Annotated in this window: 48 protein-coding genes and 1 pseudogene (2 of these 49 cut by a window edge); 29 read left to right on the forward strand and 20 right to left on the reverse strand. The window is 57.5% G+C overall.

Annotated elements, in window-relative coordinates; all coding sequences use genetic code 11:
* From RISK_RS27305 to RISK_RS27360, 12 genes are all read left to right on the forward strand, one after another.
* On the forward strand, window positions 1-308 hold the end of the coding sequence (locus RISK_RS27305; protein WP_047817502.1) for a tetratricopeptide repeat protein. It extends 448 nt beyond the left edge of the window; only the last 308 of its 756 coding nucleotides appear in the window; its start codon lies off the left edge, out of view; its stop codon occupies window positions 306-308.
* Window positions 309-609: 301 nt separating this feature from the next.
* On the forward strand, window positions 610-1092 hold the full coding sequence (locus RISK_RS27310; protein WP_047817590.1) for a Na+/H+ antiporter subunit E: 483 nt from the start codon (window positions 610-612) through the stop codon (window positions 1090-1092).
* The gene (locus RISK_RS27315) at window positions 1092-1517 is read left to right on the forward strand and encodes a monovalent cation/H+ antiporter complex subunit F (protein WP_236696788.1); all 426 of its coding nucleotides are present in this window, start codon (window positions 1092-1094) and stop codon (window positions 1515-1517) included. Before RISK_RS27310 ends, RISK_RS27315 begins: the two co-directional genes overlap by 1 nt.
* A gap of 13 nt (window positions 1518-1530) precedes the next feature.
* Window positions 1531-1893, forward strand: coding sequence for a monovalent cation/H(+) antiporter subunit G (mnhG, locus tag RISK_RS27320; RefSeq protein WP_047817503.1), 363 nt, complete (start codon window positions 1531-1533; stop codon window positions 1891-1893).
* Window positions 1893-2471 carry a DUF4040 domain-containing protein gene (locus RISK_RS27325; protein ID WP_047817504.1) on the forward strand — a complete coding sequence of 193 codons (579 nt, stop codon included), beginning with the start codon at window positions 1893-1895 and terminating at the stop codon, window positions 2469-2471. The genes mnhG and RISK_RS27325 overlap by 1 nt, the downstream gene beginning before the upstream one ends.
* On the forward strand, window positions 2468-2905 hold the full coding sequence (locus RISK_RS27330) for a Na(+)/H(+) antiporter subunit B (protein ID WP_047817505.1): 438 nt from the start codon (window positions 2468-2470) through the stop codon (window positions 2903-2905). The genes RISK_RS27325 and RISK_RS27330 overlap by 4 nt, the downstream gene beginning before the upstream one ends.
* 11 nt (window positions 2906-2916) lie before the next feature.
* Window positions 2917-3501, forward strand: a complete 585-nt coding sequence (locus RISK_RS27335; protein ID WP_236696769.1) for a sodium:proton antiporter — start codon at window positions 2917-2919, stop codon at window positions 3499-3501.
* Window positions 3498-4976, forward strand: coding sequence for a monovalent cation/H+ antiporter subunit D family protein (locus RISK_RS27340; protein WP_047817507.1), 1479 nt, complete (start codon window positions 3498-3500; stop codon window positions 4974-4976). Before RISK_RS27335 ends, RISK_RS27340 begins: the two co-directional genes overlap by 4 nt.
* Window positions 4973-6490, forward strand: a complete 1518-nt coding sequence (locus tag RISK_RS27345) for a proton-conducting transporter transmembrane domain-containing protein (protein ID WP_047817508.1) — start codon at window positions 4973-4975, stop codon at window positions 6488-6490. The genes RISK_RS27340 and RISK_RS27345 overlap by 4 nt, the downstream gene beginning before the upstream one ends.
* Window positions 6487-6816 (forward strand): hypothetical protein, encoded by a 330-nt coding sequence (locus RISK_RS27350; RefSeq protein ID WP_047817509.1) that lies wholly within the window; start codon window positions 6487-6489, stop codon window positions 6814-6816. The genes RISK_RS27345 and RISK_RS27350 overlap by 4 nt, the downstream gene beginning before the upstream one ends.
* A complete protein-coding gene (locus RISK_RS27355) occupies window positions 6813-8552 on the forward strand; it encodes a Na(+)/H(+) antiporter subunit D (RefSeq protein WP_047817510.1) in 1740 nt (579 codons plus the stop codon). The genes RISK_RS27350 and RISK_RS27355 overlap by 4 nt, the downstream gene beginning before the upstream one ends.
* A gap of 317 nt (window positions 8553-8869) precedes the next feature.
* The gene (locus tag RISK_RS27360) at window positions 8870-10942 is read left to right on the forward strand and encodes a hypothetical protein (protein WP_236696770.1); all 2073 of its coding nucleotides are present in this window, start codon (window positions 8870-8872) and stop codon (window positions 10940-10942) included.
* A 40-nt stretch (window positions 10943-10982) separates the two neighbouring features.
* Here the strand turns inward: RISK_RS27360 and RISK_RS27365 are convergent, their stop codons facing one another.
* The 4 genes from RISK_RS27365 to RISK_RS27380 form a co-directional block, all read right to left on the reverse strand.
* Window positions 10983-12023 (reverse strand): nucleoside hydrolase, encoded by a 1041-nt coding sequence (locus RISK_RS27365; protein WP_236696771.1) that lies wholly within the window; start codon window positions 12021-12023, stop codon window positions 10983-10985.
* 361 nt (window positions 12024-12384) lie between these two features.
* Complete coding sequence (hisN, locus tag RISK_RS27370; RefSeq protein ID WP_047817513.1) at window positions 12385-13212, reverse strand: histidinol-phosphatase; 828 nt, start codon at window positions 13210-13212, stop codon at window positions 12385-12387.
* A gap of 400 nt (window positions 13213-13612) precedes the next feature.
* Window positions 13613-15115: a DUF1501 domain-containing protein gene (locus RISK_RS27375; protein WP_047817514.1), complete on the reverse strand. Its 1503-nt coding sequence runs from the start codon at window positions 15113-15115 to the stop codon at window positions 13613-13615.
* 10 nt (window positions 15116-15125) lie between these two features.
* Complete coding sequence (locus tag RISK_RS27380) at window positions 15126-18236, reverse strand: PSD1 and planctomycete cytochrome C domain-containing protein (protein ID WP_236696772.1); 3111 nt, start codon at window positions 18234-18236, stop codon at window positions 15126-15128.
* Window positions 18237-18496: 260 nt separating this feature from the next.
* On the opposite strand from RISK_RS27380, the gene RISK_RS27385 reads away from it, so the two are divergent.
* From RISK_RS27385 to RISK_RS27400, 3 genes are all read left to right on the forward strand, one after another.
* Window positions 18497-19027: a sigma factor gene (locus RISK_RS27385; protein WP_047817515.1), complete on the forward strand. Its 531-nt coding sequence runs from the start codon at window positions 18497-18499 to the stop codon at window positions 19025-19027.
* Between the two features lie 11 nt (window positions 19028-19038).
* On the forward strand, window positions 19039-20706 hold the full coding sequence (locus RISK_RS27390; RefSeq protein WP_047817516.1) for a LamG-like jellyroll fold domain-containing protein: 1668 nt from the start codon (window positions 19039-19041) through the stop codon (window positions 20704-20706).
* A gap of 270 nt (window positions 20707-20976) precedes the next feature.
* On the forward strand, window positions 20977-22254 hold the full coding sequence (locus RISK_RS27400; RefSeq protein ID WP_047817593.1) for a L,D-transpeptidase family protein: 1278 nt from the start codon (window positions 20977-20979) through the stop codon (window positions 22252-22254).
* A 145-nt stretch (window positions 22255-22399) separates the two neighbouring features.
* On the opposite strand, the gene RISK_RS27405 is transcribed toward RISK_RS27400, so the two are convergent.
* Window positions 22400-23290 carry a MerR family transcriptional regulator gene (locus RISK_RS27405; RefSeq protein ID WP_047817594.1) on the reverse strand — a complete coding sequence of 297 codons (891 nt, stop codon included), beginning with the start codon at window positions 23288-23290 and terminating at the stop codon, window positions 22400-22402.
* A gap of 462 nt (window positions 23291-23752) precedes the next feature.
* Between RISK_RS27405 and RISK_RS27415 the strand changes: the two genes are divergently transcribed.
* The 5 genes from RISK_RS27415 to RISK_RS27435 all read left to right on the forward strand — a co-directional run bounded on the left by RISK_RS27415 (window position 23753) and on the right by RISK_RS27435 (window position 28688).
* Window positions 23753-24775, forward strand: a complete 1023-nt coding sequence (locus RISK_RS27415; RefSeq protein ID WP_047817519.1) for a sigma-70 family RNA polymerase sigma factor — start codon at window positions 23753-23755, stop codon at window positions 24773-24775.
* A gap of 162 nt (window positions 24776-24937) precedes the next feature.
* Window positions 24938-26317, forward strand: a complete 1380-nt coding sequence (locus RISK_RS27420; RefSeq protein ID WP_047817595.1) for a TIGR01777 family oxidoreductase — start codon at window positions 24938-24940, stop codon at window positions 26315-26317.
* The gene (locus RISK_RS27425) at window positions 26314-26763 is read left to right on the forward strand and encodes a hypothetical protein (RefSeq protein ID WP_047817520.1); all 450 of its coding nucleotides are present in this window, start codon (window positions 26314-26316) and stop codon (window positions 26761-26763) included. The genes RISK_RS27420 and RISK_RS27425 overlap by 4 nt, the downstream gene beginning before the upstream one ends.
* 148 nt (window positions 26764-26911) lie before the next feature.
* Window positions 26912-27964, forward strand: coding sequence for a nucleoside hydrolase (locus RISK_RS27430; RefSeq protein WP_047817521.1), 1053 nt, complete (start codon window positions 26912-26914; stop codon window positions 27962-27964).
* A gap of 244 nt (window positions 27965-28208) precedes the next feature.
* On the forward strand, window positions 28209-28688 hold the full coding sequence (locus RISK_RS27435; RefSeq protein WP_047817596.1) for a hypothetical protein: 480 nt from the start codon (window positions 28209-28211) through the stop codon (window positions 28686-28688).
* Between the two features lie 31 nt (window positions 28689-28719).
* On the opposite strand, the gene RISK_RS27440 is transcribed toward RISK_RS27435, so the two are convergent.
* On the reverse strand, window positions 28720-29679 hold the full coding sequence (locus RISK_RS27440; protein ID WP_047817597.1) for a deoxyhypusine synthase family protein: 960 nt from the start codon (window positions 29677-29679) through the stop codon (window positions 28720-28722).
* A gap of 301 nt (window positions 29680-29980) precedes the next feature.
* On the opposite strand from RISK_RS27440, the gene RISK_RS27445 reads away from it, so the two are divergent.
* Window positions 29981-32695: an adenylate cyclase gene (locus RISK_RS27445; protein ID WP_047817598.1), complete on the forward strand. Its 2715-nt coding sequence runs from the start codon at window positions 29981-29983 to the stop codon at window positions 32693-32695.
* Between the two features lie 301 nt (window positions 32696-32996).
* On the opposite strand, the pseudogene RISK_RS33465 reads toward RISK_RS27445, so the two are convergent.
* A pseudogene (locus tag RISK_RS33465) lies at window positions 32997-34118 on the reverse strand (O-antigen ligase family protein); the annotation flags it as partial.
* A 236-nt stretch (window positions 34119-34354) separates the two neighbouring features.
* On the opposite strand from RISK_RS33465, the gene RISK_RS27465 reads away from it, so the two are divergent.
* On the forward strand, window positions 34355-35494 hold the full coding sequence (locus RISK_RS27465; RefSeq protein ID WP_047817525.1) for a S49 family peptidase: 1140 nt from the start codon (window positions 34355-34357) through the stop codon (window positions 35492-35494).
* A gap of 24 nt (window positions 35495-35518) precedes the next feature.
* Here RISK_RS27465 and RISK_RS27470 read toward each other — a convergent pair whose 3' ends face one another.
* Window positions 35519-36460: a WecB/TagA/CpsF family glycosyltransferase gene (locus RISK_RS27470; RefSeq protein WP_047817526.1), complete on the reverse strand. Its 942-nt coding sequence runs from the start codon at window positions 36458-36460 to the stop codon at window positions 35519-35521.
* A gap of 152 nt (window positions 36461-36612) precedes the next feature.
* On the opposite strand from RISK_RS27470, the gene RISK_RS27475 reads away from it, so the two are divergent.
* Together RISK_RS27475 and ald are read left to right on the forward strand one after the other, a co-directional pair.
* Window positions 36613-37848: a sulfatase gene (locus RISK_RS27475; protein ID WP_236696774.1), complete on the forward strand. Its 1236-nt coding sequence runs from the start codon at window positions 36613-36615 to the stop codon at window positions 37846-37848.
* A gap of 3 nt (window positions 37849-37851) precedes the next feature.
* Entirely contained in the window at window positions 37852-38937 is a 1086-nt protein-coding gene (gene ald, locus RISK_RS27480; RefSeq protein WP_047817527.1) for an alanine dehydrogenase, read from the forward strand.
* Between the two features lie 651 nt (window positions 38938-39588).
* Here ald and RISK_RS27490 read toward each other — a convergent pair.
* Together RISK_RS27490 and RISK_RS27495 are read right to left on the reverse strand one after the other, a co-directional pair.
* A complete protein-coding gene (locus tag RISK_RS27490; RefSeq protein ID WP_047817528.1) occupies window positions 39589-40467 on the reverse strand; it encodes a hypothetical protein in 879 nt (292 codons plus the stop codon).
* 176 nt (window positions 40468-40643) lie between these two features.
* A complete protein-coding gene (locus RISK_RS27495; protein WP_047817529.1) occupies window positions 40644-42140 on the reverse strand; it encodes a Do family serine endopeptidase in 1497 nt (498 codons plus the stop codon).
* A 473-nt stretch (window positions 42141-42613) separates the two neighbouring features.
* On the opposite strand from RISK_RS27495, the gene glgC reads away from it, so the two are divergent.
* Both glgC and RISK_RS27505 read left to right on the forward strand, forming a co-directional pair.
* Window positions 42614-43954, forward strand: a complete 1341-nt coding sequence (gene glgC, locus RISK_RS27500; RefSeq protein WP_047817530.1) for a glucose-1-phosphate adenylyltransferase — start codon at window positions 42614-42616, stop codon at window positions 43952-43954.
* A 51-nt stretch (window positions 43955-44005) separates the two neighbouring features.
* Window positions 44006-44974 carry a GGDEF domain-containing protein gene (locus RISK_RS27505; protein ID WP_047817531.1) on the forward strand — a complete coding sequence of 323 codons (969 nt, stop codon included), beginning with the start codon at window positions 44006-44008 and terminating at the stop codon, window positions 44972-44974.
* 214 nt (window positions 44975-45188) lie between these two features.
* On the opposite strand, the gene RISK_RS27510 is transcribed toward RISK_RS27505, so the two are convergent.
* The gene (locus RISK_RS27510; RefSeq protein WP_047817532.1) at window positions 45189-46100 is read right to left on the reverse strand and encodes an N-acetylglucosamine-6-phosphate deacetylase; all 912 of its coding nucleotides are present in this window, start codon (window positions 46098-46100) and stop codon (window positions 45189-45191) included.
* Complete coding sequence (locus RISK_RS27515) at window positions 46097-46864, reverse strand: glucosamine-6-phosphate deaminase (RefSeq protein ID WP_047817533.1); 768 nt, start codon at window positions 46862-46864, stop codon at window positions 46097-46099. Before RISK_RS27515 ends, RISK_RS27510 begins: the two co-directional genes overlap by 4 nt.
* A gap of 54 nt (window positions 46865-46918) precedes the next feature.
* On the opposite strand from RISK_RS27515, the gene RISK_RS27520 reads away from it, so the two are divergent.
* On the forward strand, window positions 46919-48238 hold the full coding sequence (locus tag RISK_RS27520; protein ID WP_236696775.1) for an NRAMP family divalent metal transporter: 1320 nt from the start codon (window positions 46919-46921) through the stop codon (window positions 48236-48238).
* A 50-nt stretch (window positions 48239-48288) separates the two neighbouring features.
* Here the strand turns inward: RISK_RS27520 and RISK_RS27525 are convergent, their stop codons facing one another.
* The 7 genes from RISK_RS27525 to fliP all read right to left on the reverse strand — a co-directional run bounded on the left by RISK_RS27525 (window position 48289) and on the right by fliP (window position 54439).
* Window positions 48289-49629 (reverse strand): PLP-dependent aminotransferase family protein, encoded by a 1341-nt coding sequence (locus RISK_RS27525; protein ID WP_047817535.1) that lies wholly within the window; start codon window positions 49627-49629, stop codon window positions 48289-48291.
* A 352-nt stretch (window positions 49630-49981) separates the two neighbouring features.
* Complete coding sequence (locus RISK_RS27530; RefSeq protein ID WP_236696776.1) at window positions 49982-50476, reverse strand: hypothetical protein; 495 nt, start codon at window positions 50474-50476, stop codon at window positions 49982-49984.
* A 121-nt stretch (window positions 50477-50597) separates the two neighbouring features.
* The gene (locus RISK_RS27535) at window positions 50598-51299 is read right to left on the reverse strand and encodes a DUF2461 domain-containing protein (protein ID WP_047817537.1); all 702 of its coding nucleotides are present in this window, start codon (window positions 51297-51299) and stop codon (window positions 50598-50600) included.
* Between the two features lie 5 nt (window positions 51300-51304).
* A complete protein-coding gene (locus RISK_RS27540) occupies window positions 51305-52387 on the reverse strand; it encodes an EscU/YscU/HrcU family type III secretion system export apparatus switch protein (RefSeq protein ID WP_047817538.1) in 1083 nt (360 codons plus the stop codon).
* Window positions 52380-53174, reverse strand: coding sequence for a flagellar biosynthetic protein FliR (locus RISK_RS27545; RefSeq protein ID WP_047817539.1), 795 nt, complete (start codon window positions 53172-53174; stop codon window positions 52380-52382). The genes RISK_RS27540 and RISK_RS27545 overlap by 8 nt, the downstream gene beginning before the upstream one ends.
* A gap of 2 nt (window positions 53175-53176) precedes the next feature.
* A complete protein-coding gene (fliQ, locus tag RISK_RS27550; protein ID WP_047817540.1) occupies window positions 53177-53443 on the reverse strand; it encodes a flagellar biosynthesis protein FliQ in 267 nt (88 codons plus the stop codon).
* 6 nt (window positions 53444-53449) lie between these two features.
* A complete protein-coding gene (fliP, locus tag RISK_RS27555) occupies window positions 53450-54439 on the reverse strand; it encodes a flagellar type III secretion system pore protein FliP (protein ID WP_236696789.1) in 990 nt (329 codons plus the stop codon).
* Window positions 54440-54841: 402 nt separating this feature from the next.
* Between fliP and RISK_RS27565 the strand changes: the two genes are divergently transcribed.
* Window positions 54842-56233: a hypothetical protein gene (locus tag RISK_RS27565; RefSeq protein WP_047817542.1), complete on the forward strand. Its 1392-nt coding sequence runs from the start codon at window positions 54842-54844 to the stop codon at window positions 56231-56233.
* A 39-nt stretch (window positions 56234-56272) separates the two neighbouring features.
* On the opposite strand, the gene RISK_RS27570 is transcribed toward RISK_RS27565, so the two are convergent.
* Entirely contained in the window at window positions 56273-56935 is a 663-nt protein-coding gene (locus RISK_RS27570; protein WP_047817543.1) for a PilZ domain-containing protein, read from the reverse strand.
* A gap of 236 nt (window positions 56936-57171) precedes the next feature.
* Between RISK_RS27570 and RISK_RS27575 the strand changes: the two genes are divergently transcribed.
* A protein-coding gene (locus tag RISK_RS27575) for a hypothetical protein (protein ID WP_236696778.1) crosses the window boundary here: on the forward strand, window positions 57172-57671 show its start. Its footprint extends 1450 nt past the window's final position; only the first 500 of its 1950 coding nucleotides appear in the window; it begins with the start codon at window positions 57172-57174; its stop codon lies off the right edge, out of view.

The following is a 57671-nucleotide window of genomic DNA, read 5'->3' on the forward strand; positions in this document are numbered from 1 at the left end:
GCGGGCATCCGGCTGAGATTTGCGAATCACTGCTCCGACACGCCATCGGACTGGATCCACGCAACGTCCACTTTCGAATCGGCCTGGCGTCACTCTTGATCCGACTGTCACGACAAGACGACGCCATCAAGGTTCTTGCTCCCGTGATCCCTGATCGCCTGGACGAAGTGCACTGCCAGTGCTGTCTCAAGCGCATCGCGAACCTGTTCTTCGACGCCGGCGATGTCCCACGAGCACGCTTGAGCGCGTCGCGATTGAAAAAACTGACCGAAGGCAACCCGGTGCCGCAACAACACCACATCGCCTGAATCCTTGAGCTTCCAAGCGCACACGCCGAGAAGACGCGCGGCAATCTCAACGCAGAACGATTTGACCGACGGCAAAACAACACACTGAGCAAGCCTGATAAGCCAGGCACCCAACGCGCAAAGATCGCAGTGGATGCGTGCCCAAGAATTCTGACAGGACTTGTGGGTACTGACACCCCTCCGCATGCGAGCAATTCGTTCTTGTTGCGCATTTAATCGGGTGAGTCCCACTTGTTGCGGAACCAACTTTGTGGATAACAGGTCTACGTTTTGCACATCTCCCCACGGATTGGATCCTCCCGTGAGATACGCGTTTTGGCTCACCTTCGCATTGATTGCGACCTGGCTGCTCTGGTCGGGACACTTTGACAACCCGTTCTTGCTTGGACTCGGGGCGTTGTCGGTGTTGGTCAGTCTCACCATCTCGTTGCGGATGAAGATCGTCGACGAAGAAGGGGCTCCCGCTCAGCTGGGCATTCGGCCCTTTGTGTCTTACGCACCTTGGTTGGCCAAGGAAATTGTCCAGAGCAACTTGGCCGTCGCAAAGATCATCTTGTCTCGCAAGATGAAGCTCAAACGCAACCTACTCACGATCACATCGCATCAAAAGTGCGAACTTGGGCGAGTCATTCTGGCGAACTCCATCACGCTGACCCCCGGTACCGTTTCGGTGCAAATGGAAGGCGACAAGATCTTGATCCACGGTTTGAATCTTGAAGAGACCGAGGAAGACATGTCCGGTGAAATGGACGATCGCATCTGCCGCTTGGAGAAATCCAAGTGATGCTTCCCAACGGCGTGTTGCCGATGATTCTGGCCGCCAGCGAAACCGCCACCCATGCGGCTCATTCCACTTCAGGACGTGGCCACGCCAGTTCCTCGGATCTGCATGAGATGCTGAGTTACTCGTCCCATGCGTTCCATTTGAGTCCGACGCACCACGTGATGATGGCCACCTCGGCGGCCGTCTTGATCACGATGACGCTGGCACTGATTCGTGCGATGGCCGGCCCCACGGTGTTCGACCGAGTGCTGGCATTGAACATGTTCGGAACCAAAACGGTGCTGTTCATTTGCGTGGTCAGCTTCGTGACCGCACGCACGGATTTCCTCGATCTCGCCTTGCTCTACAGCCTGATGAATTTCATCGGCATGGTCGCTCTGCTGCGTTTCACTCAGTATCGCAGCTTCGGTGAGGAACCCGCCTGATGAAAGGTGACTCATGATCGCATTGGAAATTGCAAGCTGGTTCTTTCTCATCGCAGGAGCCATTTTCTCCATCATCGGTGGGATCGGCATCATTCGCTTGCCCGAGTTTTTCTCACGGATGCACGGTGGTGGCATCACGGACACGATGGGTGCTGGGTTGATCATGATTGGGCTGCTGTGCCTGGCGGGCCCCACCTTGATCGCCGTCAAACTGCTGTCGATTTTGTTTTTCTTGACCATCACCAGCCCCAGTTCCTGTCACGCACTGGCTCACTCCGCACTGATTCACGGCGTCAAACCCGAGCTGGACGTCAAACAGAATTCCAACCGCACAATCAACACGCCCGCCGCCCCGCGTGATGGAGACGTCTCATGATGAACTGGGTCGTCTTTGCCATCCTGGCGTTGCTGGCACTGACCGCCGTGACCGTCGCACGATTGCGACAGTTGTGGGCGGCGGTGATGTTCACCGGCATTTATAGTTTTCTCAGTGCATCCTGGATGATGATCCTGGACGCACCCGACGTGGCGTTCACGGAAGCCGCCGTTGGCGCGGGCATCTCGACCGTTTTGATGCTCAGCACGCTGGCACTCACCGGCGAACAAGAACAACCGACCAAACGATCTCCCCTGGTGCCACTGTTGGTGGTCACGATCACCGGCGGAGCACTGATTTACGGAACGTTGGACATGCCGCACTACGGCGACCCCAACGCGATCGTGCACCTGCACCCCGACCCTTCCTTTGTGGAACGTTCTCTGGAAGACATGCACGGTTTACCCAACGTGGTCACGGCTCTGCTGGCGTCTTACCGGGGTTATGACACTCTCGGCGAAACCACTGTCGTTCTCACAGCTGGAATCGCGGTGCTGCTGATTTTGCGTCGCGATGAGATGGAACGTCCCGCGATTGCAAGCCGAGCCAAACGACGCAAACGGAAGGCCAGCGCATGATCAAGTTCCCCATCATTCGCGTGATCACCAAGCTGCTGATCCCGTACATCTTGCTGTTCGCATTTTATGTTCAGTTCCACGGTGATTACGGACCCGGCGGCGGCTTCCAAGCCGGAGTGATCTTTGCTTCCGGTTTGATTCTGTACGGCTTGGTCTTTGGGCTCGACGCGATCAAACGGGTCGCTCCCCCGATCGTGATCGAGAAGCTGATGGCCCTGGGTGTGTTGGTTTATGCCGGCACCGGCTTCGCCACCATGCTGCTGGGCGGCAATTTTTTGGACTACGACGTTTTGGAACACTCCTTCAATCACCAGTACCTGCCCGGCGGACAACACCTGGGAATCTTTGTGGTGGAAGTCGGCGTGGGAATCACAGTGACCTCGGTGATGACGATGATCTTCTATGCCTTCGCCAGCCGGAGTCGATTCGTATGAACGGTCCAGCCATGGAACAAGTCACAGGGCTTTACAACTACTGGATCGTGATCGTCTTGATGATGACCGGGTTTTACATCGTGCTTGCGCGACGCAACCTGATCAAATCCGTCATCGGGCTCAACATTTTCCAGACCTCCGTCTTCCTGCTGTACGTGACGATGGGCAAAGTCCGCGGCGGAACCGCCCCGATCATCCCGCCAGAAGTCGCGGCGGCGCAGGCCGAAGCGATGCACGCCTCCGGTCACGCAGAGCAAGCGACGCACGCCCTGGGAACGGTTTCGGAAGAAATCGTGGGCTCACACGCTGGGCATGCGGAACTCCCCGGTGCGGAAATCATTTACTCCAACCCCTTGCCCAGCGTGCTGATGCTGACGGCGATCGTGGTTGGCATTGCCACCACGGCACTCGCATTGGCCCTGGTCGTTCGGATTCGTGAAGACTACGGGACGATTGAAGAAGATCGCATTCTGGAAATCGATCGCGCCGATGGATTGCCGGATGACGACGACGAAGATCAATGGATCGATGCAGAAGCTCATTCACTGGCCGGGAGTTCCCCTGACAACCCCACCGATTCGGAGTCAGTGAATTGACGGAACACCTCCCGATCCTATTGATCGTGTTGCCGCTGGTCGCGGCACCACTGTGCGTGATTTTGCATCAACGAACGGCCGCCTACGCTCTCGCATTGCTGGTCAGCTGGATCACGTTTGCGATTTCGATTGCGTTGGTCGCGCAAGTCAACCAAACCGGAGTCATCCGCTACAACCTAGGTGGCTGGGCGCCGCCGTACGGCATCGAATACCTGGTCGATTCTCTGTCATCGTTTGTGATGATGTTCGTCTCAGGAATCGGTGCGATCGTGCTGGTCTACGCACCCAAGTCCGTTGATGACGAAATCGCTCGTTCCAAGCACTATCTGTTCTACGCAACTTATCTGTTGTGCTTGACCGGATTGCTGGGCATGTGCGTGACCGGTGACCTTTTCAATGTCTTTGTGTTCTTGGAAATTTCATCGCTGTCCTCCTACGCCTTGATCAGCCTGGGGAAAACCAGACGAGCCCCGCTGGCTGCGTTTCAATATCTGATTCTCGGCAGCATCGGTGCGACCTTCATTTTGATTGGCATCGGGTTGCTGTATCAGATGACGGGCACGCTCAACATGGCCGACATCGCCGCCCGCGTGCCGCACGAAGACGGCCCTCGAACGGTCTTGGTCGCCTTCAGTTTTTTGGTCATCGGGTTGTGCGTTAAAATGGCGGTGTTCCCGCTGCACACTTGGTTGCCCAACGCTTACACCTACGCACCATCCGTGGTGACCTGCTTCATTGCGGCGACGGCCACCAAGGTTTCGGTGTACGCATTCATCCGAGTGATCTTCGGAATCATCACCCCCGGTTTTGCCTTTGATTACTTGCCGCTCGACACAGAGCTGACCATTTTGGCTTTGGTGGGCATCTTTGTCGCCTCGACGGCCGCCATCTACCAAGCCAACGTCAAACGCTTGCTGGCTTATTCCAGCGTGGCTCAAATCGGTTACATGATTCTCGGAATCAGCATGGCGACTCCGGGTGGCCTGACCGCTGGCATCGTCCACATGTTCAATCACGCTTTGATCAAAGGCGGGTTGTTCATGATCGTCGGTTGCTTCGCGTTGCGACTGGGCAGCGTCAAACTGGAAGACTGGAAGGGTGCCGGCAAAACCATGCCCTGGACGTCGCTCGGATGGGCAATCGGAGGGTTGGCATTGATCGGTGTTCCAGTGACAGCAGGTTTCATCAGCAAATGGTTGTTGCTGACCGCTGCGATGGAAAAAGGCATGTGGCCGGTGGCGGTGCTGATGCTGTTCAGTTCGTTGCTGGCAGTCGTCTACGTTTGGCGAGTGGTTGAAACGTTGTACTTCAGTGAGCCCACGGCCAAAGTCCTGCGGGCCAAGGAGGCTCCGCTGGGAATGTTGATCCCCACCTACGTCGTCTTGGCGGGAACGTTTGTGTTTGGTGTTTGGACCACCTACTCGGTCGACCTCGCCGCCGCAGCCGCCGCGGGATTGTTGGGAGCCACACCATGACCGATTCAATGCAAATCTGGGTGTCGTTGCTGCTGCCGCTGATCGCGTATGTCTTGCTGACTCTGACTGGCAAATCGCCCAACGTTCGCGAAGCCTGCACGCTGACCGTCGCCACCATTCTGTTTCTGTTGACGTGCCGATTGTCCAGCGATGTGTTCGCGGGAGCACGTCCCGAATGGACGTGGGGCGAATGGCTGCCCGGGTTCCAGATCGCCTTCAAAGTCGAACCGCTTGGAATGTTGTTCGCCCTCGTTGCCTCGGGGCTTTGGATCCTGACAACGATCTACGCAATCGGCTACATGCGTGGGCACAATGAAGGCAACCAAACTCGATTTTATGGCTGCTTTGCCTTCGCCATTTTCGCGGCACTCGCTGCCGCGTACGCGAAGAATCTGTTCACGCTGTTTGTGGCTTACGAGATCATGACGATCTCGACCTACCCGTTGGTGACTCACCACGGCAATGAAGAAGCCCGCAACGGCGGCCGCGTTTACCTCGGAATTCTGCTGTCCACCTCGATCGCGTTTTTCATGCTTGCGATCGCCTGGACCTACACCTTGGCTGGCACACTGGATTTCACGCTCGGCGGGATCCTGGCCGGTCCAGTGGCCGACGAAAAGATCTCCATCGTGGGCCTCGGCATTTTGCTGGCCCTGTTTGCTTTCGGAATCGGCAAAGCCGCTTTGATGCCGTTTCACCGCTGGCTGCCCGCGGCGATGGTTGCGCCGACTCCCGTTAGCGCCTTGCTGCACGCGGTCGCGGTGGTCAAGGTCGGCGTGTTTTCGGTCCTCAAAGTCGTCGTTTATATCTTCGGCTTGGATCTGCTCACGGGCTCCGGCGTGAACCTTTGGCTGGCTTATGTCGCTGGTTTTTCGCTGGTCGTCGCTTCCTTGGTTGCCATGACGAAGGACAACCTGAAGGCACGGCTGGCCTATTCGACCATCGGCCAGCTCGCTTACATCACCCTCGGTGCCTTCCTGGCAACGCCCAGCAGCATCATCGGTGGGGGGATGCACATCGCCATGCACGCGGTCGGCAAAATCACGCTGTTCTTCTGTGCTGGTGCGATCTATGTCGGTGCCCACAAAAAAAACATCAGCGACATGCGTGGCCTTGGCCGTCAGATGCCGTTCACGTTTGGTGCCTTCCTGCTGGCCTCGGTCAGCATCATTGGATTGCCGCCCGGCGGTGGTGCTTGGAGCAAATGGTTCTTGGCCGTCGGGACCGTGGAAACTCACCAGTACTTGCTGACCGCTGCCCTGATGTTCAGCTCGCTGCTCAACATCGCCTACTTGATTCCGATTCCGATGCTCGCGTTCATGGGCAAACCCAAAGCAGATGACGCATCCGGTCATGACACCCACCATCACGCACCCACCGATGGGATTCACGAAGCCCCGATGATGTGCGTCGTCCCGCTGTGCATCACCGCGATCGGCAGTGTCGCACTGTTCTTCGCTGCCGACTGGATTTACGAAGCCCTGTTGCCGATCACGCAGACGCCGAACTCATGAGCCACACACCTCCCTCCGACCCCAGTTGGTTCGAACGCCCCCAAAACATCCACAGGATGATCATCGGCTTGGTGGTCGTTTGCGTGCTGTTGGTTCTCGCAGATTTGTTTTACGAGAACCCACACCCACACTTTGGCAAAGTCGAAACGTTCTTCGGCTTTCAAGCTTGGTTTGGCTTCATCGCATTTGTGACGGTTGTGTTCCTGGGAGCGATGCTTCGTCCGTTGATCAAGAAACCCGAAGGCTACTACGACCCGGAACCTGAGAACGAATTCCCCCGTTTGGATCGCCCCGAAGACAACATCAACCCAGGAGACGAAGCATGAGTTTCCTATCTGCTTTGCCACCCGGATGGCCGATGATCGTCGGTGGTCTGTTCCTTTGGTTGCTGCCTAAACGAGCGCAAGCCGCCGGTGCACTCAGCCTGGCGATTCTCAGCACCTTGCTGTTCTGGTTCACACCAGTTCTGGCTGCCGATGAAACGGCAAAGACGTTCACGATGCTCGGTGCTGACCTGCACCCCATTCGCGTCGATTCGCTCAGCCGTCCGTTTGGGTTGGTGTTCCACATCGCCGCCATCGTGTCCGCGATTTATGCGTTGCACGTTCGCGACACGCGTCAACACATCGCTGGCATGGTCTACGCTGGCGCCGCCATCGGAGCCTGCTGTGCCGGTGACTTGATGACCCTGTTCGTGTTCTGGGAACTCACCGCCATCAGCAGCGTGTTTCTGGTTTGGGCATCGGACACTCCCGCCGCCTACCGCGCGGGGATGCGTTACCTGATCATTCAAGTCGGCTCGGGTGTGCTGTTGCTGACCGGAGCGGTCATCCAATACGTCGAAACCGGCTCGTTGAAATTTGAATTGTTCGTCAGCGAAGGACAAACGCTGTTCGGCGACAGTTCGATTTCGCCCGCGGCTTGGTGCATCCTGTTGGCGTTTGCGATCAAGTGTGCCTTCCCATTGCTGCACAACTGGTTGCAGGATTCTTACCCCAAAGCGACCGTGACCGGCACTGTTTTTCTCAGTGCGTTCACGACGAAACTCGCCATTTATTCGCTGGCCCGTGGCTTCGCTGGTTTTGATCCGTTGATCACGATCGGCTGCGTGATGACGTTGTTCCCGATCATCTTCGCGGTCATCGAAAACGACTTGCGGCGAGTCCTCGCGTATTCCCTCAACAACCAATTGGGCTTCATGGTCGTGGGGGTGGGGATCGGAACGGAGCTTGCCATCAACGGAACGGTGGCCCACGCGTTCTGTCACATCATCTACAAATCGTTGTTGTTCATGTCCGTCGGTGCCGTGTTGTTTCGCGTTGGCACCGCCAAAGCAACGGAACTGGGCGGACTGCACAAATCCATGCCTTGGACCACCGTGTTCTGCATGATCGGTGCGGGAGCGATCTCGGGATTCCCGTTGCTCAGCGGTTTCGTCAGCAAATCCATGATCATTTCCGCCGCCGGCGAAGAGCACATGTTCGGCGTGTGGATAGTGTTGTTGATCGCCTCCGCCGGGGTGATGGAGCACTCAGGAATCAAGATTCCGTTCTTTGCCTTCTTTGCCCATGACAGTGGAAAACGAGTCAAAGAAGCTCCGTGGAACATGTTGCTGGCGATGAGCATCGCGGCCTTCGCCTGCATTGCCTTGGGCATCGCTTACCCCTTGCTGTACCGGTTGCTGCCCTTTGATGTGGAGTACCACCCGTACACGATCACCCACGTGGTCACTCAGCTACAACTGTTGCTCTTCGCTGCACTGGCTTTTGTCGCCTTGATGAAATCGGGCCTGTACCCGGCGGAGCAACGCGCCGTGAACCTGGACACCGATTGGTTCTATCGACGACTGATCCCCAAAGCCACACGCGGCGGCCAGGTCGCAATCGAATTGGTCGACCAGACGCTCCGTCACGACTTTTTGCTGACGCTGCGAAGTGCTCTGCGGATGGTGCAGCGATCGTTCAACGTCAACGGATTGATCGGCCGAACCTGGTCCACCAGCACGATGGCATTTTGGGCGGCGACGCTGCTGGCGATCAGTTTGGTGCTGTACTACATCTGATCGTCTCACTTTCGCTTGAAAACGGGTGCCAACCTTTTGCACCCGCCGCCGGACGACAGTCAAACGATCGGTGTGACCCTCGCCATGAAATGGCTGGCCAGAGAGAAACGGTGGGGACGATCGCTCTAAGCAGGTCGGCAGGAGTCTTTCGGCATTTGGACTGTTTCGGTAATCGTTGTTGCCCCCACGTACAACCGGGGCTAACGCCCAAACGGCTCACATGATTATGCCCGATCATTCCTGCTTACAATGGGCTGATTCTGCAAACGTCAGCCCATTCTGAAAACGACTCTCGATCGATGCTTCCGCAAAGCCACATGACGCCAACGTCTCCCTTCGGCAGCTCCCCGACGCTGCGGCAGATCGCCGGCCTCGTGCTCGTGGCGTCTTTCCCCTGGGCACTCTGCCACCAAGCCGATGCGGGAATCAGTGGCGAAAACATCATCGTGGTGGTCAACGCGGAATCCCAGGACTCCCTGACACTGGCGAATCACTACGTCCGATTGCGTGAGATCCCGCCGACGAACATTGTCTTGCTCGACGAGGTTCCCACCGGACTGCGAGTCTCACTGGATGACTTTCGCGAAAAGATCCTGAAACCTGTTTTGACCGAACTGAACCAACGCGGCCTTGGGGCTCACGCTCAGGTGATCGCTTACTCGGCCGGATTTCCCACTGCAGTCGACATTCGCGAACACACCAAGAGGCTGACCGACGAGAACCAGAAGAAGTATCAACGCCCGGTTGCCTCGATCAACTCAATGACGTTTTTCTACCGCTGGGTGCTGGCGGATTCACCGGATTACCTTGGTTGGGTCAGTAACTTTTACGCGCGTGGCACGTTCGAACGCCATTTCGCGAATCCGTTTGCGGGCGAGGCGGGTGAACGATTCGAGGCCGCCGAAGATGCTTCCGAAAACGCCGAATCAACGGAGGATTGGAGCGAAGCGGCGGGCCTTTGGACAGCGATCGCAGATGAGTATCCAACGCTCTATCCCGTTCACCTCCGCGCAGCCGAAGCCTATGCCAATGCGGACGAACTCGATTCGGCGGTGCAGCGTCTGGCGATGGCGACCGCAGGTGGCTGGGCGAATCGGCGTTACGTGGAAGAATCTGAATCACTGCAAAAGCTGAACTCGACCCAAGGTTTCGAGACGATCCTTGCTCAACTGCAAGACGTGCCGATGAAGAACCAAGGCCCGGTTCCATTCGCGACCAATGTGGGATGGACCAGCACGGGCCATTCAATCCCCAGCGACAAGGGAGGCATGCCTTACCTCCTTTCATGCGTCTTGGGCGTCGTCCACGAACGTGGCAGCACCTTGGAACAGGCCATCGAGGTGCTCGAACGGGCTCGCCAAGCCGACCGAACTTCCCCCGATGGAACGTTCGGGTTTGCCAAGACGTCCGACGTCCGTGTCACGACCCGAGAACCGTTGTACGCTGAGGCACTCGCTTGGTTGATGTCACGTGACCAAAACGTCGAGATCTTTGCGTCCAAACTGCCGACGTCCACCAAGCCATACTCCGGGCTGATGTTGGGGGCGGCCAGCTTCGATGCTCGCAAGCGATCTTGGTCGATGACTCCTGGAGCCATCGCCGAGAACTTGACCAGTTTAGGAGCTGCGTTTGAAACGGGCTCGCAGACCAAGTTGACCGAACTCTTGCACGCGGGGGCAGCAATCAGCAGCGGCGCCGTGGCCGAGCCCTATGCGTTGGTCCCCAAATTCCCGACACCGATGCTGCACGCCTACTATGCCGAAGGGGTCTCGGCAATCGAGGCATTCTATCTCAGCACCACGTCGCCCTATCAATTGCTGATCGTCGGCGATCCGGCATGCCAACCCTTTGCGAAAGCGCCGATTGATTTCGTTCGGATCGAGTCGGGAGAAGCGACCGATGACAAAATCCCGGTGAACTTCTTCTGGCAACAACTTCCTGGAAACGCAAACTCGACTGCGACCGCCGCAATTGAACTGCATCTGCAAGGCAAACGAATCGCCGTGGCGCGACCAACCAACAAGATCGAGATCAAACTGCCATCCAGCCTGCAAGGGGCGCTGCATTGTCGGGCCGTTCTGATTGGGCAGCATCCCACACAACCTCATGTGGCAATCACCCAAACGATTGTTCTCGGGAATCCCAACGCCTTGCCCACGATCGAACAAGAAACCGTGGATGACGAACAGATCCAAGTCAAACTTGCCTGCCCCGACGCGGACCGCATCGAGCTGAAGCACCTGGGCCGCGTCGTCGCCGAAATCGAAGGCCCATCAGGATCCGTCTCACTCACGCCCACGCAGGTCGGCCGGGGCCCGATCCAACTCGACGCCATCGGACATGTCGGAGAACAAGCCATCCCAGGGGAATCACTGCTCATCGAATTTTGAGCATCCCCGTAGGGCACCGTTCCCAACGTCAGTCAGCGACTCAGTGGTCGCTGATATCGCGAGGCGGTTGGCTCGAAAGAGCCCGCTGAATTTCAACCACACGAATCGCCTGCTCGGAACTCATCTCCAGCAACTGATCACGCCCATTCGCATCAGGGCGGAACTCGGTGAAGCCCTTGTCATCCACGACCACGCGGCCAGGCGGAGACAGCCCAAAGTAGTGATCAGCCGGACGCACGGCGTGCAGCACGCTGGTCAAATCCCAAGTGGGCCGATCATGGTTGGGACCACTGTGCAACAAATAGGCTTCGCGTACCGGGTGATGCGGCACATAGGAAAAATCGCGAGCGATGCTTTCGCGTGGGTAGGCCGCCGCAATCCCAATCCGGTAATCACTCCACACCACCGGCACCTCATCGGGCGATCGATCCGCGAACCGTTGCATCGCGCCGATTCCATTGACGACGTTGGCTTCATCGTGCCGCGGCTTGCCGAGTGTGGGTCCGAAACATCCCGCCATGACTGAGATCAGCTTGCACTTCTTGCGAAGCAATTCCACCCCATTCAGCGGACTGAATTGGTCGCCTTGAGAATCCAACAGATCCGCCAAGTTCGTTGCCAGGCCAACCTGAATGATGACCACACTGCCATCATCGGAATCCGCCAATGTCTGCCGCAGCACATCCACCGCGGTGGGGGCGTCATCGCTGCTGAGCAAGTCATGCGGGTATCGGAATCGATCGCCATCGCGTGTCTTGCACAGTTTCAGGTAGCGACTTTCGCGACGCTGAGCTTCCCGCGTTGCTCCGATGGGAAGATCACCGCGGCCATAAAACGTGTTGATCGCATCGACGAACGGAGCCGCCAGCGGATTGACCTTGGAGATCGTCACGGCTTTGAGTTCGCACTCACCACGGTCTTGCATGGCGTGCAACATGGCCAGCGCCAGCACATCGTCGCAGTCCCCCGTGATGTCGGTATCAAAAATGACCGGCAATGGCGTTGCCGTCGTCGCAGAATCGGATTCCGCGCGGAGAGCCGAGCCATCGATCGCTGCCAGCGCGATCAAACACAAAATCATTTGTCGAAGCATCGATACAGTTCTCTTGAATCACGAGATGTTGGGGGCAACCGTCTAGGTCGAGCAAGTCAAACTTGCTGACTTGCAACCGCCTCCCAAACGGGGCGGACACAGAGACCACCAATTCGTTGGCGTCTTCGACCTCCTTGGACGCCCCAAAAGGGACTTTCCCTCGCCCTAGAGAACTATAGACCTGAGTGCGGCAACACGCACCCCCGCCAACGGAGGCGATTCCCTGCTTCCCGGCAACCAGCGATTCAACGTCACTGCCGCCACCGCGTTTCCAACGCCACCCACCACGACGAAGAGCCACCGCGAAATGTCTTTCGCAGTGGCTCACTGTTGAGTCGGAGATCAAATCTCACTTTTTCAGCAGAGCCAAGACCGCCTCGTGAAGGTGACCGTTGGTGCCCACGCCATCACCTCCGCGGACGGTGTCGATGCCTTTCCAAGACGTGAAGCGTCCGCCCGCTTCGCTGAGGATCGGAGCCATCGCGGCAACGTCCCAGGCATTGCAAATCGGATCGACCATCAAGTCCGCTCGGCCAGTCGCGACCATCGCGTAGCCATAGCCATCGCCCCAAGTTCGTGTCAGCCACGTGTCTCGCTGCAAGGCATCAAAGACATCGCTGTCACCGCGCGGGCCATCGCCTCGATCGCCAAACGACTTCGCTTCGCTGGTGACGAAGACCGCCTTCGACAAATCGGTTTGCTCCGACACATGAGCTTCGCTCCAGGTCTTCAGGTCGTCGCTGTGGTAACAACCACTGCCCAATGCGGCGACGACGATCTGATCGGTCGCGGGAAGGTAGATGACTCCGCCAAACGGGGTCTCGTCGCATTCCAGTGCCAACAAGGTGCTGTACAACGGCACGCCGCAGATGAACGACTTGGTTCCGTCGATCGGATCGACCACCCATCGGTAACGGCTGACGCCTTCACTGTCAGCAAATTCTTCCCCGGCAATCGCGTCCTCGGGAAATTGCTCAGCGACCAATTGACGGACCAATTGCTCGGCTTCTCGGTCAGCGATTGTCACCGGGGAATCATCGGATTTCCGATCCACCGACAAGGATGCCTTTCCGAAATGAGTCAGTGTGTGCTGGCCAGCTTTCAAAGCAATGTCGACCATCGCGGTCAATCGTCCACCGTGTTCCGATTGCCACTGGGCGGGAGTCCAATCCGACATGAGTATCCAAAGATGTGAGCGGGAAGGTAAATGGGAAGGTGAGCGTGGAGTGAAACGAAAACCAGGAACGTCAACGACGGTCGAGCCTCGGCAATTGCCTGCCATCAACGCTCATGCCACCAATCTAGATGAGCAAGCCAACGCCATGCCACCCGGGCGCCATCCATTCGCGGTGGACCGCTGCCTGTTTGTCCAGAAAAACCCGCCAGCTGGTCTCGGAGCCTCCGCCCCGAATTACCAACGCAGACTCCTCCGGAGCCATCCACATTCGCCCCGGACGGGGCCGGCATCGTTAGCTCGGGGCGGAAGCCCCGAGAACGTTCGCGGAGATCCCAGCGCCGCCCCGGACGGGGCCGACGTCGTTGACGTGGCGTGACCTGCCTGACCCCAAAACGATTGACTAAGTCAGGATGTCTCGGATGACGTTGCCGTGGACATCGGTCAGCCTGAAATAGCGACCTTGGAAGCGGTAGGTGAGACGCTCATGATCGATGCCCAGCAGATGCAGCATCGTGGCATGCAAATCATGCACATGGACGGGGTTCTCCGTGATGTTGTAACACACCTCGTCGGTCGCTCCGTACGCCATCCCTGGTTTGACACCGGCACCCGCCATCCACAACGAGAAGCAACGTGGATGGTGATCGCGACCGTAGGTCTCTGCGTTCAACGTGCCTTGGCAGTAAGACGTTCGCCCGAACTCGCCTCCCCAAACGACGAGAGTGTCTTCCAAGAGACCGCGTTGCTTCAAGTCGTTCACCAACGCCGTTGTCGCTTGATCGACGTCGCGACACTGGCCAGGCAATTGCTTCGGCAGCGTGAAGTGTTGATCCCATCCCATGTGGAAGAGCTGGATGAATCGCACGTCGCGTTCTGCCAAACGGCGTGCCAGCAAGCAGTTGTAGGCGTACGTCCCACGCTTCGTCACATCGGGACCGTAAGCATCCAGAACATGCTGGGGCTCGTCAGAAAAATCGATCAGTTCAGGCACGGATGTCTGCATTCGGTAGGCCAGTTCGTATTGCTGGATTCGCGAATGGATCTCGGGATCACCGAACTCATCCAGTTTCTCTTGGTTGAGTTGCTGCAGGTCGTCGAGCATGCGGCGCCGGGCCTTGGCATCAAAGCCGTCTGGGTTACTCAGGTACAGCACCGGATCCCCAACGCTCATCAGTTTGACGCCGGCGTAAGTGGACGGCAGGAACCCACTTCCCCACAGTCGATCGTAGAGCGGTTGGCAATTGGGACGCCCCGTGCCACGCGACACCATGGAAATGAAGGTGGGCAAATTCTCATTGATTGCGCCCAATCCATAGTGCAGCCAAGACCCCACGCTGGGTCGGCCGGGCAACTGGTTCCCGCTTTGGAAGAAGGTCATCGCGGGGTCGTGGTTGATCGCCTCGGTGTGCATGGAGCGAATCAAGCACATGTCGTCGGCCAGCGTTGAAATCTTTGGAATCAGCTCGCTGCCAAGTTCCAAACCCGCTTCCCCGTGCTTGGCGAATTTGTACCGCGAACCGGCCATCGGAAACGATTTTTGTCCGGCGGTCATCCCCGTCACTCGCTGATTCATGTCGACGAAATCAGCCAGCTCCTTGCCTTCGTGTTGCTGCAAGGCGGGTTTGTAGTCGAACAGTTCTTGCTGGGATGGAGCCCCGCTTTGGAACAAGTAGATGACTCGTTTGGCTTTGGGCGGCGTGTGGTATTCCTTCATCACCCCGTTGGGCTCGGGGAAGTCCGGCTGCGGAACGTTGCTTGCCGCGGGCGCGTTGGTTTCCGCCGTCGCCGAGCGTCCCATCATGGACGCCAGCGCGGCCATGCCGACTCCCGATGCCGACCGGCCAAAGAAATGACGGCGAGTCAGCATCATGCGATGCTCGTCAGTGATATCATTGGGTTTCATGGCATGTTCTCTATTCAACGGTGATGAATTCGTCGGTGTTCAAGATCAGGTGAGCAACGGCAGTCATCGCCGCCAACTCCGTCGCATCGAGTTGGTTGTCGGGGTTCGATTCCCCAACGGCCAGCAGTTTCTCGGCGGCTTCCGGGGCAGCGTGGTAGTGATCTCGGAAGTAAGACAAACTGCGTGACATCACTTTCAAGGTCGTTGATGAAGGCCGTTTGGCGATCGCCCAGAAAGCGAGTTGCGAGAGTCGTTCTTCGTCGGTGGCATCGAGTTGCAAGGCACGTTGAGCCAGGTTGCGGGCGGCTTCCACAAACGTCGGGTCGTTCATCAACACCAGAGCCTGGAGCGGCGTGTTGGTGCGTCGAACGCGGACGTTGCAAACCTCGCGACCACTGGCGTCGAAGATGGTTTGACGCGGCGGATTGACGGCTCGTTTCCAGTACGTGTACATGCTTTTGCGATACAGGCTGTCGCCCTGATCGGGTTTGTATCGCGTGCCGGCATTGGCAGCCACGCTTTCCCACAACCCACTCGGTTGATAGGGCTTCACGGACGCCCCGCCGACTTGGTCGCTGGCAATTCCCGCCACTTGCAAGGCAAGGTCGCGGATCACGAACCCATCGGCACGATAGCGCGGCCCGCGGCTGATCAGTCGATTTCCAGGGTCCGGGTCGTTGAGCCCGTGATTCCGTTTGGACGATTGATTGAAGGCCGCACTGGTCACGATCAAACGATGCATCGCTTGGACATCCCAGCCGGATTCGATGAACTCCACGGCCAACCAATCGAGCAATTCGCGATGGCTGGGCATCTCGCTTTGCAGACCAAAGTCTTCGGCGGTTTTGACGATGCCGGCCCCAAAGTGACTTTGCCAAATCCGGTTGACGGTGACTCGAGCGGTCAGTGGGTTTTCACGAGAGACCATCCAGCGTGCCAGTTCCAAACGATCCTCCGGTTGGCGTGCATCCGAGGAAGGCAGCAGAGCCGAGGGAACGCCTCGCGGCAACGGATCGTCTTTGACCGGTTGATCGTATTGGCCTCGGTCCAAAAGGTAGGCCGGTTGCGGATCCGACTCCCGTTCTTTCATCACCATCACCGGAACACGGGGGCCCGTTTTCTGTAACAGCGCGTCATCGGCGGCGGAGAATTGTTGTTGGGCGGCCTTCAGTGGTGGGTCAATTTTGCGGTAGTGGGCCAGCAATTGTTTGCGATCCGCTTTCGTCCGATCTCCAGTGGGCTTCAGCAGGATGTCCTTCAGCTTTTGATTCAGCCCAGTCACCCGCTTGGGCAAATCCGTCGCCGACGTGGAACGTTCGATTTGGAGTTTGCCGATGACGTGATTCGCGAACGAGCTGTCGAATCGAAGCGTGAGCTTGGTGGGTTGTCCGGCATCGGCTGGAATCGGTTCCTGCAATAGGAAGGTGATGTCAACCGGCTGCTCTTCGGCGTTCGGTTCAAAGACAGCCCAACCTGATTTGGGATCCTCGTCGATTGCGTTCGACGCAGGGTAATTGTCCTGTTCGAAGGAAGCTGAAACGGATTGCACCGCTTGGGTTTGGTCGCCGACGTGGATCTCAAAATCGGTCAACACAAAGTTGCCGTTCACGCTCGGTGCCAACTTGCGAGGTGCACCGAAACGCTTGTCAGGCAAAGCGGTCACCTTGAACATGCTTGTGCCGGAAAGGTCGCCTGAGATCACGAATTCATAGGCAACGTTCTTGGCGTTTTTTGCTTCGGTGGGTTGGAAGAAAACCGTGTGTTCGGATTCTTTTTCCAGTTTCCCTTCACCGGTCAGTTGCATCTCTTCGAGGGTGACGTGCTGCCATTGCACGCTGAGGGATGTTTGCAACAGTCGCTGGGTTTCGGCTGCCCATTGGTCCATCCGTTGACGAATCCCGGCCTCGGCATCCTGGATCGCTTGCTCGGCCCGCTCCACCGCCGCGAGCTCTTGCGGGGGGGCTGTCGCCAGGGGCGAAGCGAACTTCATCGTGGGGTTAGCACTCACGCCTTTGCCGATCCCACGCTCGCCGATGTTATTGAAGTAACCGTAGAACTGGTAGAACTCTCGTTGCGAGATGGGATCGTATTTGTGGTCGTGGCAACGCGTGCACCCGAGAGTCAGACCGAGCCAAACGGTTCCGGTTGTTTCCACACGATCGATCACGTTCTCGACCAAGAACTCTTCTGCCAGTGCGCCGCCTTCGCTGTTTTGGCGGTGGTTGCGATTGAACGCGGTGGCGAGTCGCTGCTCGTCGGTTGCGTTGGGGAGCATGTCGCCGGCGAGTTGTTCGACCGTGAACTGATCGAACGGCACGTTGTTGTGGAACGCCTGAATCACCCAGTCACGCCAGGGCCAGTTGCTGCGTTCGGGATCGTTCTGATAGCCGTCGGTGTCGGCATAACGAGCGGCGTCCATCCACAGCAATGCTTGACGTTCGGCATAGTCCCAAGTCGACATCAGTTCATTGACTGCCTCTTCGAAGGCTTGTTCGCTTGGGTCGGCCAAGTATCTGTCTTGCAGTTCAGGGCTTGGTAGCTGCCCCGTCAAAGTCAGCGAAACGCGTCGGAGGCGGGTGGCGGGATCCGCGTCTGGAGAAGGCGTGAGTTGATTCGAGAGCAGCTTTTCAGCAACGAAGGCATCGATCGGGTTCTTCGACCAGCGGTCAATCACTTCCTGGGGCCATCCCGACTCGGCCACGACTTCGGTGGGCACTGCTGGTCGGGTTGGTGGTTCGAACGCCCAGTGCCCCTCGTAGGGGGCGCCTTGAGCGACCCATTGTTCCAGGATTCGTTTTTCTTCATCGCTGAGCGACCGGTTGCTGTCCGGTGGCGGCATCATGTCCGATTCGTCCTCGCTGCGAATGCGGGCGATCAGTTCGCTGGCTTCCAGATCGCCGGGCACAACGCCTGCATAGCCACCCAAATCAGCGACCAAGTTCTCTTGGCTATCCAATCGGAACTCGGAATCTTGATTGTTCGCGTCGGGACCGTGACAGTGAAAGCAGCGATCGGAAAGGATCGGTCTGACCTGGCTGCTGAAATCCACCAACTCAATCTCATCGGCCTTCACCGGCAACGTGTTCCAGGACGCCAGTCCAGCGATTGCGACGCCAGCCACGTAGAATGATCGAAAGGAATCGAAACGGAAATTCAGCATAAAAACCTCGCGACGAGACGCATGCGTCCCTGAAAAACACCATTTTGTTCGGTCGTTGTCCTGCATACTCCCGCTCCCGACCGAACCTGCCTGCGTTTTCTTCGTTTTTTTCTGATTTCGACCGGCAAGTTCATTGAGCAGCGGGAGTTTGTTGGTGGCGAGGCGGCCCATGGGTAAGCTCGGTGAATCCCCCAATTCCCCCCTTAACTTGAACCACATCGATGATAGACGAAGGTCGATTTCTATCACTGTTCCTCAAACACGAGCGAGAACTCGCCAGCATCGCTCGTGCGTTTTTGCCCGATTGGAACGCGGTCGACGACGTGCTGCAGGAAGCCAGCCTGGTGATGTGGCGAAAAATTCATCAACTGGAATCGGACGACGAGTTCCTGCCTTGGTCCAAAGTCATTCTGCGTTTTGAAATTTTGAAAGCCCGTCGCTTGCATGCTCGCCAGAAGTGGGTGCTCAACGAAGAGTTGATCTCCAAACTGATGGATGAATCCGCGGAGGACGACGCGGAGATGCGGCACGCACAACAATCCGCCATCCAGCATTGTCTGCAGTCGTTCAGCGAAGACCATCAAAAGCTCTTGCTTGCCCCCCACACCTCGCGAGGCGGCGTGCTGGCATTGGCAGAAACGGGCAGTCATTCCGCCAATAGTTTGTACAAGCGGATCGGACGTCTGCGAGTGAAGTTGCACGACTGTGTGGTGCAGCGACTTTCATCGGCCGAACTCGATCTCCCCATCTGAACTCTCTTCTCATGAACAAACAACCGATCCATGACTTGATCGAGAAGTACTTTCTCGAGGAATTGAACGAAACCGAGCAAGCCGAACTCCGGTTGGCACTGGAGGCACAGCGAAGCTACCGGGACCGTTTTCGCCGCGCCGCTGAAATTGATGCGCAGTTGCGACACTGCTGGAACGAAGACATCGGTGACGATGAAGGTTCGCGGCCGCTGCTTCAAAGTGAACCGAATTCGCTGGCACGGGAGCCACTCGCCACCGCTTCCCATCAACGCATCGATGTGCGGTGGCTGCCGGTCACTGTTGCAGCGAGTTTGATTGCTGTGGCTGGCGTGCTGTACTCAGGGATTCTGAAACCAACGCCCCAGCCCACCATTGCTCAATCGAATTCGGCTCAGCCAACGGCACCGCAGTCCGTTGGCGACGAGGCAACGACACGGGATTCATCGGAGGTGGCATGGTTGGTGACGGGCTACAACCATCGGTTCAACGACGGTTTGGCCCCACAAAACAATTCCTTTGAAAGAGGGGATTACGAACTCACGGATGGTTCCATCACGCTTCGCTTTGACAGTGGAGTGGATGTGTCGATTGAGGCGCCGGCGCGGTTCACCGTTGTCAATTCGCTGCGGATGAAGATGGACGCTGGGCGAGCACGGGCGATCGTTCCCGAGACCGGCCACGGCTTTGTGATTCAGACACCCACCGCCGATGTCGAAGACCTGGGCACCGAATTCGGCGTCTACGTCAGCGAAGAACAAGACGTAGAGCTGCACGTTTTTGCCGGTGAAGTCAACGTGCACACGGCCAACCTTCCCTCGCGACGGATCCAGGAAGACACCGCCGTGCACTTGACCTCGATGGGCACCAAGCATCTTTCGGCGACGGATGATGTCGCGTTTACAACACGCAGCAAAATTGGATACCAACGTTGGCTCGCCGACAGCACGGCAAGACGTGAAGATCCCTCCACGCTGTTGTATTTCGACTTTGAGCCGGATCCGGACGCTCCCACCACGCTTCGCGATCGAAGCCAATCTGGCTTGGCCATCGATGGCCAAATTCAAGGCTGTATCTGGGCGACAGGCCGCTGGCCGAACAAAGGAGCCCTCTTGCTGGAACGTGCCGGTGATCGAGTGGAGCTGGATCTACCCGGGACCTTTGATGCACTCACGATCTCGGGATGGATTCAGGTCAATCGTTTCGACCAAGCCTTGCAGGCGTTCTTCAACACACGAGACTGGCAACCCGGTGAGCATCACTGGAACATCCAACGGAACGGTGGCATGAGCGTCGGCGTGTCTCGAGCCTACACGATTCACTCGGCGCAAAAGAAAGTTCCCTTGGGAAGATGGACGCATCTGGTGGCGTCCATCGACGCTCAAAAGCGAGAGGCCACCTACTACATCGATGGCGAATTCGCTCAGCAAAAACAATGGGAAAACGCAACGTCGATTGTCTTTGGCCCGTGCACCATCGGTGCCTTCGGATCGACGCTCGAGGCCCCCGCGGAGACGGCCACCGAGGAAGAAGCCAACGCGGCCGAGTCATCTCTTCGCGTCGAAGCGGTCCACTACAACCGAGAACTCCGAGGCCGACTCGATGAACTGGCCCTCTTCGCCGGGGCCCTCTCCGCCGAGCAGGTCAAAGAACTTTATGAGGCGGGCAACGGGTTCGACTGACCCGCCAAGCTCACTGAATCGGACGTCAAGACGGGGCCGCCGTCGATGATGCGGTGCAGTACCAGAACCTGCTCCAGATCCGTTCGCAATTCAGACGCTCCACAGATTGGGCTGGTCGTGGCGTCGTTGATTTCACTATGGAAGAGGCTGCCCATACAAAATCCGACTTGTGAGCACGTACCCGGCAGGGGAGAAACAGCCGTGCAGACTTTGAAAACAGCCGCTATCGTTGTACTCATGACGACGGTCCTTTACGGGGCCTGGATTTCCATGACGACTCCACCCGATGCGCTGCCGCCTGAAGTGGCGCGGGACCTGATCGTTGATGCAAACACGTTTGACATCAGCGACGGGATTCCAGAAGCCTTGGGCAGTCTCGATCCGCTCGCGGAATTCGGAATCGACGAGGGTTCGGTCGACACGAACGTTGCCAGCGGAGGGTTTGACGACCTCGATCTGGCGCTCAATGAATCCGCCAATGGTCTGAATTCCCCTGAAAACTTCGCGGTTCCCGACTCAAATGAGCTGAATGCAACGGCGGACAGCATGCCGATGGATTCGATCAATCGCAGCTTCGCCGACGTGCCTTCCTCGGCCACCGGAAACCTTGGTGCAGAATCCGAATCGTTCTCCATGTCCGATTTGGATTCCCCCGCTGTCGACCTGCAAGCCAGCCGATTGCCCGAGGTGACTCCCGGTTCGAGCACACCGATTCAACTCAACCCAAATCAAGAATACACCTCGACCGGGACGCAGTACTCTGCCCCCGATCCCAATGCTGCCGTGGCATCCGTCGATTCATCGGGACGCCCGAGCAGCGAAAATGCCGCGGCTGAGTCCGATCAAATTGCAGCGGCAGGCTTGAGCAACGCAATCGCGACGGCTGACCGCCAGTATCACTCGGATCGTCGCCGCGAAGCCTTGGCGACACTGAGCCTGTTCTACGAGACTCCCAGCCTGACCAGCGAACAACGCGATGAATTGCTCAGTCGGCTCGATCCTTTGGCCGCCGAAGTGATCTACTCAGGCGAACACTTGTTGGCGGAACCGCACCGCGTCGCCCCCAACGAAACGTTGATGGACATCGCTGACCAATACGAAGTGCCTTGGCAATTGCTGGCGAACATCAACGGTGTGGACGATCCCGTCACCATCCTGCCCGGCACCGATTTGAAAGTGGTGCGTGGCCCGTTTCGTGGCGACATCGATCTGAAACACCAAGAATTGACAATGTTCGTCGGCGACCTGTACGCCGGTCGCTTCAAGATCGCCGTTGGAAGTGACCCCGCTCCCAAACCAGGGGCGTACACCATCCAGGAAAAGCAGTCGGCCAAGACCTACTACGATATGTCCGGAACTCCCGTCCCACCCGGTAACCCACGCAACCCCTACGGGTCGATGTGGATCGACTTGGGATCGGGCTTGAGTATCCACGGAAGCCCTGACGCAAACGCTCCCACCGACCAGGGCTGCATCAGCGTCGCAGGCAACTATTCGCGAGACGTCTTTGGCATCTTGTCCGAAGGGTCCTCGGTCACCATTCGTTGAACCGACGGCGACACCATCGCTCGGTCCTCCGAGTGATCTGCCCAACAGCGGACACCTGTTGTCCAACCAACGCAGTGTCGAAAGACGCTGCGTTGGCCATTCGCCAGTCCCCGTCACGCGAACTTCCGTGGCTCACGCAGCGGGGTCACGCCCCGCGATTCAGTCGCATCAGCGCCGCCAATTCAACCAAGTGGCGAAGCGAATCACAGTGAGCCGTGTAACGCAGACGCGGTCGCAACTTATCGCTCAAGGCTCGACCACCAATCAACAGCGGCACGTCCTCTCCGAGTGACTCAGCCAATTGATTTTGAGCGGCGACAAACATGCCTGGTTCGCTGACCGATGAGATGCTCATCCACACCATTTGTGGGTCATAGTCGTGAGCCGCTTGAACAAAGCTCTCCATCGGCAGGTCATTGCCCAGACTCGTCGCGTTCCAACCGACTTCTCGCAATGCCAGCTCCACCAACATGGTGGGCAATTGATAGGGGTCACCTTCGGGCGCCCCTCCAATCGCAACGGGTGCAGTGGCAGACGGAGCGGGGATCTCCGCCCGCAGCTCGTGTATCAGACGCATCGCAATTTCGCACCCGCGACGTTCTTGATAGACGTCCAAAGCATTGCAATCCCAAGCCTCGCCAAACCCGTGCATCGCGTCGGTGATCAACGACTCGGCAGCTTCACTTCGCGTGGCCCCGGACGCCACCTTCTTCGACAGCAGCTCGCGACAGGTGACCTCCTCACCAGCCGCCAGGGCGTCCCGAAATTGTTGGTTCAGCGGATCGCCAATGCCCTCAATTCGCGTCGTGCGACTGGGCGCCAACTGAGGCAGCCCCAAGACGTCAGGACGAAGCAAGCACCGATCGTTGGCATGCACAAACGCTTGCAACGCATCCAAGGTGATTCTTCGGTGGCCGCCCGCTGTCTTGATCACGGGAATCGTGCCTTTGTCGCACCAACGTTTGACCGATGACTCGCTGACTTCCATCGCAGCGGCAATCTGCTTCGGAGAAAACTGGGGCTGACGAGCTGCCACGGAAACGTCTGGGGCGAGAGGAGGAGAGCGGCCTGAACGTTTCATGTCATGCATTGAACGTTTCTGATTCCGCCGAGGAACGTTTCCAGTGTAAACGATTGGCAATTGTGAACGATTTCGAACCACCCAATCGACCAATTTGGAGCGAAAAACGTTCACCTGAGACCGCAGTTCCGGATCCGCTCGCTGGTTCTGTCTGCAAAATCGGAGCGAATTCGCTTGCGTCTTGTTTCACGCACCGCTATACCAATGGACGAAGTGAACGTTTTCATAAACCAAAACGTTCACCGAGAGTTTCTGTTCGGCACATCAATTGCGGAACAGGCGACTCAATGTCCATTGGGTTGGAAGAGGAAGTTGGCTCGAAACTGCCGCCTGGCAGCGTCCGCCGTCAGCACCATCTGACTGACCCCACGATTTAGCTACCTGCCACCCAGCCCAGCCATTCGAGAAGGTCGAAAAATGTCCACCCTCACCGCATCGTCCGTCCCCGCCCGTCGCCCTGCTTGGCTCCAGAGTCCTGAGTTGTCACTGGCTGTGATGGAGGTTCAGCCTCTGTTGTCCGATCATTCCGAAGCGGACACCAAGACACTTCAACGCCTCACGAAACGACGCCTGCGAGAAGAAATTGACTTCATCTCGAATGAACGTTTCACCATGGCTCGCGAAGGCAAGCGGATTTTCTCTTCGGAACTGGGGCTGGCACCACGTGAAACGGCGTTGGGGATCGCGACGATCCGTCGAAGCGGGGTGGATCTTCCGATTCACCTGGGTCGACTTTGCGAGGCGCCGTTGCTGAAGCCTGAACAAGAAAAGATGCTGTTCGAGCGAATGAACTACCTGCTGCAACAGGCCGCGATTCATCGCAGCGTTCTCAACCCAGAGCGTCCCTCTCGGCATCGCTTGGAACTGATTGATTTGCTGGTCGCCTTGGCCGACTGGCATCGCGACCGGATTGTCGAAGCCAACTTGCGGTTGGTGTTTTCGATCGTCAAGAAGTTCGTCAATCCCAACAACACGTTTGACGATTTGCTCAGCGACGGAATTGTGGCGTTGATCCGTGCTGTCGAAAAGTTCGACTTCGATCGCGGGTTCCGGTTCAGCACCTACGCGACCCAAGTTGTTCGTCGAAACTCCTATCGAACCGTTGTGTTGAATCAGCAGGAACGTCAAAGGGTCCAAGGGGGACTGCAAGACATGGACATCGATCTGAAAGAGGAAGAACATTCTTCGGCGATCAGCGAAAAACGCTGGCACGAATTGCGAAGCCGCTTGAGCGTGATGATGGGCGACTTGGACCGTCGAGAAAAATTCATCATTCGCGCCCGCTTCTCTCTCGGACCTCACCGGAAAGTTCACACGCTGCAATCGTTGGCGGATCGGCTGGGTGTTTCCAAGGAACGCGTCCGCCAGTTGGAACGACGCGCGATGGACAAGTTACGAGCGATGGCCGGCGACGCTCAACTGGCGGAATTGGAAGCCTGATTGAGCGTGCTTTCTCCAACCAACCGCGACGACGACCAATCCGGTCCCCCTTCGCAATCAGCGGTTCAGCCGCCCAGCGTTGCCGAGCAAGGCCGCTCAGATGGACTTCCCGCCGAGTGCCAACCCCAACCGGGAACGCAGCACTACGTCGCGCGAGTTGACCTGCCCGTCAGCATCGACGAGGCATTTGCGTATCACGAACGCCCCGGTTGTTTGAACCGACTCACGCCGCCGTGGGAACACGTCCAACTCGAATACTCGGATCAATCCCTGGCTCCCGGCAGTCGCGTGATCTTGAAAACCAAAATCGCCGGGATCCCGGTGCGCTGGCGAGCCCGGCACGTGTGGTGCAATCCTCCCCATGGCTTCGCCGACGTCCAGGACACTGGTCCTTTTTCGCGGTGGTGCCATCAGCATCGATTTGAATCTTTGGCACCCAACCGTTCCCAGCTGACCGACGCGATCGAGTACAAACTGCCTGCGGGAATGGCGGGCAAATTGCTCGGAAGCGGCAAGGCCCGCCGGACCATCGAAGCGATGTTCGCGTACCGCCACCGAGTCACTCAGGATGATTTGCAGATGTTGGTCGATTACCCCATGAGTCCAAAAACGATTGCGGTCTCCGGAGCCAGCGGCTTGGTGGGCGGTGGCCTGTGCACACTGCTGAGTTTGCTAGGCCACAAAGTCGTCACCATCACCCGGGACGAGCACGGCACAGTTGATGAACATGGCATGCCCGACGCGATCGCCGCCTGGGGCAGCCCGTCCGAAATGGAAAAGTTTGAATCGGTCGATGTGGTCGTTCATCTGGCGGGCAAGTCCATCGCTGGAAAGCGCTGGACTCCCGAGGTCAAACAACAAATCCGTGACAGCCGCGTCGAGAAGACACGTGCTCTCTGCGAAGGGCTTGCCCAGCTGAAACAGAAGCCCGCTGTTGTGATCTGTGCCTCGGCAACGGGATTCTACGGCGACCGCGGCGAAGAAATTTTGACCGAGAACTCCTCCTGCGGAGACGACTTTCTGTCCGACGTGGCTGGTCAGTGGGAAGACGCTTGCCAACCGGCTCGCGAAGCAGGAATCCGAGTGGTCAACACGCGGTTCGGAATGGTGCTTTCTCCTCAGGGCGGCGCCCTACAGCAAATGCTGCTGCCGGCCAAACTGATGGGTGGCAAACTGGGCAGTGGAAACCAGTGGTGGTCCTGGATCGCACTGGACGATGTGCTGGGCGCGATCGTCCACTGCATCCACCAGGACGAGATCTCAGGTCCAGTCAACTTTGTGGCGCCGGAACCCATCCGAAATCACGAATTCGCCAAGACCTTGGGCGACGTTTTGAATCGGCCGGCAATCTTCCCGGCACCCAAGTTCGCTCTCCGGTTGGCGCTCGGCGAGATGGCGGAGGTGTTGCTGCTGGCCAGTTCGCGTGCCGTCCCAGAACGTTTGCAGCAATCCGGTTACGCATTTCGCTATCCCGATTTGAAGGATTGCTTGCGGTCACTGCTCGGAAAAGAAGGCAAACCGTCGGAACCCGTCGCCTCATGAACGCCAACCTGCTGTTTCTTTTGAACGCTTTGTCGACCTGGTACATGGTCGGGCTGATCTGGATGGTCCAGCTCGTTCACTACAAGATGTTCGATCGTGTTGGCGAGGATGTCTTTGCCCGGTACGCGACCGACCACGCGAGACTGATCACGCCGGTCGTTGCGATCCCGATGCTGATTGAAATCGCCACGGCGGTCGGGTTGCTGTTCTCGCGGCCTGGTAATCTTTCGATGACTTGGGCTGCGGTGGGATTGGGGTTGGTTGTCCTGATCTGGGCCAGCACCGCGGCACTGCAAGTCCCGGCTCACGGCAAGTTGGCATCCGGGTTCCAGGCGGACGTTTACACGACACTGGTGACAACCAATTGGATTCGAACCGTCGGCTGGTCGATCCGCGGCTTTCTTGTGGGCTGGGCGTTTTGGACGTTGCTCCCGTCGAGCGGTTGAGAGCGTCTTCCCAAACCAGCCTGAAAACAGCGTCGCACGCAATGAGTGTCGAGCGGATTGAATTCAGCTAAGATGGGGTGTCGACGAAGGACGACTTCGCCGCCGTTAGCCCCCCATCTCCCTCCCCATTCCCGCCTTCACTTTCTTTATGTCCCAAAAAATGTTTGGATCGCTGCTGCTCGCGATCACAGTCTGCTTCGGAACCCTTGGTTCCGTCTCCCCCGTTCACGCCGACCAACCGGTTCAATTGATCTTTGACACGGACCTTGGAAACGACGTCGACGACGCGTTGGCCATGGGCGTCATCCATTCCTTGCAGTCGCGTGGCGAGTGCGAATTGCTGGCCGTGACGCTCACCAAAGACCATGAACTGGCTGCCCCTTTCGCAGACGTGGTCAACACGTTTTATGGACGCGGTGACATTCCGATTGGTGTGTGCCGCAGTGACGTCACCAACAGCGAAGGACGTTTCAACGGACTGGCTGCGATCAAGGATGACGGAAAAGACCGTTACCCGCATGACTTGCGAAGCGGCAAAGACGCTCCCGATGCGGTCGAGGTTTTACGTCGGGTGCTCGCCCAAGCGGAAGACCACAGCGTCGTGATCGCGCAAGTTGGATTCTCAACCAACTTAGCCAACCTGCTCGATTCCCCCGCGGACGATCTCAGCCCACTGCCCGGCAAAGAGCTCGTCAAGAAGAAAGTGCAGCGTCTCAGTGTGATGGCGGGTGCGTTCGAACAGATCAAGAACAACAAAGGTCAGCCCTACGACCACAAAGAATACAACGTCATCAAAGACATTCCGGCTGCACAAAAGCTCGCCAAAGAATGGCCAACACCGATACTATGGAGTGGCTACGAGATCGGAATCGCGCTTCGTTACCCTCATGAAAGCATTGAGCAAGACTACGGCTACGTCGAGCACCATCCTTTGGCTGAAGCCTACATCGCCTACAACCCACCGCCTCACGATCGTCCGACTTGGGACCTGACTTGCGTTCTGCAACTGGTCCGTCCCGATCGTGACTACTTCGGTTTGACTTCCGTTGGAAAGGTCACCGTTGCCGACGATGGTTTGACAACGTTCGCCGAGGACGCCAACGGCCGCGACCAGTACTTCACTCTCAACGACGCACAAATCGCGAGAACACTGGAAGCACTGCAATTGCTTTCCAGCGAACCGCCACACGCCATTCGTTGAGACTTGCCACGCACGATCCTCGATTGCTCCGCGGTCGGCCATCCCGGCCGCGAAGTGATCAGGGTCACCTCCATTCGAATGCAGTTCGTTCTGTTCCCATTTTCTTCTCGATCCACTTCCAGTTGGCGAATGACATGAGTTCGCAGCAAAGGATGTCTGGTTCGAAGGCTCCAAAAGGATTTTGAAAGCCGTGATCGCGAGATTGATCTCCCTTCGCTGCGATCACTGCGGCGCGCCGATCGACGTGAAGCCCAAGGCCAAGTTCGTGACCTGCGGCTATTGCCACGCCAGCCTGGCGATTCATCACACTGGCTCGTCGTACTCCACCGAGTTGATCGAGGACCTGAAAGAAACGACCAGTGCACTCGTCAAAGATGTTGCGTTGATCAAACACAACGCTGCACTGGATCGCCTTGATGAACAGTGGGAGCGGTGGCGTTTGCAAACGCTGGGCACCAACAAACACGGGCGTCAGATCACCCAGCCACCCAACCCAGTCGTTTCCATCTTCGGCTTCGGTTTTGTGTTCGTCTTTGCGTTGGTCTGGACCGGCATGGCGGCGAGAATGTTCGCCCCCATGGCCTTGTTCGGGATGGTCTTCTTGGTCATGGCTGTCGTGGGGCTGTTCCGTTCGTTCTCCAAGACCAACGAATACCACGCCAAGCGACAACGCTACATGCAGGAACGTCAGTCGCTGGTCGAACAGATTCAAAACGGCGACTGAACGCCCTGGGAGGGATGTGTGCTTCTCAGTCTCACCAACCGAGCACGTGAGCAAACACGAGTGGCGCACAAATCGTCGCGTCGCTTTGGATCATGAACTTCGGCGAGTCGGCATCGATTTTGTACCACGTGATCTTTTCGTTCGGCACAGCGCCGCTGTAACCGCCGTAGCTGGTCGTTGCATCGCTGATTTGGCAGAAATACCCCCACAACGGAATGTCTCGTTTGAGGTCTTGAATCAACATCGGGACGACACAGATCGGGAAGTCGCCCGCGATCCCGCCGCCGATTTGGAAGAAGCCGATGGGGTCCTGCATCGTGGCTTGGTACCACTCCGCCAGTTGCTGCATTTGCTTTGTGCCCGTCGCATACGCCCCGTGCCCGGAAACGCTGCCGTCGATGACGTGCGAGGTGTAAATGTTCCCCAGCGTGGAGTCCTCAAACCCGGGCGTGAAAATCGGAATGCCCGCATCCTTTGCCGCTGCGACCCAGCTGTCTTCCCGAGGCACCTGGTAGTGCTGAACCAGCCCTTCATCATCCAAAAGATCGAACATGAACTCGGCAGGCATGCGAGCGGCATTCTCAACCGCCGCCTTTTGCCACATGGGCACCAAGCGATCCTCTAGGTGCCGCATCACGGTTTCGGGAATGCAAGTGTCAGTGACACGGTTGAACCCACGATCGCGAAGTTTGACTTCGTCTTCCGCCGAAAGAGCTCGCCAGTTGGCAACGATTTCGTATTCGTCGTGAGCGACCAAGTTGAAGATATCTTCTTCCAAGTTCGCCGCCGTGCATGTTACGGCGTGGACCTTTCCCTTGCGGATCATTTCGGCCAGCGACAGCCCCAATTCTCCCGTGCTCATGGCGCCGGCCAGTGTCACCATCATCTTGCCCCCGCCGTCAACAAAGTCCCCATAGGCCTTTGCCGAGGCCAACAATTCCCGGGCATTGAAGTGGCGAAAATGCGTTTCCAAAAATTGCGTGACATTCATGAAAATTCGACAACCCATACAAGAAGAGACAAAGCACCCAAATTGACAGAAGCGGTCAACCGCCGCTTCCGTTCAGAACGATCCCCATCGGACCGATGCGTCGAAACGCAAAAAAAAGACGTTGGGCGATGGCGCCGAATCTTACCGTTCTGCGGAGTCAGTGTCGTCAGGGGATCACTAGGCGTTTTCGTTCATGAAAACTCTTCGAACAGCCGTTGCAGTGACAGGGAACACCAAGCAATTTGAATGCAAATTGGAAACAGAAGCGAAACATTTTGCGTCGCCCGATGTTGGATCCACTATGAACAAGCTGCCTACCAGACAAGTCACTTTGAAGTCGGCTCAGCGTCGATGGATACGGACGATCGCGACGCTGGCCATTCTCGGAACGCTATTCGGAATGGCTTGGAAACCGCGATTGGTGACCGAAAACTTCCTGCGGGATGCCACGGACTTGATGGTCGCGGAAACGGACCTTTCGCCCATTGGAGCCCCCTTGGCAGATTCGATTGCCATGGGACAGGCAGTGCCAAACACACCTCGCCCTCGGCATGGATGGTACGTCGGCGGATTCCCTTTGGACGCTTACCAAGCACGGTTCTCAGAGAATGAAGGGCAGGATGGCTTGGAGAACTGGAGCACGTTGGGTTTGGGATTGGCGATTGACCTTTGGTTTTGCATCGGCTTGCTCGCTTTGGCTGGCCACGCCGCCTACCACGTCCGTCCCGGGCAATCACCTTGGAACGTCCTGTGGTCCCCCAAGCAGACCGAAAACACTCGTTACCGTCGCGCTTTGCTGAGCATTGTGTCGGTGGGCTTGGTGGTTTCTGCCTGGCACTTTTATTCCACCCAACGCACTCTGCAAACGTTGAACGATGAATCGCGAGTCACTCTGGCTCGGTCGACCAACCATCCATTGGTCGCTCGATTGCCTCTCGTTCTTCGCGGTCCTTGGACCCACGCGGTTCACGTCCAGTGCCTCCCTGAATCCGACATGCAGTCGATTGATTGGAGCGACTACCCATCGATTCAGTTCATTTCACTGCAAGGCGACATCGATCCGCAGACACTTCAATCGATTCAAGAAAATCCCTGGGTCACCGGCCTCCGCTGGTCGAACATCCCGAGCATTGAAAGTGCGAACACGGTCCTCGAACGCTTGCCGTCGCTTCGCAGCCTCTCGCTCTCATTCAAAAACATCGAGACGTCCACGGAACTTGGTCCCGCCCCGAAGCTTCAAGTGCAGTCTCTGACGAGTCTGGCGTCGTTGTCATTGCGTCGCATTCCGGGCACCGCACTATGCACCGATGAGTTGTTGGTTCCCTCACTGACCTCGTTGGAAATCCAAACCATTGGCCCCAGCGTTGATTCATGGTTGTTCGAAGAATCCAACAATCTGAAGTCGCTCTCGATTCGTCACCTGCGGCGGGCTGACGAAAGGAATCCGCGTGCATCCGAACTGACGGTTCGCCTGATGCCTGCCTTGACGGAACTGTCCGTGGACGCGGGCATTCCCATCCATCTCCGCCTGCTAGAACTGCCACGTTTGCGCAATGTGCAGGGGATCGGTGCGATGACCTCTTCGATGGACTGGTCGGAATACGAAAACGGCTTCATCGTGTGGGTATCGTCGCTGAAGATGTCCGGCCTCAGTTCGCTCTCGAGCCTGGATTTAGCGGGCGAGAATTTTGACCAGTGGGAAGTGTCGGAATGCCCCCGATTGCACACCGTTCGCGTCAAGCACCCACGCGCCGGTGGAAACGGGCGTTTCCGTCGCAGCGTGCATGGTTGGGAAGCGTCTCCTGAATTCGTTGACGCTCGATTGTTCGCTGCCATGGCATCGGGAACCCCTCTTCCCAAACGAAAGTCGCCCAAGGGGTTGATGGCCTTTGCAGCCTCGCTCCCTTCGCTTCAATCATTGAACCTGCATGGCATGAATCTGACCACGTGCGAGTTGTCAAAACTCCAAGCGTGTTCCTTCCTGAAGACCCTGACGCTGGACCATTGCGGAATTGAGTCGGATCAGCTGGATGAACTTTGCAACGTCAGTTCGCTCCGAGAACTATCCGTCTCAGGAGCCGACATTGACCCGGAGGTGGTCCCTCGCCTGCTAGCCATGCACAACCACTGGGAAGTTTTGGAATTGCCGTGGGAAGAACTCCAATCCATCCGGATCATTGACCAGCCCAAATTGAGACGCGCCTTCACCTCAAGAACCTTGCGAGCCAAACACATCGAATTGGTGAACCTGGACTCGTTGGCCAGCCGATTGCGCATCGCACCTGGCGCCGAAACCATCCGTGTCGTCAATCTTCCCAGCCTGACCGATATCTCCATTCGCCGGCCAAAGACAAAGGACATCGTGATCCAAAATGTCCCCCGTCTCCTCTCCTTCACACTTGAACGAGGCGTGCTGACATCGTCGACGCTCAGCAGCCTGACGCAAAGTCGCCAACTGCACTCGCTGATTCTGCCTGGCAGCCGTTATCCCCAGGGATTGGCCAAACACTTCCTGTGCTGGCCCGGCCTGCAGGAATTCAACGCCATCGCCACACCACTGCGTGACGATGATTTGCGAGACTTGCCGAACCTGAAGAACCTTCGGCGTTTGCGTTTGGATGACACGGCATTGACGGCGAAAGGCATTTCGATCTTGGCACGCTGCGATCACCTGCAAAGCGTGTCATTGCTCGGTCTGGATCTGTCTAGCACCGCACTGGAACCCTTGATGGCTCTTTCATGGCTGATGGAGCTGTCGGTCAATGATGCGGTTCCACTGCCTGAAGCTCTTCAATCCATCCGGCTGACTCCAGACGACTGGGCCACCCAAAAAGCCCAACCGCATTTGGTTGGAAACTGGCCCAACGGACTCAGAACGAGTGTTGACCGCGGGAAGAATTTGGTTCGACGTGGACCGCAGCATGGGCAGCGTTTGAATTGGGTGACCACTGAAGAAACGGATTCCAACGAATCGCTGGACTCACAACAGGTGACTCTGACGACTGATGCAACGTGACCAGAACACCTGCGGTGGCAAACAAATACATGTGCACCATCGCAATGATGCCGACTTCGTGGAACATCCCGTTGCACACGTAACCGCTGAGCAATCCCAGCATCAAGATGCCAACGGTTCGGCGGTAGTCTTCGGTGCCCTCGTCCAACAACGTCGCTCGCATCTCTGACCTCGTCGAGTCAGCATGTTTGGCGGACGCAAACTGCCAGGCAAGACAAAACAGCACCGTCAACAGCAACAGGTGCAGGCTGAAGCCGATCAACCCCAAATCGACCAACACCGACAAGAAGACGTTGTGTTGCATGTAGGGCCGGGCGGATTCCAACGGCACGCCGTGGCGTCGAATCGCGTGATAGGGTTCCGCCGCATCAAAGTAGTGACCATACCCGTGCCCGCCGAGAGGCCGGTCCAAGAACATCTCGTAAGCAACCAAAGCCAGCAAAGGTCGCAACTCCACACTCTTGGCAGCGTCCGCAGCACTCAATGCTTTGTCGCGTTTCATGCTCATGATTTGATCCTTCAGTCCCATCGCCATCGCGCCGCTGAAGACGACCACACCGGCGAGAGCCACGATCCGAATCCGGCGAGGGACATAAATCAACCCGATGCCCCCGATCGCCGCGATCGCCCCCAACCAAACGCTCCGCGTCAAAGTTGAATAGCAACCCGCCAGCATCAACAATGCCAGCAATGCGTACCAAGCCTTGCCATGGCGTCCGCATTCCAAGAAGCGACTGGCACAAGCGGCCAATGCCATGGTTAGCAAAATCCCATTCCCAGCGGGATTGAGCAACGGGCCTCGTCCACGACCATAGAATTCCCAGATTTCCGGATCGTTGATAAACCGAGGGAACACCAAAGCGCGAACATCCAGCATTTCCATCACGCCAGTGAACGCAAGGTACGCCCCCAACCCAATCAACACGGTCACCATCCGGCGAATGTCTTGCGGCGTGAACGTCGCTGTTCGCATCACCCCATACAAGCTGCACGGCAGCGCCATGTAAAACAACCACCGAGCAATCGGTGGCTGGGCGTCGCCAAACATTCCAAATCGCAAGCAGCTCAGCAGCCCCACCGCGACAAATCCAAACACGATGCCATCGGTTCGGGTCAGCGCGGGCAATTGGTTCTCACCCGTCAGAACGCGAAAAATCGTGACTCCGATCACTGCGGCCCAAAGCAATCGGTCCAGACTGATTTGAATGACTCCGTTGAACGCGAAAAAGGCTGGCCCAAAGACCGTTCCTAAAAACAACACGGCCATCACCAACGTCCAGGTGCGGGCGCCGCGAAGCATCGGGATCGACCACGGAATGATCGCCAACAGAATCAAGATGAGAAGCAAGGTCATGTCGAACCTTAGCTCATTCGAGACAGCACTCGGCAAATCCAATCGAGTTTTGTCGCCCTCGCCAATCATCCACTTTAACGATTGCGACGATTCTGTTGATTGTGCGTGTCACGACGGTCGCACGCATCCAACTCATTCTCCCGAGCGAAACGTTCGATTCGATTGAACGGGCGATCCATCGTTGGCACGCTTCCCACTCCGTCATCCCGCTCGCGTCAGGAAACCACGTGCCGCGCCGCGAAAAATCTTGTCGCCTCTCCGTCGCACGGGCGTTCTGCACGAGCATTCTCGCCTGGGTATGCGTGATGAGCGTGGCAGGTTGCTCGCATCCCATGCGAGCGTTGGTCGGTGGGAACATGCGGATCGATGGCGACATGGGTGTCCAAGGAGACATGGGTGTCGACGGCGACATCAACATGAACGGCACGATGACCACGGTCAGCAAGACCGACAACACCGCCTCACCTATCCGTCCGGTTGAGATCGACGCCGCGTCGCCTGGTTCCAACTCACGAATCGCGATTGTGGATGTGGACGGGTTGCTGATCGACCGCAACTTCAGCGGGTTTGGCTCGATGGGAGAGAATCCTGTCGCCCTGTTTCGCGAAAAGATGCGTTGGATCGAATCCGACCCCACCATCTCCGCCGTTGTCCTGCGGATCAATTCGCCCGGGGGAGGCGTGACGGCCTCGGACATGCTGGCTCACCAGCTTCAGCACCTCAAGAAGGCACGTGGTATCCCTGTCGTTGCCTGCTTGATGACCACCGGAACTGGGGGCGCGTACTACCTGGCCACCCATGCCGATGCCATCGTCGCGCACCCAACCTCGGTTGTTGGCGGCATCGGCGTGATCTTGAACAACTACAACATGGAAGACACGCTGGGCCAGTTCAACATTGTTTCCCTGCCGATCAAATCGGGAGACAAAATCGACGTTGGATCGCCCGAACGAATGATGCAACGCGAAGAGCGTGATTTGTTGCAAGCGATGGCCGATGAATTCCACGAACGTTTCATTGCACAAGTCCGCTCATCCCGTGGAGATCGTTTGGTGGTCACCAGCGGCACCAACGCAGCGAACATGGACGAATTGGAAGACGCGGACGGGGAAATGCCGGAGGATGAACCCGGCGACCTGATTCCGTTTGATGGCCGCGTGGTTTCCGGACAGCAAGCTCGCTCACTGGGATTGGTCGACCAAACCGGGTACCTCGACGACGCCGTGTCACTGGCTGGAAGCATGGCGGGTCTTTCGTCTTCGCCCGCCTTGGTTCTTCTGCGTCGAGACAACGACCGAGCGATGTCTGAATTTGATGTCACACCCAATGTTCCGATGACTTCGATCTTGCCCATTCAGTTGCCGGGTTTGGATCGCAGTGCGATGCCAACGTTCCTGTATTTGTGGCAACCCGACCCGAGCATTGTCACCGCCAACGGCGGCTGATTCCGATTTCGAGTCAATTTGAACTCAGGAACTCATGCCCCAGCTCTTGACCGTGTTCTTCCAATCCGCGGTCAAGGCGGAACACAGGTAGCCGATGTTGGACATGTAGCGAGGCACCAACCGTTTGGGGTCGCTGAGCATTCGATAGGCCCACTCCATCCCAATGCTTTGAAAGATTTTGGGGGCGCGTTTCGCGGTCCCGGCCAAAAAGTCGAACGAAGCCCCCAGCTGAATGCTGACGGGCACACCGATGCGAGCGGCATGTTCAGCAATCCATTGTTCCCCTTTGGGTTGCCCAAACGCAACGAACAACAGGTCCGTTCCGGCCTCACGAATTCTCGCGTCTTGAGCCGCCTGTTCATCCGGCTTCAAATCGCGAAAGGGCGGCGATTCGCAACCAGCGATTCGCAGACCTGGATACATGGCTTTCAATCGCTGGGACGCTTTTTCGGCAACACCGGGTGCACCGCCTAAGAAGTAGACACGATGACCACGCTGGGCCGCCCGTCCGCACAAGTGAATGATCAGTTCGCTGCCAGCGACTCGTTCGGGAAGTGGTCGGTCGGTCAATTTGCTGCGAGCCACGATCGGTTGCCCGTCCGCCAACACCAGTGCCGCCCGATGAGTGATCTGTTGCAACTGCGTTGACCGGTGATGCAGCATGCAATAATTCAGGTTCGCCGTGATCACGTACTGAGGCGTTCCAGCGATGATCAATTGATCGATCGCATCGACCGATTGCCACATGTCCAAGCGATCAAAGGGCACATCCCAAACGTTCACGGTGTCGCGAACAAAAGGAGGAGCTGTCGCGACCGAGGCTTCGGGTTGCGTCAGAACCGTGGTTCCGAATCGTGGCCCCGATTGAAATTTGCCCTTGGCTTCTTGCGAGGCTGGTGGCACCACCACCGGCGAGGCTGAGGTGGACGAAGCGGGATAAGAACTGACGGAAGAAGCCGAATTCATGGCGGAGCGTATTCGATGAGTGGTTGAAAAATCGTTCCAACCGCGACAATCGGTGCTCCCGTCATTCTGAGAGTGACCGTGCCGCGATAGACTGCACTTTCAACCCTACGTCACGTTTTCTGCCGCAACGCAAATTTGGTCCCAAGCAACGCATGCTGATCTTCACGCTGGAAGGATTCACCCCCGCTGCGATCTCCGCCTACGGGTCGTCTTGGAATCGAACCCCCGCTATCGATCGCCTGGCGGCCGAAGGCACCACGTGGAACCGAGCGATCACGCCGGTCACCGATCCACTGGAACAATGGGACCGGTGGGCGAACACGCTGGCGGAGACGCCACAGTCAAACCACATCGTCGTGATCACCGACGACCCGCGATTGCTGGAACGAGATTCCGCCGCCGTGTTCGAAGAGATCATTTTGCTGGAAAGCGACGTGCCGACGGCACCCGACGCGGACGATGAATCCGACACAATTGATATCGAGGACACCTCCATCGGTCGCTTGACCGCCCTCGCTGCGGACCGAATCGCACAAGGCGACTCGGTCTGGCTGCACACGCGTTTCCTCACGCATTGTTGGGACGCCCCTCGCGAACTCAGCGACGACACCATCGCGGACGAACCCAGCTACTACGACGAGGAATCCGGGGAGGACCTTCCGGCAGACGAACTCGGCGCCGACCATGATCCCGTGCCCTTCATCGTCGAATCAGCCACTCCGCCAAACCATTCCATGACCGCGGACGACGATCCGGACTGGATCACCACCTGGATGCGAACCTATGGGTGTCAGATCAAATTGGTCGACGCCATGCTCGACATCCTGAGTTCGGTGCTGGAGCCCGACGAAACGATCGTGCTCAGTGGGACCAGCGGTTTTGCCCTGGGACAAAACGGTTCGATCGGGCATCGCACCGGTCCCTGGCGTTCGTGTCACCTGCACGTGCCGCTGGTCTGCTCCGGTGGATCTGGGCTGCGATCTCGATTGGTTGCCTCAGCCGATGAAGTCGCTGCGGTGATCGGCATCCGATTGGGCAACCCGAGTGGGGACCTTTTGCCAACCCATCTGTTTGCTGGTGAAAACGTTGTGGACACTCCAACGGAAGAATCCAACCCCGAGGAATCTTTGCCTTCAAATGCCTCGTCGCCTTCGCCAACGGAGCGTGTTATCACCCAACATCGCAGCGTTCCCATTGCGATCACCACCAACGATTGGTTTTACGTTCCTTCGGACGACCACTCCTTGCCCAGTGATGCAGTCGAGCGATGTCACCTGTACCTGAAGCCCGATGATCTTGACGACTTCAACAACGTGGTGCGTTTGCGACAAGAAGAGGCGGACCGACTTCACCAAACCCTTTTGAACGAATTTCATCAAACAGAGTGATTCATGATTGTTGGCGTGCCCTCGGAAATCAAGACCGACGAATACCGTGTTGGCATGTTGCCCGTCGGGGTCGCAGAACTGACTCAAGCCGGTCACACCGTTTTGGTGCAAGCCGGGGCGGGCCTGGGATCGGGGTTGCCCGACCATGACTACCTCCGGGCGGGTGCCGAATTGGTTGCCACGGCCGAAGACATTTTCGCGCGAGCGGACTTGATTGTGAAAGTCAAAGAGCCTCAGGTTTCGGAGTACGAATTGATTCGTCCCGGCCAACTGGTGTTCACGTACTTTCACTTCGCGGCCGACGACTCGCTGACCAAAGCCATGCTCGATAGCGGCGCGACCTGCCTCGCGTATGAAACGCTCCGCAACAGCTCGGGACAACTTCCGCTGTTGACACCGATGAGCGAAGTGGCCGGCCGGATGAGCATCCAAGAAGGTGCGAAGTTCCTCGAACGACCTCAAATGGGACGTGGCATCTTGCTGGGTGGTGTTCCTGGTGTCGCCCCCGCTCACATCACCATCCTGGGTGGCGGCGTGGTGGGCGCGAACGCGGCCAAAATCGCCGCTGGATTCCAAGCCGACGTGGCGATTTTGGACGTCAACCTGGACCGCTTGCGGTACCTCGATGACGTGATGCCCGCCAACGTGAACACGTTGTACAGCGATCGGCACAACATCGTCGAACAACTGGAACGAGCCGACCTCGTGATTGGTTCCGTGTTGATCCCTGGCGGCCGCGCGCCCAACTTGGTTCGCGCCGAAGACCTTCGCATCATGAAGTCGGGTGCAGTGGTCATCGATGTCGCGGTCGACCAAGGCGGTTGCATCGAAACCAGTCGCCCGACCACGCACAGCGAGCCCACGTTCATCATCGACGAGGTCGTCCACTACTGCGTCGCCAACATGCCCGGAGCGGTCGGCCGGACAAGCACCTTCGCGCTCTGCAACGCGACGATGCGGTGGGTCATGAAAGTCGCTGCGGCAGGAATGGATGGCGTCCTGCAAGACACTGGCCCGCTTCAAACCGCAGTCAACATCCACGCCGGCAAAATCGTCCACGAAGCCGTCTCCAACGCCTACCAAGCCTGAGCGCAAGAGACCTGTCGTCCCTTCAGGTTCCATTGGCTAACGCCAATGGCTACACCCTGTCGCCACTTCGTGGCTGAACCGTTCACGCGAGCCGGTTCCATTGGCTGACGCCAATGGCACTATCTTGTCGCCACTTCGTGGCTGGAACGTCCTCGCTAGCCAGGTCTTCGTGGCTGGGACATTCACGCCAGCTCTCTCGACACAACCATCCAACCATCCAACCATCCAACCATCCAACCATCCAACCATCCAACCATCCAACCATCCAACCATCCAACCATCCAACCAGTCCCAACCAGTCCCAACGGGACGACACGTTGTCGCCACGGGCGCAAGCCCGTGGATGCCCGACAACCCACACCCCCAAAAGCCCCGAAGGGGTGACAGGTGTCGGGACCTGGCATGAGACCTGTAGTCCCTTCAGGACTTGGTGAACTCGTTCCTTGCCGAGTCCATTGGCTGACGCCAATGGCTACACCCTGTCGCCACTTCGTGGCTGAAACGTTCACGCCAGCCGTGTCCATCGGCTGACGCCAATGGCACCATCCTGCCGCCACTTCATGGCTGAACCGTTCACGCTAGCATTCGCCGCTGCCTAAACTCCGCGCGGGGCTGGGACCTGCACTCATCTGATTCAAGCTTCAGAACCGATCACTCGTCCAATTCGGCATCGTCGGATTTGGAATCAGATTCGCTAGGCTCAATTTCGGCTGGCTTCGCTTCGTCCGCTGGCGAAGTTCCTTGCTTGGACGACGAATCTTCCTCTGGTTCACCGAACAGAAGTTCGGGTGCGTTTGGATCCTCCAACCACTCGATTCGCTCGACGGTCACGTAGTCGTAGTCATTGAACAAAACTCGGACGTGGGTTTCCCCCGCATCGCCTCGGACCACAAACACGTAGCTGGCCGCTTCCGCGTCGGTGTGGTCGTCGGTCAATTCCCAATCGTAGGCGACGTACTGGACCGTTCCCACCTCTTCCAGGATCGTTGGATTCTCTTTGATCAACTCGTGAGTCGATTGCGCCATCGCGGAATCGAAGGGCACAGGAATGGTCTCCAACTGCACTCGCGTGTCCAAGTCCGTCTCGTCGGGAATCAAATCCACGCGGTCGAACCATTCGTCTTCCTTGGCGCTGACCTCGACCCGCACGATCGCCTCGCCCACCGTTCCAATCACGCGGTAAAAGTACTCGTCGGTGTAGACCGAATTGTCGAGGTTGTGCTCCGCGGCGAACTCAACCGACTCAATCTCGCCCACCTTTTCTTGGAGGACTTCATTTTCCGACAACGCGTGCTGCAATGCCGTGGGGGTCTCCTCGTCGTCGGCCATGTAGTCGTAATTGACCGCATTGAGTTCGCTGGCAAGCCTTTCGACCGCGTAGTACCCCAGCCCCAAGACACCTCCGCACATCAGCAACATCGTCACCGAAACAATTGCGACGATGATCACCGTGTTCTTGGAAGAACCACCGCCACCGGACGATGAATTCGGAACCGGTTGGCTGTACGGTGAGTGCGGCGCGTGGGACATGGATGAATGTCTTGATTGAATGAATGCCGAAAGAAAGCGATGCCGACCGAAGTATAAACAAAAACGGGCCGGTGAATTTCACCGGCCCGTTCGCATTCTTCGGATCCCTCTTCATTCCGTCTCCGCGGATGCATCGCAATGAAACGCGATGCATCCACCACCAGAACTCATCGCCATCACTGCAGCGGAACGATCATCCGGGTGTTCCCACGACGAATGATCAATCGCAATGGGATGCCTTGCCGCTTGGCTTCCGCAATGATCACTTGCAATTCGTTCACCGATTGGACCGCGTTTCCACCGGCACTTTCGATCACATCGCCGGCCATCAGTCCCGACTCCGCCGCGATTCCATCGTCTTCGACTCCGACCACGATCAATCCCGATTCCATTCCCGTGTATCCATAGCGCCGAGCGGATTCAGGAGTGATTGGTTCGAGCTTGGCACCCAGAACACTGCCGCCATGGAACATCGCCATCGCTTCACTGGTTCGCTCTTGCAGATCAACGGTCTTGTCCAGCGTTTCGCCGTCGCGATTGATGACCATCGACACGCTCGCCCCTGGAGGGCGACTGGCGATGTAGTTGACCAATTGCGAACTGCTACGGACTTTCTTTCCATCCACACTGACAACCACATCGCCTGGTTGCAGATTCGCATTCGCGGCGGGTTGTTTGTCCAACACGCCTTGAATCAGCGCACCGTCTTTGACCTTCAAACCCATTTCATCGACCAACTCCGGCGTCACATCGCGGACTTGGGCCCCCAAGAATCCTCGCCGCACTTGACCGTTTTCGATAATCGACGTCAGCACGGGCCGAGCCAGCGAAACAGGGATTGCGAATCCGATGCCGGCGCTGGCACCGCTGCGAGAAAGAATGGCTGTGTTGATCCCGACCAACTCGCCACGCAAATTCACCAATGGGCCACCTGAATTCCCCGGGTTGATGGCCGCGTCGGTTTGCAAGAAGTCCTCGAATCCTTGACCGTTGTTGACGATCTGACGGTTGCGATTCTTGCCACTGATGATGCCCGCGGTCACCGTTTGATCCAAACCGAAGGGACTGCCGATCGCCAGCACCCAATCACCGACTTGAATGGCATCGGAATCACCGAAGGCGATCGCCCGCAGGCCTTCGGCCTCAATTTTCAAGACCGCCAAATCTGTTTCTGGGTCCGTCCCCACCACTTCGGCGGGCAATCGGCGATCGTCGCTCAGCTCCACATACACTTCGTCGGCGCCTTCCACCACGTGATTGTTGGTCAGGATGTACCCGTCTTCTCGAACAACCACACCACTGCCCTGGCCTTCGCGAGCGGGCATCTGCTGGCCGCCTCGCGAACGCTCCTCAAAGAAATCATCGAACCCAGGCGGCAACTGGCTTCGCAGTCCCGGCGGCAAACGATTGCTCACGGACTTGGCCGTCGTCTTGGAACTGATGCTGACAACGCTGGGACGCATCGCTTCGGCAACGGTTCGAAAGGAAGCCGACAAATCCTGAGCCGTGTTCAGTCCCTGCCCCGGATCGATCGACGTCGCAGCCCGATTCGTTTGATCCGCCATCGCGTCGGACCGCATGCCATCCGGCAAACTCACCACGACAGCGGTGGTCAGCGTGGCAAGCCACAAACTTCCCAAAGCAAAACTGATTGGTTTCCATTGATTTCGCATCGTGAATATTTTCTCCTGAGAGGGGATGGTCGGGGTGAGTGATACTTCGCTCGTACCGTGGCGAAGTCAACGCACCATCGCGAGACCTCGGCCAAACTCTTGTCATGGAAAGCTCGCCTCCGACTCCGGCACGGATTGCCATGACTTTTCAGAGCAGTACTACTGAGGAGGATGCCCGTTTGGTTCACTTTGAACCGGAGATGAATTTCGAGGCACACCTCCGAATTGTGCCCCTGAGTCCCCGGTTCGGTCCCAAATGTGCAATCCCTGGGTCTCACGCTCGCAGCAGGCAAGAACACACGAATCGCCTGGCTGAGATCGCCAATCGGGTGTGCGTTATTGAGCAACGTGCGCACTCACGCTGTCGAATGTCAAAATGGTCAAGCTGTTCCGCATCGACGCATGAAATTCCCTTTCACGCCAATGAGGGAAAACTAATTTCCGCTCGACAGTCAACAAGGGACTTTGCTAGCATGCTCGTTCAGCATGTTGCGGGTGCCGACATGCCCAACGCGGTAGGAAACCACGAATCCATGATGCGACAAACAGTAACGGTAATTTTGGCCGGAGGTCGTGGCTCACGACTGGAACCACTCACGCGCGATCGAGCGAAGCCGGCGGTGCCCATTGGCGGCGCTTATCGCATCATCGACTTTGTGCTGAGCAATTGTTTGAACAGCGATATGCGACGGCTGTTGCTGTTGACGCAGTACAAAGCCCAGTCGCTGGACCGACACATCAACGTGGCCTGGCGGAACTATTTCTGCCGTGAATTGGGCGAATTCATCGACGTCGTTCCGCCTCAGCAACGCATCGATGACAATTGGTACCAAGGCACCGCCGACGCGGTCTACCAAAACATCTACGCGATTGAACGCGAAGCCCCCGAATACGTGGTGATTTTGGCAGGCGACCACCTGTACAAAATGAACTATGAATCGATGGTGAACTTTCATCATCGCAAAGGCGCGGATGTCACCGTCGGCGCGCTGCGTGTCAGTCGCGAGGAAGCAAGACAGTTCGGCGTGATGCAGGTCGACACCGACAATCGGTTGGTGGAATTTCAGGAAAAACCAGAAAACCCGCGTCCCACACTCGACGATCCCGATGTCTGCTTGGCATCCATGGGCATCTACGTGTTCAACACCCGGTTCCTGTTCGAGCGACTGTGTGACGACGCGACTCAGCCCGACAGTGACCACGACTTCGGCAAAAACATCATCCCGGGTGCGATCAAGGACAGCCAAGTCTTTGCGTTCCCGTTCACCGACGAGAATCGCAAACGCGAAGCGTACTGGCGAGATGTCGGCACGCTGGAGGCTTACTACGAAGCCAACATGGACCTGGTTGGCGTTGATCCTCAACTGAATCTGTATGACCGACAGTGGCCGATCCGTTCGTTCCAGCCTCAACTTCCGCCCCCCAAGTTTGTCTTCGGCAGCGAAGGCCGCTCGTCACGTCGCGGGGAAGCATTGGATTCAATCGTCTGCCAAGGCGCAATCATCAGTGGCGGTTGTGTTCGCCGCAGCGTCATCGGCACGGGCTGTCGCATCAACAGCTACGCTCAAGTTGAAGACAGCATTTTGTTTGACGATGTGAACGTCGGCCGCCATAGTCGCATCCGCCGCGCCATCATCGACAAGGGAGTTCAGATCCCGCCAGAAACAGAAATTGGATATGATCTGGCGATGGACCGCGCTCGTGGTCTAACAGTCACTGACAGTGGACTCGTTGTGATAGCGCGCGGCGAAATGATCGCCCCCCCAGTCACCACGAATGGATCCCCTGGTCCATCCCCGACTTTGACTTCCTGACCGCTGTCTTCGGCCAATGCTGAGGGCCTCCTTGCTACCCTTCGCAGCACCGTGAATCCGTCTCTGATCGCCGCTGGTTTCTTCTTTGCAGCGGTCTTGGTTGCAATAGGCTATTTCGTTGGCCGGCGGCGACGCAAACTCCCGACTGCCGTCCCCGAAGGTCCGATCATTCACGAGGACGAACGTCAGCGAATGCTGGGTTTGCTCGAAGGTCTTTCGCGATGGACCAACGAATACTCTGGCAACGTTTCGAACTACCAAAGCGAACTGGGCGAACTCAGCGACGCGATGCGAATCAGCATCCAACAATCGCGATCCGGATCCACTCGTACCGGCAACCAGGCTGACAACCAACACGCCAGCGACGCTCGCATGGTGACGCTGATCAATCAGATCATGTCCACCAACACCGAATTGCAAACTCGGTTGGAGGCCGCCGAAAAACAGCTGGAAGAACAGACTGAGCAGATTCAGTCCTACCTGACAGAAGCTCGCACAGACGGGTTGACGGGATTGTACAACCGCCGCGCGTTCGACAAAAAACTGGATGAACTCTTTGTGGCTTACCGCGGTGGCGGCAAGTCCTTCACGCTGATCTTGATCGACATCGATCACTTCAAAATGATCAACGACACGCACGGTCACCCCGTCGGCGACGTTGTCTTGCAACAGATTTCTCAACGCCTGGGCAACGGCATGCAAGACGCCGAGATCGTCTCGCGATTTGGCGGCGAGGAATTCGCGATCCTGACCTATCTGCCAATCCGAGTGGCAGCGGACAAGGCCAACAAACTAAGAGAACGCATGGCCAATGACACCATCGAAATCGGCTCCGCCGATTTGACCGTCACGTTGAGCGTCGGGCTGAGCACGCCACATGAAGACTTGGTCATCGGTCCCATCGTGCGTCGCGCCGACGAGGCTCTGTATTCCGCGAAAAACATGGGTCGCAACCGAGTGTATTTCAACGATGGAAACGGGGCACAACTGATTGGTGCTCCGGAGATTGTCCGCTCCTAGAGACGCTCGGCAGGAAGGAGCAGGCACAACCATGTGAGCCGTTTGGGCGTTCGCCTGGGCCGCGAAGTGTTTGGTTTTGACACCGCTTTGGACTGCGCAGGTTTTGTTACTCGACTTCGCCCCAACGGGGCAGCCCTATGCCAGCCCAGGGCAACGCCCTGGGTTGTGGCTTCGAATCGACCAAGAATTCCAATCTCAAGCTGACGCTCGGCAACTACTTTCCGTCTAGCAATCGCGCCGGATTGGTCTGGGTCCAAGCCTGGATGCGGGCTTCGTCGATGCCCAATTCTTGGCGGAGCTTTTCCGTCATGCTTTGAACGGATGTCGCGCACCCAGCGAAGTGTGTGCGGCACTCGGCCCACGCCGCACCGTCATCATCCACGTGCACGTTTTGACCGGCCAAGGCATACGTCCCAGGCCCCAACCCAGCCGCACTGATCGCATCACTGACGATGATGATGTTCTGTTCGGGCACACACTTCAAATAGTTGCCCAGCGCCATCATCGGAATGTGAAAGCCATCGGCAATGAAGCTGATCGCCAACCGCGAGGCACGTGAGAGAACTCGCTGCACAATGTTGTCGTGACGAGGCACTTCCGAGGGACACGCGTTGCCCAGGTGAGTGAACATGGTCAGCCCAGAATCCATCGCGACATCCAAATCCTTCAACGTCGCGTTGGTGTGCCCTGCCGCCACGATGATTCCCTGATCACTCAACCAGTTCGTTGTTTTGCCGGCGGAGTCTTGCTCCGGTGCCAACGTGACCAATCGAACATGCCCGCGGCCTGCATCCACCAATCGCTGCGCGTCCTCCAGATTCGCGGCACGGATCTCGGATTTGGGATGCGCCCCGGCGTAGCCATCCAAAGGGGAAAGGAACGGTCCTTCCACATGGATTCCAGCGACCGTGTTCGCAACCTCGTCATCCTGTTCCATCGCGTCCACCAGGCGGCCGATGCGCGCGCACATGGCGTCCATCGAGTCGGTGATCACCGTGCCCAAGCACCGATCCACCTGATGCGATCGCATGGCTCGACAGGCGTCCAGAACCTGCTCGATCGACAACTCATCGCCGTTGAAATCCACGCCCGCGTAACCGTTGACTTGCAGATCGACGTGGCTCAATTGCCAGGCTCCATCGAATTGCGAGTGTCGCGATCCAGATCAGCGGACGACGCGATGTCAATGATCAGAGTCGCATTGGGATGCTGATGCAGTGCCGAAGCCGGAACCATGGGGTCGTTGACCACCGACAATGTTTTCGCAACCGCTTCGGCCTTTTGAGCGTCGGGCACGGAACAGAAGATCTGACGTGACTTCAGGATCTGCTGAACCGACATGCTGATCGCTTGCGTCGGCACTTCCTCGAGAGACGAGAACCAACCTTCGCCGACCTGTTGCTCGCGACACCGTTGGTCCAAGTCCACCAAAAGATACGGGTCGGTGGTGGTGAAGTTGGCGGGCGGATCGTTGAACGCCAGATGCGCGTTCTCACCGATTCCCACCAAGGACACGTCGATGCGTGTTTGACGAAGCAAATCGCCCACACGCTTCATCGTTTCCACCGGGTCGTGATCCCCACGAAGAAAATGAAACTCACCTGGCGAAACCTTTTCGACAAAGCGTTCGCGAAGGTATTTGCAAAACGAAGCGGGATGATCCGGCGATATCCCAACATACTCGTCGAGATGGAAACCGGTCACTTTGGACCAATCGATGCCTGGTTGTTCTGCCAGAGACGACAAAACTTCAAACTGGGACGCACCGGTCGCCACAACGATATTGGCATGACCGTACTCGTTCAGTGCCATTCGGATGGAATCGGCGGCATTTCGGCCCACCCACAGCCCCATTTCGAAGCGGTCAGCGGCTAGGATCTTGTTCAACATTGGCGGTCGCAGAAGGCGGCTAACAAATCATTCGTTCATCGACAAGGCTTCATTGTGACACAGCCGGTAGCAGTAAACGAGAGTGGTTGGAAACGATATCGTCGAATTGGCCCCGCGATTGTGGTCGCGGCCGTCGTCCTCGGCCCCGGAAGCATCGTCAGCGCCAGCCGTGTGGCGTGCGGCGAAGGCTTTGATCTGCTGTGGATCGTGCCTCTGGCCGGCATTTTGATGATCGGAATGACCGCTGCCTCGATGACCATCGGCGTTTGCAAAGAAAAAACACTGTGCGGCCTGGTCGCCGATCGTTTTGGACGCTGGGCCGCATGGGTCGTCGGGTTATCCCTGCTGATTGCGATCACGTTGTTTCAAGCCTCCAACAACAATGCGATGTGGATGGCGGTCAGTGGTTTCATTGGCCACGAAACAGTGGACAAATGGTCAACGCTCGGCCGTGCATCGGGATTGCTGCTGTTCAACGGAGCCATCATTGCATTGGTGTGGCTCGGCCGCCGCGACCTGTATCGCTGGATCGAACGAGCGATGGCGTTCCTCGTCGGTGCAATGGTTCTCTCGTTTGGAGCCAGCATGTTTGCATCGGCACCGGATTGGAGCGAAGTCATCGGCGGACTGATCCCCCGTTTGCCGACCCCGGACACAACCACCACGCTGCCAACCGAAGCCGAAGCGGTGGCCAGTTCCGACAACGCTTCGATCGCCTGGATGAGCATGGCAGCGCTCGTCGCCACAACGTTCTCCGTTGCCGGTGCGTTTTACCAGTCCTACCAGGTCAAAGAAAAAGGCTGGAAACGCGACAACCTCTCGACTGGTTTGGTCGACGTGTTTGTGGGCATTTCTTCCTTGGCCCTGATCACGGGGATGATCTACGTCACCGCCGCAACAGCCCTGCACGGCAACATCGCCCCCAAGGATCTGACCGACGCGTCCGTCGTCGCCTTGTCACTCGAACCGCTGTTCGGTTCCTGGGCCCGGATCGTTTTCTCCATCGGAATCTTCGCCGGTGCGGCCAGTTCGTTCCTGGTCAACGCGTTGATCGGCGGCGTCGTCTTCTGCGACGCGATCGGAACGGATTGTCGAGTATCCTCTCAACCGGTCCGGCGAGCCACCATTGCAGCGTTGCTCGCTGGATGGGCAGTTGCCAGCCTGGCCGCGTTGACCGATGTCGATCTGGTCAGCTTCATCGTCATCGCCCAGTCTCTGACCGTGCTTTGCTTTCCTTTGCTTGCCGGCGTGATCGTTTGGCAGTTGCACACCTTGGACCGTCACGATGTCGCCTGGCCCATCCGAGTGCTCGCCTGGATCGGCTTGGCCGTCGTGATCGCCCTGTCCCTGAAAACGCTCAGCGGGTTGATCTGAGCGTGTTCGCGACAATCAGTTGAAACCGAGCCGCGACCGAGGCCACCGACTCAGTGAATCGCCGCGGCAAACAGTTTCGAGATCCGAGCCTGTTGGTCGGGTGTGATCCAGCGCAGATCAATTGCCACACCGTCATCGGAAGGTTCTGCCAACAAACACGCGTCCCCCTTGGCCAATCGCTCGACGATGACCGCGGGGCTGGCCGTGTTGACCCGCAACAGCACCTGTCGAGAGGGCAACTGGCCCGCGTCGAGAGACATCGACGCAGGCTCCTGCGTTACCGTCGCCGACGTCACGCCGTCCACCCCTGACAACTGCGTCGCCAATCGCTCCGCTCGATCGTGCAAGTTGCTTTCGCTGGCGGCGATCAAACGGTCCACTGGCAACCCACTGTCACAAGCCAGAAGCGCCGCCGCGTTCAACATCGCGACCAGCGCATCGGGTGCCTGCAGCATCGAAACACGCGGGTCTTCGTCCCACGCCTTCATCCATTCGGAGCGTCCGATCAGCATGCCCATGCCAGGTGTTCCGGTCAGAACTCCGCCGCCCAACAAAACCGCATCAGCACCTGCCTTGATCAACGACGCAGCACTGCTGCAGTTTTCCGAAGACCCACCCAACAGCCGAATCGAGGGTGCCACCACGACTTCTGAAACATGATGCTTGCGTCGCGATTCCGGATCGAGCGAGCAGGACGCTTTTGACAACCGCACCAAGGTCGTGGTTCGTTGACCGCCGAACGATCGACTGGGACAGCCCCCCATTGCGCTGACCACGTCGGCTTCTGTGAAGCCTTCGGCCGTGCCCACTTCGCGGACTGAGCCCCCGGTCCAGCGTTGCAATTCATCGGCCAAGTAAGCGGAACTGCCCGCTTGCATCGGGATCGCACAACAACGCGGCACGAGAATCCGTCCGGATCGCCGGCCACACTGTCCGAGCAGGCTCAAACCTGCATCAAATGAGTTGACCACCAGGACTTGAATGTCGGTGCCACTGGCGTCGGACAAAAACCGTTCAACGGGTTGAGTGCAGCGTTGTCCCTGAGGCAGAACGCAGTCGCCCATCAAATAAGGCGCCGCAGCGGCCATCACCGCTGTGTCCACGGCCACGCCGCTTCCAAGTTCGTGCGTCAGATTCCCTGATCCATTGATCAGAGAATGGGGACGCTGAAAGGACGCGGCTCCGGCCCACGCGTCGCGAAAGGGTCCCGCCCCGGCTTCGGCTTGCTTGAGGATCGAATCCACCTTTTCGCGAGCCACACGGGGCAGTTCCTCGACCAACTTCGTGGCTTGGTCCTTGAGGTTCTGAGCGGTTTCCGGATCGGTCGCTTGCCGAGCCAAATCCGCCACACCACGTCGCAACAAATCCACCGTCCAGGGAGGCAGTGCCATCAGAAATCGTTTTCAAAAGAGAAGAAGACCAGTCCGAAACCGTCCCCTCCATCATCCTCCACCCCACCCCAACACGCAAGAAAGGATTTCCGGCGACGAATCGTCGCCACAGAACCACTCCGCTCCGATCGAAAAACAACCGGTTTGAAAGGAACATCGCAGCTCGATTTCAGCCCGTCCCAACGGAATGATGAGGTTCGACGCCTTTTTCGGTGAACTCCGTGTCCTCGGTGGCAACCTCCCCCGAAACAATGCCCCAGCTAAAAACAATGCCCCAGCTAAAAACAATGCCCCAGCTAAACAGGGAAGCAGAGCTGAACAGGAAAGCACGGCATGATTCGTCCCACTGAGATCAGGGGCGTTGTTGGCCCAGGAAGTCGTTGACGTTGGCGACTCGTTCTTCGGGGCCCGTTTCAGCTTTGGGAGCACCGAACATCGAACTGAAGAACCCAGGCGAATCGGACTTTTCAGTCGCTGTCGATTCCGTTCCCGTTCCGGCGAACATGTTCATCGGATTCAAACGAGCTGGATTGAATGTTTCTTTGGTTCGCTGCCAAGACGCTGACGCGGTGGTTTTCACATCCGTCATCAACCCGTCTTTGCGTTCCACAATCCGATTTTGATCGTCGTCGGGAACCAAAAAGGATGGCATGCGAAAGCTGGGAGCCTTCGGCATCGAGGGCATCTTCCAGTTCGCTGGGTTGAGTGTTTGAGCCATCTTGGAGAAAGCTCCCGGCTCCGCGTCTTGCGCAGACACCGACGTGGCAACCAGACACTGGCTGCCGACAAACAAACAAACACAGACCGTGAGTCGATGCGAAAAAGGCGACATTTTAAAACGGGGCATTGAGAACGCTCCACGTGCTACGATTCGGAAATTCAACGTTGGATCAGCTATCGCCTTTCCGCCAGAACTGCCGCAACCCCAGTTCCCGATTTCACTTTCAAAAAAGTGTGACAAAACGGAATCAATAAGGCACGTCGACCGCATCGCAGAGGAACCGCATGAACGGCTTGGCGTCTCGAATCAATTGCGTGATCCGGGCCACCGAATCCTTGGCGGTGATCTCTTTGGGGGCCAACGTGGCGATGCCGATGAAGTCGATCCGCCGCAAGTCCTCAATCATCGGATGGTCGCGGTCGTAGTCGCGCGGGGATGTCTTCAGCCGGTCCCCGCCCAACTCAAATGAGGTTCGAAAGGACTTGGCATCGCGAGCCCGCCGCCACGCGTTGGGATCGTCTGCGATGGCGGCTCGAATCGCCGCCAAAGATTCACGCTGAGGCCGCCACACGCCCATCCCCACAAAGCATTCTTCCGCGGACAAATGAACGTAGCCACCGGGCGCATGAATGTCGTCGGACACCGTGCCGGTGAAGCACGCGTCATGCCGCAGCGAGATCCCCACGTTGGTCTTGTAAGGCGTCTTGTCTTTGCTGAACCGCGTGTCGCGGTGAATCCGCATCAGCGATCCACCTTGGGTTTTGTCAATCACACGCAGCATCGGCGCCGATCGTTTCAGCGGAACGGCGAGTTGCCGAATCAGCTCGAACGCCGGTTGCCGAACATCGTTTTCGTAGCGTGCCTTGTTATCAGCGAACCACTCCCGATGGTTGTTGTCAGTGAGGTCTTCCAGGAAATGAAACAGCTCGGGTCGAATCGGAGACGTCATCAGGATCAGGCTGCGGTTGCTTGAGGAACTTTCTTGCCTTGCATTTGATACACGTACCGCAAGATTTCTGCCACGGCTTGGTATTGCTCCGCCGGAACCTCTTGACCCACATCGACCAATTTATAAAGAGCCTGAGCCAGCTCCTTGCGTTCCACCACGGGAATGCTGTTTTCCAACGCCAATCGCCGAATCCGCTGAGCGATCATGCCTGCGCCCTTGGCCACCACGATGGGCGCCGGCATCGTCAACGGATCGTACTTGATCGCGATCGCAAGCTCCGTTGGATTGCTGGCCACCACGTCGGCCTTGGGGACTTCCGTTCCAAGTTGCCCCATCGCCAACTGACGAGCGACCTGCCGACGACGTGCCGCGACTTGTGGGTCCGCCTCGGTGTCCTTCATCTCATCGCGAACCTCTTGGTCCGTCATCATCATGTCTTGTTCCGTCTTCCACCACTGGTAGACATATTCAAGCAGCGCCAACACGAACAACCCCACGCCAATCCACAATGACACCCCGAACAAGGTGTCAAACATCGACTTGGCCAATTGGGGCACGGACAGCGACGCCATCGAGATCACGTCGCCATGATGTGCTCGCAGTGCTAAGTAGGCGATGCCACCGATGATGCCAACTTTGAACATCCCAAACACCAATCGCATCACGCCCTGCAAGGATAGAATCCGTTTGGCTCCGGACATCGGACTGATGTTGCTCAGCTTGGGCATCAACTTTTCAGTCGACAGCAACAATCCCGACTGGAAGACGTTGATCAACACGCCACCGATGAACATCAAAATCATCATCGGAACCGCAGCCATCGCCAGTCGCTGTGAGATCTGCAAGATGTACTGCGTGGCATCTTGGTTGGTCATGGGGGCCAACTTGGTTTCACCGAGGGCATGCGCAATGCCTCCCGATAAATAGGCCGCCATGTTTCCGCCGATGGCGTAGAGCGCCCAAATCGCGGCCAGCAGCAGAGTCGCTGACGTCAGGTCTTGGCTTTTCGCGATCTGGCCTTTTTCGCGAGCCTGCCTGCGTTTGCGTTCTGACGCTGAGTGTTTCTTGTCTCCACCGGAATCAGACATCTGGCGTGGTCCAAATCGCGGACAAGCGCTCGACGTTCGCCGTCAAGTCTTCTTGGAACATCCAGGCGACCGAGCCGATGGTGAGTGCCGTGACCACCAGCATCGCCAGGGCGTTGATTGACAACCCAATCGCCAACACGTTGATCTGCGGCAATGTCCGACTGATCAAACCGGTCACCAGGTTCGCCAGCAACAACGCCGCGATCACCGGACCAGCCACACGAACACCACTCGCCATCGAATTGCCCATCACCACAATCACGGCGTCCATCATCGAATCCGTGAACCGCACGTTGCCCGGCGGGATGTGCTGGAAACTTTCAACCAGCAGACGCAGCACCACCCGGTGGCCTCCCGTGATCAACATCACCGTGGTGACCAACATGCCGACCATTCGCGCCAGCGCCGGCATGCTGCTGGAGGTCGTCGGGTCCACTGAATCACCAAGCTGCATCCCGCCGGTGCTGGTGATGGCCTCCCCGGCCAGTTGCAATCCGGTGATCACCATTTGAGTGGTCGCACCGATCAGCATTCCGATCAACGCCTCGCGACCGATCGCAACGGCCAGTTCAGGCAAGTTTTCGATCGTTGGCATCGAAGGCTGGTCACACTGAGCTGCCAAGGTCGGCATCAAGATCGCTGTCAGAACCAGTGCCAGCAAAGCTCGGATCCGTTTGGGAACCCCCACACCGATCGCCGGCATCGCCATCAGCAACATGCCCAGGCGAGTCAGCACAAGTGTGCCGAGCACGAGATGACTGAAAATCAAATCAACGAAGGCTTGCATCGCTACAAACCACCTGCGTCTTCAAAGACCTGGCGAGTGAACTCAACCATCCGTGACATCAACCACGGCAAACAAGCGATCAAGACCGCGGCCATCGCCATGATTTTCGGAACAAACGAAACCGTTTGATCTTGGATTTGCGTGAGCGCCTGGATCAGACCGATGACCAATCCGGCCAGCATCCCGACCGCCAACATCGGCAGCGCCAAAACAACGGCGGCCAACAATGCCTCACGGACCAAATCAATTGCCTCGGAAGATTCAAACATATTGCGTTATCCCATTGTCCCGAAGCTGTTCATCAACATCTCAACCACCAATCGCCAACCATCCACCAACACAAACAACAACAGTTTGAATGGCAACGCGATCACGGCGGGAGGCAACATCAGCATCCCCATCGAGATCGTGACGCTGGCAACCACCAAGTCGACGATCAAAAAGGGCAGGTAAATTTGAAAGCCCATCAAGAACGATGTCTTCAGTTCGCTCAAGATGAACGCAGGCAAGAGGACACGCAGGGGCACGTCATCAAACGTGCTGGGCACGACCGCGTCGGGATCCATGTAGCCATAAAACAGCACCACGTCGTCTTCGTTGCGTGCTTCCCGGATTTGCCAGGACATGAATTCGCGAATTGGAATGGCGCCCTTTTCGAACGCCTCTTCCAATGTCATCTCCACTTCTGGATCGGTGTAGGGCTTGATTGCATCGTCGTAGACCCGCGTCCAGACGGGCGCCATCACGAACAACGTCATGAACAAAGCCACGCTCGTCATCACTTGGCTGGGGGGCAGGGACTGCAGGCCAATCGCTTGTCGTAACAATCCGAGCACGATGATGATCCGGACATAACACGTCGTCATCAACAAAATTGCGGGCGCCAGCGACAGCACCGTGAGCAGCAGCATGACTTGCAAACTGCCAGCCAAGCCCTCGGGACTGGTCCACTGATCCGGGCCTCCGGCAATGAAGTCGAGGGGAGTGCGGTCAGAGGGTTCGGAAGCTTCGAGGTTTTCTGGGCCACCAAAGAATTCGACCGGAGTTCGCTCCAGCACTTCGGGATCAGAAACGGTCGCTTTGCTGGGCAAAGGATCATTTGGACGAACAATGCTGGGTTCAGATTGCTGTGCCGAGAGGCTGGAGCCCCCCCCAAAGACGCAGGCAATCAGAAACGCCTTGGCCAACCACCACGGAATGGAGGCGATCCGGTTGCGTTCGTTCACTCGAAGACAATTCAGTCGGGCAAACACAGCCAAAGCCACGGGAAAATGGAGAGCACCCAGGTTCGCCGAGCCCCACGCTCGACCGTTCCGAGTCGCGACTTTAGAAGAAGTTGGCATTTCACCGAAAGTCAGATTCTGCCCCTGATCATCTCCCCTGAGCTCCCTTGGGTGAAAGTTCGTCTTCGTACTGTGAATTCAGGCCCGGATGCGTTTCTGAGATTGCCCATTCCCCACAAACCGACCAATCCCAAACAAAATGACCTCCGTTGACGGAAAAAAGAGCGTCCCCGTCGATTCGGCACCCCCAGAATCGAAACTTTTCGGACGCCAAAGGGTTGAAACGATGTAGGCTGGAAACCAATCCAATTCCACTGGTCGTGAATTGGACCTCGGCGTCCAACGCTCTCTTTTCTCGCTTCGTCTCGTCATTCAGACTTTGCCATGCTCACGAGCCCATTCTCCATCCGATTGCTGCTCATCCCTGCCCTCGCCGTGCTGATGTCATTGCCGACACTGGCCCAGCCCCCTGGAAGAGGAGGTGAAGGCGGAGGTGGCCGTGGTGGTCGCGGTGGCGGTGGCGAACGCGGTGGTGGTGGCGAACGCGGTGGCGGCGGCGAACGCGGTGGCGGCGGCGAACGAGGTGGTGGCGGCGAACGAGGCGGAGGCGGCGGCCGCGGCGGTCCTGGTGGTGGCTTTGATCCCTCCAGCATGTTGTCTCGTTTGGATCGCAATGGAAACGGCACCTTGGATCCCGACGAGCAAGAAGGTCCGGCTGGATTCCTGATTCAACGCCTGGCATCGACCGACTCCAGCATCAAAGTGGGTTCGCCCATTCCGCTGTCCAAATTCAGCAGCGCCTTTGAAAAAATGCGAAAAGAACGCGAGGGAGGTGGCGACTCACGCGGCAACGACGACCGCCGAGGCGGCAGCAGTGGTTCCACAGACGAAATGGAATTGGAGATGCTGGTTCCCGGATTTGGCTTGGAAGTGGATCCAGTCTTGGTGCCCGGTTTTGGCCCCGCTGCTGAAATCATGGCGACCCCCACCACCGAAGAAGACCGCAAAAGCGCTCGCGAAACCTTGGGACGCTACGATCGCAACAAAGACGGCCAGCTTGGAAAAGATGAGATTTCGAGCCGGTTCTGGGGCAACCCAATGGACTTTGACCGCAACGGCGACGGCAAGCTCTCGGAAATGGAACTGGCAACCCGGCAAGCCGTTCGGAGAGGCAATGAAGAAGCTTCTCGCGACAATCGTCGTGATGACCGCGGCAGCAACGACGATGACAGTCGTGTCCCGGTCGAAGTCGATTTCGGCGGACGCAAGTCGTACCGGGTTCAAGAGGCAGGGACGGCGGAGGGAATGCCGAGCTTCTTCGCTCAACGCGACCTCAATCGCGACGGCCAAGTGTCAATGAATGAGTACACGAGCGAATGGAACACCGATCGCATCAAGGAATTTTATCGCTGGGATCAAAACCAAGACGGCGTGATCACTCAATCCGAAGTTCGCCAAGGCGTGAACGACGGTGCCGTCGCTACGGACGCTCCGACCGGACGTTCCATGGCGGGATCAGCATCCCCCAGCAATGCGAGTTCCAGTGGCAGCAGCTCATCCAGTTCGCCCGCGGCAGACGGTCCGCCGCCGTCGGAAAAACAACTGAAATACGCCGGGACCATCATCGGACGCTACGACAAAAACAACGACGGGGCGCTCACGGCAACCGAATGGAAATCGATGTTGCTCAGCCCTGCCGGAGCAGACGCCAATGGCGACGGACGTGTCACGGTGCAAGAATACGCACAGCAAATGTCCAACCGTTCGAAACGCTGAGGCGGAACCGGTTGAGCGTCACCGGACGACAGTGGTTGGTCAAACCAAAATTTGGTTCAACTCGTCGTTGATGGCCCGAGCTGAACGCAGGTTCTGGAACACGCACCCGCACTCGCACCGATCATCTTCCGTGCGACGCAACCAGATCACGGTCACAGTCCCGCTCACGCCCGAAGGCGTGCTGATCAGCAATCGTTCCGACGGGTCCACGTGACCGAGCAAGGTGATTCGCATGCCAGATGCGGAACAATCTTCCAGCACAACATCGTGAACCTCAGGCTTGCCGTGCGCTCGACGGACCTGCACGGGCATTCCGACCTGCATGCGTTCCTCTTCCCGGCGAGTGATCAACCCACCATCCACCATTCGGTCAATCAGATCCGAATCAATCGGCCGTCGAAAACGGAATCCGAAGGTGTTGGATCCAACCGAGGTCTGCTGGTTCCAGCAGAGGCGTCCAGCAACTTCCAATTCGATTCCCAACGTCGGCGCTTGAATACGAAGCACCGCGATGGTGACATTGGAATCTTCTCCCAGCTTCGCGCGCACGGCGCATCCGCCTTGGCTGAGATCCGCTAGTTGGCATTCGTATTCTTTCACGATGTCGTCGCGAAGAATCACCACCACTGCCTGCAACTGATCACGATGCTTTGCATGGAAGCGATCGCTCGCTCGGTTTTGGCCGTTTACATCACGCGTCATGAGGATTTGGAGAGGGTTTGAGAATCTTGGGGGGCAGAACCATCTGGGAAACCCTACGTCATGAAACTCCCGGGGGGGGCAAAATTCGCAGTCGCCGTGAACTTGTAACGATTTTGCCGCTTGTCCCACCGCTGCAACTGTTGTGATTCGATCGGAAGGCAAAATCATCACAACCGGACCGAGGGACCGCCCGATGACAAGGGTGTCGAACATCATCCCGCTGTTGATCGAGTCTTATGTTGCGTCCCATCCGTCATCGGTTTGTCCCCGCGAATTGCCGTGCTCACGGTGCGCAGCGACGGCGTTCCCGGATGCTCGCGATGTTTGGGTTGGCACCGCTGACCTTGTTGGTTTCGCCCGTTTTGGCTCAGACCACTCGCACCAACCAGTTCGTGTTGGGGACAACCGCCTCCTCCTCAGCAGGCGTCGCCGCCACGCCGGAGATTGCCACCGCTCGATTGATGCTGCCCCAATCGGACTCGTCGCTGGTCAAACAACCCGCTTCGGAAATGTCGGCTGATTTCTGGATGCCACCTTCAGCTTCCCCACCAACGGAAACCGCCGGATTCGCTGCGCACGCCCCCGTTGGGCCGAACCAGAACAGCTTCGAAACCTTCCAACCCGCAGGGCCGGAAACGGCGAAAACGTCCCGGCAACACACGGGTCATTCTGAAACCCAACCGATGCTGGGCCAACCCACACTGGCACCAGACGCGCTGCGAATCGCGATGCGTCC

It is taken from the genome of Rhodopirellula islandica (assembly GCF_001027925.1).
In the GTDB taxonomy this organism is placed as follows: Bacteria; Planctomycetota; Planctomycetia; order Pirellulales; family Pirellulaceae; genus Rhodopirellula; species Rhodopirellula islandica.

Bases quoted from the DNA above. Each gene is read 5' to 3' on its own strand.
- RISK_RS27335 (WP_236696769.1), top strand. From the start codon at position 2,917: ATGGAACAAGTCACAGGGCTTTACAACTACTGGATCGTGATCGTCTTG.
- RISK_RS27375 (WP_047817514.1), bottom strand. From the start codon at position 15,115: ATGAAACCCAATGATATCACTGACGAGCATCGCATGATGCTGACTCGC.
- RISK_RS27525 (WP_047817535.1), bottom strand. From the start codon at position 49,629: ATGGCACTGCCTCCCTGGACGGTGGATTTGTTGCGACGTGGTGTGGCG.
- RISK_RS27545 (WP_047817539.1), bottom strand. From the start codon at position 53,174: ATGCAAGCCTTCGTTGATTTGATTTTCAGTCATCTCGTGCTCGGCACA.
- RISK_RS27475 (WP_236696774.1), top strand. From the start codon at position 36,613: ATGCTGATCTTCACGCTGGAAGGATTCACCCCCGCTGCGATCTCCGCC.
- RISK_RS27465 (WP_047817525.1), top strand. From the start codon at position 34,355: ATGAGCGTGGCAGGTTGCTCGCATCCCATGCGAGCGTTGGTCGGTGGG.
- RISK_RS27365 (WP_236696771.1), bottom strand. From the start codon at position 12,023: ATGATTTTGTGTTTGATCGCGCTGGCAGCGATCGATGGCTCGGCTCTC.
- RISK_RS27400 (WP_047817593.1), top strand. From the start codon at position 20,977: ATGACGACTCCACCCGATGCGCTGCCGCCTGAAGTGGCGCGGGACCTG.
- RISK_RS27425 (WP_047817520.1), top strand. From the start codon at position 26,314: ATGAACGCCAACCTGCTGTTTCTTTTGAACGCTTTGTCGACCTGGTAC.
- RISK_RS27515 (WP_047817533.1), bottom strand. From the start codon at position 46,864: ATGTTGAACAAGATCCTAGCCGCTGACCGCTTCGAAATGGGGCTGTGG.
- RISK_RS27565 (WP_047817542.1), top strand. From the start codon at position 54,842: ATGCTCACGAGCCCATTCTCCATCCGATTGCTGCTCATCCCTGCCCTC.
- RISK_RS27390 (WP_047817516.1), top strand. From the start codon at position 19,039: ATGAACAAACAACCGATCCATGACTTGATCGAGAAGTACTTTCTCGAG.
- RISK_RS27325 (WP_047817504.1), top strand. From the start codon at position 1,893: ATGAACTGGGTCGTCTTTGCCATCCTGGCGTTGCTGGCACTGACCGCC.
- RISK_RS27330 (WP_047817505.1), top strand. From the start codon at position 2,468: ATGATCAAGTTCCCCATCATTCGCGTGATCACCAAGCTGCTGATCCCG.
- RISK_RS27385 (WP_047817515.1), top strand. From the start codon at position 18,497: ATGATAGACGAAGGTCGATTTCTATCACTGTTCCTCAAACACGAGCGA.
- ald (WP_047817527.1), top strand. From the start codon at position 37,852: ATGATTGTTGGCGTGCCCTCGGAAATCAAGACCGACGAATACCGTGTT.
- fliQ (WP_047817540.1), bottom strand. From the start codon at position 53,443: ATGTTTGAATCTTCCGAGGCAATTGATTTGGTCCGTGAGGCATTGTTG.
- RISK_RS27345 (WP_047817508.1), top strand. From the start codon at position 4,973: ATGACCGATTCAATGCAAATCTGGGTGTCGTTGCTGCTGCCGCTGATC.
- RISK_RS27570 (WP_047817543.1), bottom strand. From the start codon at position 56,935: ATGACGCGTGATGTAAACGGCCAAAACCGAGCGAGCGATCGCTTCCAT.
- RISK_RS27495 (WP_047817529.1), bottom strand. From the start codon at position 42,140: ATGCGAAATCAATGGAAACCAATCAGTTTTGCTTTGGGAAGTTTGTGG.
- RISK_RS27440 (WP_047817597.1), bottom strand. From the start codon at position 29,679: ATGAATGTCACGCAATTTTTGGAAACGCATTTTCGCCACTTCAATGCC.
- glgC (WP_047817530.1), top strand. From the start codon at position 42,614: ATGCTCGTTCAGCATGTTGCGGGTGCCGACATGCCCAACGCGGTAGGA.
- RISK_RS27535 (WP_047817537.1), bottom strand. From the start codon at position 51,299: ATGACGTCTCCGATTCGACCCGAGCTGTTTCATTTCCTGGAAGACCTC.
- RISK_RS27315 (WP_236696788.1), top strand. From the start codon at position 1,092: ATGCTTCCCAACGGCGTGTTGCCGATGATTCTGGCCGCCAGCGAAACC.
- RISK_RS27355 (WP_047817510.1), top strand. From the start codon at position 6,813: ATGAGTTTCCTATCTGCTTTGCCACCCGGATGGCCGATGATCGTCGGT.
- mnhG (WP_047817503.1), top strand. From the start codon at position 1,531: ATGATCGCATTGGAAATTGCAAGCTGGTTCTTTCTCATCGCAGGAGCC.
- RISK_RS27540 (WP_047817538.1), bottom strand. From the start codon at position 52,387: ATGTCTGATTCCGGTGGAGACAAGAAACACTCAGCGTCAGAACGCAAA.
- RISK_RS27360 (WP_236696770.1), top strand. From the start codon at position 8,870: ATGACGCCAACGTCTCCCTTCGGCAGCTCCCCGACGCTGCGGCAGATC.
- hisN (WP_047817513.1), bottom strand. From the start codon at position 13,212: ATGTCGGATTGGACTCCCGCCCAGTGGCAATCGGAACACGGTGGACGA.
- RISK_RS27430 (WP_047817521.1), top strand. From the start codon at position 26,912: ATGTCCCAAAAAATGTTTGGATCGCTGCTGCTCGCGATCACAGTCTGC.
- RISK_RS27445 (WP_047817598.1), top strand. From the start codon at position 29,981: ATGAACAAGCTGCCTACCAGACAAGTCACTTTGAAGTCGGCTCAGCGT.
- RISK_RS27350 (WP_047817509.1), top strand. From the start codon at position 6,487: ATGAGCCACACACCTCCCTCCGACCCCAGTTGGTTCGAACGCCCCCAA.
- RISK_RS27415 (WP_047817519.1), top strand. From the start codon at position 23,753: ATGTCCACCCTCACCGCATCGTCCGTCCCCGCCCGTCGCCCTGCTTGG.
- RISK_RS27470 (WP_047817526.1), bottom strand. From the start codon at position 36,460: ATGAATTCGGCTTCTTCCGTCAGTTCTTATCCCGCTTCGTCCACCTCA.
- RISK_RS27490 (WP_047817528.1), bottom strand. From the start codon at position 40,467: ATGTCCCACGCGCCGCACTCACCGTACAGCCAACCGGTTCCGAATTCA.
- RISK_RS27530 (WP_236696776.1), bottom strand. From the start codon at position 50,476: ATGCCCCGTTTTAAAATGTCGCCTTTTTCGCATCGACTCACGGTCTGT.